This is a genomic window from Paenibacillus sp. (genome assembly GCF_035645195.1).
Lineage (GTDB): Bacteria > Bacillota > Bacilli > Paenibacillales > YIM-B00363 > Paenibacillus_AE.
The window spans coordinates 1-54,759 of the sequence record NZ_DASQNA010000023.1; the positions used below are offsets into that span (position 1 = coordinate 1).

The 54,759-nt window shown below is 62.3% G+C and carries 54 protein-coding genes; 38 read left to right on the plus strand and 16 right to left on the minus strand.

What is annotated here, in order from left to right:
* The first annotated feature begins 278 nt into the window (after positions 1 to 278).
* The 4 genes from VE009_RS12495 (at position 279) to VE009_RS12510 (ending at position 4,533) form a co-directional block, all read left to right on the plus strand.
* A complete protein-coding gene (locus VE009_RS12495; RefSeq protein WP_325008040.1) occupies positions 279 to 1,619 on the plus strand; it encodes an ABC transporter substrate-binding protein in 1,341 nt (446 codons plus the stop codon).
* Positions 1,620 to 1,729: 110 nt separating this feature from the next.
* On the plus strand, positions 1,730 to 2,623 hold the full coding sequence (locus VE009_RS12500; RefSeq protein WP_325008042.1) for a sugar ABC transporter permease: 894 nt from the start codon (positions 1,730 to 1,732) through the stop codon (positions 2,621 to 2,623).
* 5 nt (positions 2,624 to 2,628) lie between these two features.
* Entirely contained in the window at positions 2,629 to 3,468 is an 840-nt protein-coding gene (locus VE009_RS12505; protein WP_325008043.1) for a carbohydrate ABC transporter permease, read from the plus strand.
* A gap of 30 nt (positions 3,469 to 3,498) precedes the next feature.
* Positions 3,499 to 4,533, plus strand: coding sequence for a glycoside hydrolase family 88 protein (locus tag VE009_RS12510; RefSeq protein ID WP_325008045.1), 1,035 nt, complete (start codon positions 3,499 to 3,501; stop codon positions 4,531 to 4,533).
* 143 nt (positions 4,534 to 4,676) lie between these two features.
* Here VE009_RS12510 and VE009_RS12515 read toward each other — a convergent pair whose 3' ends face one another.
* Positions 4,677 to 6,419 (minus strand): sensor histidine kinase, encoded by a 1,743-nt coding sequence (locus VE009_RS12515; RefSeq protein ID WP_325008047.1) that lies wholly within the window; start codon positions 6,417 to 6,419, stop codon positions 4,677 to 4,679.
* A gap of 190 nt (positions 6,420 to 6,609) precedes the next feature.
* On the opposite strand from VE009_RS12515, the gene VE009_RS12520 reads away from it, so the two are divergent.
* The 9 genes from VE009_RS12520 (at position 6,610) to VE009_RS12560 (ending at position 16,485) form a co-directional block, all read left to right on the plus strand.
* The gene (locus VE009_RS12520) at positions 6,610 to 6,939 is read left to right on the plus strand and encodes a metal-sensitive transcriptional regulator (protein WP_325008049.1); all 330 of its coding nucleotides are present in this window, start codon (positions 6,610 to 6,612) and stop codon (positions 6,937 to 6,939) included.
* 91 nt (positions 6,940 to 7,030) lie between these two features.
* Entirely contained in the window at positions 7,031 to 7,234 is a 204-nt protein-coding gene (locus VE009_RS12525) for a copper ion binding protein (RefSeq protein WP_325008051.1), read from the plus strand.
* 26 nt (positions 7,235 to 7,260) lie between these two features.
* The gene (locus VE009_RS12530) at positions 7,261 to 9,486 is read left to right on the plus strand and encodes a heavy metal translocating P-type ATPase (RefSeq protein WP_325008053.1); all 2,226 of its coding nucleotides are present in this window, start codon (positions 7,261 to 7,263) and stop codon (positions 9,484 to 9,486) included.
* Positions 9,487 to 9,612: 126 nt separating this feature from the next.
* Positions 9,613 to 10,824, plus strand: coding sequence for an MFS transporter (locus VE009_RS12535; protein WP_325008055.1), 1,212 nt, complete (start codon positions 9,613 to 9,615; stop codon positions 10,822 to 10,824).
* A gap of 635 nt (positions 10,825 to 11,459) precedes the next feature.
* Complete coding sequence (locus VE009_RS12540) at positions 11,460 to 12,149, plus strand: hypothetical protein (protein WP_325008057.1); 690 nt, start codon at positions 11,460 to 11,462, stop codon at positions 12,147 to 12,149.
* Between the two features lie 126 nt (positions 12,150 to 12,275).
* Positions 12,276 to 13,571 (plus strand): hemolysin family protein, encoded by a 1,296-nt coding sequence (locus tag VE009_RS12545; protein ID WP_325008059.1) that lies wholly within the window; start codon positions 12,276 to 12,278, stop codon positions 13,569 to 13,571.
* 319 nt (positions 13,572 to 13,890) lie between these two features.
* Positions 13,891 to 14,889 carry an ABC transporter ATP-binding protein gene (locus VE009_RS12550; RefSeq protein WP_325008061.1) on the plus strand — a complete coding sequence of 333 codons (999 nt, stop codon included), beginning with the start codon at positions 13,891 to 13,893 and terminating at the stop codon, positions 14,887 to 14,889.
* Positions 14,886 to 15,692, plus strand: coding sequence for an ABC transporter permease (locus VE009_RS12555; protein WP_325008063.1), 807 nt, complete (start codon positions 14,886 to 14,888; stop codon positions 15,690 to 15,692). Before VE009_RS12550 ends, VE009_RS12555 begins: the two co-directional genes overlap by 4 nt.
* A complete protein-coding gene (locus VE009_RS12560; protein ID WP_325008065.1) occupies positions 15,676 to 16,485 on the plus strand; it encodes an ABC transporter permease in 810 nt (269 codons plus the stop codon). Before VE009_RS12555 ends, VE009_RS12560 begins: the two co-directional genes overlap by 17 nt.
* Positions 16,486 to 16,502: 17 nt before the next feature.
* Here the strand turns inward: VE009_RS12560 and VE009_RS12565 are convergent, their stop codons facing one another.
* Genes VE009_RS12565 through VE009_RS12575 form a run of 3 tightly spaced genes read right to left on the minus strand, consistent with a single transcriptional unit; the run spans position 16,503 to position 17,815 of the window.
* The gene (locus tag VE009_RS12565; RefSeq protein WP_325008066.1) at positions 16,503 to 17,015 is read right to left on the minus strand and encodes a hypothetical protein; all 513 of its coding nucleotides are present in this window, start codon (positions 17,013 to 17,015) and stop codon (positions 16,503 to 16,505) included.
* A complete protein-coding gene (locus VE009_RS12570) occupies positions 17,005 to 17,484 on the minus strand; it encodes a hypothetical protein (protein ID WP_325008068.1) in 480 nt (159 codons plus the stop codon). Before VE009_RS12570 ends, VE009_RS12565 begins: the two co-directional genes overlap by 11 nt.
* Before the next feature lie 31 nt (positions 17,485 to 17,515).
* The gene (locus tag VE009_RS12575) at positions 17,516 to 17,815 is read right to left on the minus strand and encodes a hypothetical protein (RefSeq protein ID WP_325008070.1); all 300 of its coding nucleotides are present in this window, start codon (positions 17,813 to 17,815) and stop codon (positions 17,516 to 17,518) included.
* Positions 17,816 to 17,933: 118 nt separating this feature from the next.
* Here VE009_RS12575 and VE009_RS12580 point away from each other — a divergent pair, with 118 nt between their 5' ends.
* A complete protein-coding gene (locus VE009_RS12580) occupies positions 17,934 to 18,842 on the plus strand; it encodes a GNAT family N-acetyltransferase (RefSeq protein WP_325008072.1) in 909 nt (302 codons plus the stop codon).
* A 32-nt stretch (positions 18,843 to 18,874) separates the two neighbouring features.
* Here the strand turns inward: VE009_RS12580 and VE009_RS12585 are convergent, their stop codons facing one another.
* Positions 18,875 to 19,768, minus strand: coding sequence for an AraC family transcriptional regulator (locus VE009_RS12585; protein ID WP_325008073.1), 894 nt, complete (start codon positions 19,766 to 19,768; stop codon positions 18,875 to 18,877).
* A gap of 196 nt (positions 19,769 to 19,964) precedes the next feature.
* On the opposite strand from VE009_RS12585, the gene VE009_RS12590 reads away from it, so the two are divergent.
* From VE009_RS12590 to VE009_RS12610, 5 genes are all read left to right on the plus strand, one after another.
* Complete coding sequence (locus tag VE009_RS12590; protein WP_325008075.1) at positions 19,965 to 21,743, plus strand: ABC transporter ATP-binding protein; 1,779 nt, start codon at positions 19,965 to 19,967, stop codon at positions 21,741 to 21,743.
* Positions 21,740 to 23,860, plus strand: a complete 2,121-nt coding sequence (locus tag VE009_RS12595; RefSeq protein WP_325008077.1) for an ABC transporter ATP-binding protein — start codon at positions 21,740 to 21,742, stop codon at positions 23,858 to 23,860. Before VE009_RS12590 ends, VE009_RS12595 begins: the two co-directional genes overlap by 4 nt.
* A 151-nt stretch (positions 23,861 to 24,011) precedes the next feature.
* Positions 24,012 to 24,857, plus strand: a complete 846-nt coding sequence (locus VE009_RS12600; RefSeq protein ID WP_414694847.1) for an EcsC family protein — start codon at positions 24,012 to 24,014, stop codon at positions 24,855 to 24,857.
* Between the two features lie 82 nt (positions 24,858 to 24,939).
* Positions 24,940 to 25,122 (plus strand): hypothetical protein, encoded by a 183-nt coding sequence (locus tag VE009_RS12605; protein ID WP_325008079.1) that lies wholly within the window; start codon positions 24,940 to 24,942, stop codon positions 25,120 to 25,122.
* A gap of 135 nt (positions 25,123 to 25,257) precedes the next feature.
* Positions 25,258 to 25,749 (plus strand): YkvA family protein, encoded by a 492-nt coding sequence (locus VE009_RS12610; RefSeq protein WP_325008081.1) that lies wholly within the window; start codon positions 25,258 to 25,260, stop codon positions 25,747 to 25,749.
* Here VE009_RS12610 and VE009_RS12615 read toward each other — a convergent pair.
* Positions 25,746 to 26,369: a pyridoxamine 5'-phosphate oxidase family protein gene (locus VE009_RS12615; RefSeq protein ID WP_325008083.1), complete on the minus strand. Its 624-nt coding sequence runs from the start codon at positions 26,367 to 26,369 to the stop codon at positions 25,746 to 25,748. The genes VE009_RS12610 and VE009_RS12615 overlap by 4 nt on opposite strands.
* A 112-nt stretch (positions 26,370 to 26,481) precedes the next feature.
* Between VE009_RS12615 and VE009_RS12620 the strand changes: the two genes are divergently transcribed.
* The 4 genes from VE009_RS12620 to VE009_RS12635 all read left to right on the plus strand — a co-directional run bounded on the left by VE009_RS12620 (position 26,482) and on the right by VE009_RS12635 (position 30,760).
* Positions 26,482 to 27,960, plus strand: coding sequence for a PLP-dependent aminotransferase family protein (locus VE009_RS12620; RefSeq protein ID WP_325008084.1), 1,479 nt, complete (start codon positions 26,482 to 26,484; stop codon positions 27,958 to 27,960).
* A gap of 72 nt (positions 27,961 to 28,032) precedes the next feature.
* Complete coding sequence (locus tag VE009_RS12625; RefSeq protein ID WP_325008086.1) at positions 28,033 to 28,584, plus strand: hypothetical protein; 552 nt, start codon at positions 28,033 to 28,035, stop codon at positions 28,582 to 28,584.
* Positions 28,585 to 29,376: 792 nt separating this feature from the next.
* On the plus strand, positions 29,377 to 30,477 hold the full coding sequence (locus VE009_RS12630; RefSeq protein ID WP_325008088.1) for a hypothetical protein: 1,101 nt from the start codon (positions 29,377 to 29,379) through the stop codon (positions 30,475 to 30,477).
* A gap of 7 nt (positions 30,478 to 30,484) precedes the next feature.
* Positions 30,485 to 30,760 (plus strand): MoaD/ThiS family protein, encoded by a 276-nt coding sequence (locus VE009_RS12635; RefSeq protein ID WP_325008090.1) that lies wholly within the window; start codon positions 30,485 to 30,487, stop codon positions 30,758 to 30,760.
* A 60-nt stretch (positions 30,761 to 30,820) separates the two neighbouring features.
* Here the strand turns inward: VE009_RS12635 and VE009_RS12640 are convergent, their stop codons facing one another.
* The 3 genes from VE009_RS12640 to VE009_RS12650 form a co-directional block, all read right to left on the minus strand.
* Positions 30,821 to 32,068, minus strand: coding sequence for an MFS transporter (locus tag VE009_RS12640; RefSeq protein ID WP_325008092.1), 1,248 nt, complete (start codon positions 32,066 to 32,068; stop codon positions 30,821 to 30,823).
* 123 nt (positions 32,069 to 32,191) lie between these two features.
* Positions 32,192 to 33,115: an AEC family transporter gene (locus VE009_RS12645; protein WP_325008094.1), complete on the minus strand. Its 924-nt coding sequence runs from the start codon at positions 33,113 to 33,115 to the stop codon at positions 32,192 to 32,194.
* 104 nt (positions 33,116 to 33,219) lie between these two features.
* Positions 33,220 to 33,987, minus strand: coding sequence for a class I SAM-dependent methyltransferase (locus tag VE009_RS12650; RefSeq protein ID WP_325008096.1), 768 nt, complete (start codon positions 33,985 to 33,987; stop codon positions 33,220 to 33,222).
* A 203-nt stretch (positions 33,988 to 34,190) separates the two neighbouring features.
* Between VE009_RS12650 and VE009_RS12655 the strand changes: the two genes are divergently transcribed.
* The gene (locus VE009_RS12655) at positions 34,191 to 34,505 is read left to right on the plus strand and encodes a pyrimidine/purine nucleoside phosphorylase (RefSeq protein ID WP_325008098.1); all 315 of its coding nucleotides are present in this window, start codon (positions 34,191 to 34,193) and stop codon (positions 34,503 to 34,505) included.
* Between the two features lie 47 nt (positions 34,506 to 34,552).
* Here the strand turns inward: VE009_RS12655 and VE009_RS12660 are convergent, their stop codons facing one another.
* Together VE009_RS12660 and VE009_RS12665 are read right to left on the minus strand one after the other, a co-directional pair.
* Positions 34,553 to 35,578: an anthranilate phosphoribosyltransferase gene (locus tag VE009_RS12660; protein ID WP_325008100.1), complete on the minus strand. Its 1,026-nt coding sequence runs from the start codon at positions 35,576 to 35,578 to the stop codon at positions 34,553 to 34,555.
* On the minus strand, positions 35,575 to 36,246 hold the full coding sequence (locus VE009_RS12665) for an ANTAR domain-containing protein (RefSeq protein ID WP_325008102.1): 672 nt from the start codon (positions 36,244 to 36,246) through the stop codon (positions 35,575 to 35,577). The genes VE009_RS12660 and VE009_RS12665 overlap by 4 nt, the downstream gene beginning before the upstream one ends.
* 349 nt (positions 36,247 to 36,595) lie before the next feature.
* On the opposite strand from VE009_RS12665, the gene VE009_RS12670 reads away from it, so the two are divergent.
* From VE009_RS12670 to VE009_RS12700, 7 genes are all read left to right on the plus strand, one after another.
* Entirely contained in the window at positions 36,596 to 37,813 is a 1,218-nt protein-coding gene (locus tag VE009_RS12670) for a nitrate/nitrite transporter (protein ID WP_325008104.1), read from the plus strand.
* 82 nt (positions 37,814 to 37,895) lie between these two features.
* Positions 37,896 to 40,337, plus strand: a complete 2,442-nt coding sequence (nirB, locus tag VE009_RS12675; RefSeq protein WP_325008106.1) for a nitrite reductase large subunit NirB — start codon at positions 37,896 to 37,898, stop codon at positions 40,335 to 40,337.
* A 75-nt stretch (positions 40,338 to 40,412) separates the two neighbouring features.
* Positions 40,413 to 40,751, plus strand: a complete 339-nt coding sequence (gene nirD / locus VE009_RS12680; protein ID WP_325008108.1) for a nitrite reductase small subunit NirD — start codon at positions 40,413 to 40,415, stop codon at positions 40,749 to 40,751.
* Entirely contained in the window at positions 40,748 to 42,859 is a 2,112-nt protein-coding gene (locus VE009_RS12685; RefSeq protein WP_325008110.1) for a molybdopterin oxidoreductase family protein, read from the plus strand. Before nirD ends, VE009_RS12685 begins: the two co-directional genes overlap by 4 nt.
* Complete coding sequence (locus tag VE009_RS12690; RefSeq protein WP_325008113.1) at positions 42,856 to 43,164, plus strand: hypothetical protein; 309 nt, start codon at positions 42,856 to 42,858, stop codon at positions 43,162 to 43,164. The genes VE009_RS12685 and VE009_RS12690 overlap by 4 nt, the downstream gene beginning before the upstream one ends.
* Before the next feature lie 164 nt (positions 43,165 to 43,328).
* Positions 43,329 to 44,078, plus strand: coding sequence for a MerR family transcriptional regulator (locus VE009_RS12695; RefSeq protein ID WP_325008115.1), 750 nt, complete (start codon positions 43,329 to 43,331; stop codon positions 44,076 to 44,078).
* Positions 44,079 to 44,841: 763 nt separating this feature from the next.
* On the plus strand, positions 44,842 to 45,504 hold the full coding sequence (locus VE009_RS12700; protein WP_325008117.1) for a SanA/YdcF family protein: 663 nt from the start codon (positions 44,842 to 44,844) through the stop codon (positions 45,502 to 45,504).
* A 50-nt stretch (positions 45,505 to 45,554) separates the two neighbouring features.
* Here VE009_RS12700 and VE009_RS12705 read toward each other — a convergent pair whose 3' ends face one another.
* The 3 genes from VE009_RS12705 to VE009_RS12715 form a co-directional block, all read right to left on the minus strand.
* The gene (locus tag VE009_RS12705; RefSeq protein ID WP_325008119.1) at positions 45,555 to 45,716 is read right to left on the minus strand and encodes a hypothetical protein; all 162 of its coding nucleotides are present in this window, start codon (positions 45,714 to 45,716) and stop codon (positions 45,555 to 45,557) included.
* 10 nt (positions 45,717 to 45,726) lie between these two features.
* Positions 45,727 to 46,506, minus strand: coding sequence for a 3'-5' exonuclease (locus VE009_RS12710; RefSeq protein ID WP_325008121.1), 780 nt, complete (start codon positions 46,504 to 46,506; stop codon positions 45,727 to 45,729).
* A 99-nt stretch (positions 46,507 to 46,605) separates the two neighbouring features.
* Positions 46,606 to 48,363 (minus strand): alpha-glycosidase, encoded by a 1,758-nt coding sequence (locus VE009_RS12715; RefSeq protein ID WP_325008122.1) that lies wholly within the window; start codon positions 48,361 to 48,363, stop codon positions 46,606 to 46,608.
* 175 nt (positions 48,364 to 48,538) lie between these two features.
* Between VE009_RS12715 and VE009_RS12720 the strand changes: the two genes are divergently transcribed.
* Positions 48,539 to 49,177 (plus strand): bifunctional 4-hydroxy-2-oxoglutarate aldolase/2-dehydro-3-deoxy-phosphogluconate aldolase, encoded by a 639-nt coding sequence (locus tag VE009_RS12720; protein WP_325008124.1) that lies wholly within the window; start codon positions 48,539 to 48,541, stop codon positions 49,175 to 49,177.
* Positions 49,178 to 49,197: 20 nt separating this feature from the next.
* Positions 49,198 to 49,680 (plus strand): DinB family protein, encoded by a 483-nt coding sequence (locus VE009_RS12725; protein WP_325008126.1) that lies wholly within the window; start codon positions 49,198 to 49,200, stop codon positions 49,678 to 49,680.
* 52 nt (positions 49,681 to 49,732) lie between these two features.
* Here the strand turns inward: VE009_RS12725 and VE009_RS12730 are convergent, their stop codons facing one another.
* Positions 49,733 to 50,101 (minus strand): hypothetical protein, encoded by a 369-nt coding sequence (locus VE009_RS12730; protein ID WP_325008128.1) that lies wholly within the window; start codon positions 50,099 to 50,101, stop codon positions 49,733 to 49,735.
* A 182-nt stretch (positions 50,102 to 50,283) separates the two neighbouring features.
* Between VE009_RS12730 and VE009_RS12735 the strand changes: the two genes are divergently transcribed.
* From VE009_RS12735 to VE009_RS12745, 3 genes are read left to right on the plus strand one after another with little or no spacing between them, the layout of a single operon-like run.
* Complete coding sequence (locus VE009_RS12735) at positions 50,284 to 51,066, plus strand: ABC transporter permease (RefSeq protein ID WP_325008130.1); 783 nt, start codon at positions 50,284 to 50,286, stop codon at positions 51,064 to 51,066.
* Positions 51,063 to 51,857 (plus strand): ABC transporter permease, encoded by a 795-nt coding sequence (locus VE009_RS12740; protein ID WP_325008133.1) that lies wholly within the window; start codon positions 51,063 to 51,065, stop codon positions 51,855 to 51,857. The genes VE009_RS12735 and VE009_RS12740 overlap by 4 nt, the downstream gene beginning before the upstream one ends.
* 15 nt (positions 51,858 to 51,872) lie before the next feature.
* On the plus strand, positions 51,873 to 52,865 hold the full coding sequence (locus VE009_RS12745; protein ID WP_325008135.1) for an ABC transporter ATP-binding protein: 993 nt from the start codon (positions 51,873 to 51,875) through the stop codon (positions 52,863 to 52,865).
* Here VE009_RS12745 and VE009_RS12750 read toward each other — a convergent pair.
* Positions 52,838 to 53,503, minus strand: coding sequence for a LysE family transporter (locus VE009_RS12750; protein WP_325008137.1), 666 nt, complete (start codon positions 53,501 to 53,503; stop codon positions 52,838 to 52,840). The two genes, VE009_RS12745 and VE009_RS12750, sit on opposite strands and share 28 nt — an antisense overlap.
* 61 nt (positions 53,504 to 53,564) lie before the next feature.
* On the opposite strand from VE009_RS12750, the gene VE009_RS12755 reads away from it, so the two are divergent.
* Complete coding sequence (locus VE009_RS12755; RefSeq protein ID WP_325008138.1) at positions 53,565 to 53,993, plus strand: hypothetical protein; 429 nt, start codon at positions 53,565 to 53,567, stop codon at positions 53,991 to 53,993.
* An 83-nt stretch (positions 53,994 to 54,076) separates the two neighbouring features.
* A partial coding sequence (locus VE009_RS12760) for an RNA polymerase sigma factor (protein WP_325008140.1) occupies positions 54,077 to 54,759 on the plus strand: 683 nt, incomplete at its 3' end.

Below are 54,759 nucleotides of genomic sequence, written 5' to 3' on the forward strand. Positions count from 1 at the left end.
TTCAGCCTTGGTCTCTTCAGGATACTGGGTGAACTTTTGCCCTTTCTTTGGCGGCATAGAAAAATCCCCTCCGGTCAACAGTGTTTCATCCATGATACCATGGACTCTTTTTTCACTGTCTACCATGAGGGGATAATACCAGCGCCGGTAATTCGGCGCCTCTGTTTTTTATACAAACGCGACGGTTTTTTTCCTTATCCGCTTCGTCGATGACCGATATAATTAACGATGTAAGCAGTTACAGTTACAGACAGATAGCAAATAGGGAGGTTAACTCTATGAAAAAGAAGGTACTGACAGCCCTCGCGCTCGTGACGGCTCTCACCGTGTCGGCTTGCGGCGGCGGCGCAGGTACGGGAACGACCGATTCCGGCAACGCGGGCTCGGGCGGCGCGGCGCAGCCGGAAACGTCGAACGGCGGCGGCGCGGCGGAGCAGGTTACGCTTCGCATGGCATGGTGGGGCGGCCAGCCTCGGCACGACTATACGCTTAAAGTTATCGAAATGTACGAGAAAGCGAATCCGCACGTCAACATCGAAGCGGAATACGCGAACTGGGACGACTACTGGAAGAAGCTGGCGCCGCAAGCGGCGGCGAACGAGCTTCCGGACATCATCCAGATGGACCTCGGCTACCTCGCGCAATACGGTCAAAACAATCAGCTCGAAGATCTGACGCCGTATATCGGCAATCAAATCGACGTGACGAACATCAACGAGAACGCAGTGAACGGCGGTGCGCTCGGCGGCAAAATTTACGGCTTCAACCTCGGCGTCAACGCGCTTCAAGTGCACTACGATCCGGTGCTGCTCAAGCAAGCGACGGGCCTCGACAAACTGCCGGACAACTGGACGTGGGAACAGTACGAAGAGCTTGCGAAGCAAGCGGCGCAAAACGGCTTGTACTTCGATACGGGCCTGAAGCCGGAAGTGTTCTTCAACTACTATCTCCGCACGAAAGGCGAGACGCTGTACAGCGCGGACGGCACGTCCCTCGGCTACGAGGATGACCAGTTGTTTATCGACTACTTCGGTCTGACGAAGCGTCTAGCGGAAGCGAACGCGACGCCGAAACCGGACGTCACGGCGCAAATCAAAGGCGTGGAAGACGATCTGATGGTCAAAAACAAAGCGGTCAGCGTATGGCAGTGGACGAACCAATACGTCGGCATTCAGCAGGTGGCGGGCCGCGACCTCGCGATGCATCCGCTCCCGGGTCCGGACGCGAACAAAGGCTTGTTCCTGAAGCCTTCCATGTTCTTCTCGATCTCGAAGAACTCCAAGGCGAAAGAAGAAGCGGCGAAGTTCATCAACTTCTTCGTCAACGATGTCGAAGCGAACAAACTGATTCTCGGCGACCGCGGCGTACCGGTATCCTCCGTCGTGAAAGAAGGCGTCAAGCCGTCCCTCAGCGCGGAGCAAGCGAAAGTATTCGACTTCATTACGTGGGCAGAGCAAAACAGCAGCGCGGGCGACCCGCCGGATCCGATCGGCGCGGCGGAAGTTATGGCAGCATTCAAGACGTATGACGAAATGATGAAGTTCGGCCAAATTACGGCGGAAGAAGCGGCAAAAGAATTCCGGGAAGAAGCAAACTCGATTCTGGGCAAGAACAAGTAAGAAGCTTTCAGGGTTGTCGAAGTAAGGACGATAGCTGATCGCGAGATCGGCTATCGTCGTTTCTGCCCCGGCACGCGAGTTCCATATCACAGGATTGGGAGTTGGTTGACGTGAATAGAGCGCTGAAAAACCAACTGACGGGGTATTTTTTCATAAGCCCGTTCATTATTGGATTTCTTGCATTCACCTTATTTCCAGTCGCGGCATCGCTATACTTATCGTTTACAGAATTTAATATGTTTACTGCGCCGCGATGGATTGGATTTGAAAATTACGCCGAAATGTTCACCGGCGACCGAAAATATTGGAAGTCCGTAAAAGTTACATTTTACTATGTTTTCGTCGGCGTTCCGCTGCGTCTAGCGTTCGCGTTGTTTATCGCCATGATCCTGAACCGCGTTTCGCGCGCAATCGGCCTTTACCGGACGATGTTCTATCTCCCGTCGATCATCGGCGGCAGCGTCGCGGTATCGATCATGTGGCGCAACCTGTTCGGCGACGAAGGCATCGTGAACCTCGGGCTGATGGCCCTCGGCATCGACCCGGTCCGCTGGTTCGGTAACCCGACCGCGGCGCTTTGGATGCTGATTCTGTTGTCGGTTTGGCAGTTCGGTTCCTCGATGCTCATCTTCCTCGCGGGCCTCAAAAACATCCCGACGGAATTGTACGAGGCGGCGAGCGTGGACGGAGCGAACGGGCTTCACAAGTTTTTCAAAATTACGCTTCCGATGTTGAGCCCGGTTATTCTCTTCAATGCCGTCATGCAGACGATCGCGGCGTTCATGAGCTTTATACCGGCGTATATCATCTCGAAAGGCGAGGGCGGTCCGCTCGACGGCACGCTGTTGTACTCGCTGTACTTGTTCCGACAAGCGTTCGTCTTCTTCGATATGGGCTACGGCTCCGCGATGGCATGGATCATGCTCTTGATCGTCGCTTTGCTTACATTCTTGCTCTTTAAATCTTCGAAATTCTGGGTGCACTACGAATCGAAAGGGGACTGATCCGCATGGTCGCATCGAAATATATCCGGAAATACACGTATCATGTGCTCGTGTCCGCATTCGCGATTCTGATGCTGTACCCGGTCGTATGGCTGTTCGTCAGCTCGTTCAAAATCAGCGAGCAAATTTTCGTGACGGCCGGAACTCTCATTCCGGACCCGTTCACGATCCAGAACTACTTTATCGGCTGGCAGGGCGTCGGGGGGCATACGTTCGGGACGTTCATCAAAAACTCGCTGATTATCGTCGTGTTATCGACGATCGGCGCCGTCTTCTCCTCGGCGATGATCGCCTTCGGTTTCGCGCGGACGAACTTTTTCGGCAAAGGGCTTTGGTTTACGCTGATGATGATGACGCTCATGCTGCCGTTCGAGGTCGTCATCATTCCGCAGTATATCGTGTTCGCTAAGCTCGGCTGGTTGAATACGTTCAATCCGATCGTCGTGCCGCAATATTTCGGCATCCCGTTCTTCATCTTCTTGCTCGTCCAATTCATCCGCACCATTCCGCATGAGCTGGACGAAGCGGCGACGATCGACGGCTGCGGCAAGTTCCGTTTGTTCTTCCGGGTCATCCTGCCGCTCATCGTTCCGGCGATGGCGACGGCCGCCATCTTCTCGTTCTACTGGCGCTGGGAAGATTTGCTCGGTCCGGTGCTGTACTTGAACAAGCCTGCGATGTACCCGGTATCGATGGCGCTAAAGCTGTTCCTCGACAGCGAAACGCTTTCGAACTGGGGCGCGATGTTCGCCATGTCCGTCGTCAGCCTGGTTCCGGTGTTGGCCGTATTCTTCCTGTTCCAGCGCTACATCGTGGAAGGCATCAGCACGACAGGGTTGAAATAATCCAACATGGATTCGGGAGGAGAAGTCGAAATGCCGCCGTTATCGTATGACGAGAATAAGCTGCGCGAGGTAATCGACCGCGTCGTCGACCGTACGTTCGCGATGGATTTCAATTGGGATTGGCCCGCGGGCGTAGCGTTCCACGGAGTATGCGAGGCATATGAAACTACGGGCAACGCATCGTACATGGAGCGCCTGAAAGAATGGGTCGATCTAGAGATGGAGGACGGGCTGCCCAAGCTGACCGTCAACGGCGTGTCCGTCGGCCACTCGCTCATCTCCTTGTATAAGTACACGGACGACGAGAAATATTTGGAGATCGCGAAGCAAATGGCCGAATATTTGACGCACGAAGCGCCCCGTTTCGGCGATGGCATTTTCCAGCACACGGTCAACTCGGTGAAGGACGTGTTCCCGGAGCAGGCGTGGGTCGACACGATGATGATGGCGGGATATTTCCTGCTGCGCATGGGCGACTTGCTCGGACGCGAGGACTACTTCGCGGACGGCCTGCGCCAGTATCACGGACACGAGGATTTGCTGCAGGACGAAACGACGAATTTGTATTATCACGGATGGGATAACGTCGCGAAAAACCACATGTCCGGCATTTTCTGGGCGCGCGGCAATTCGTGGGCGTCGTATACGATGGCGCGGGCGCTCGAGCTCGTGCGCGTACAGCATCCGTCGTACATGATTGTCGACTGCTCGCTGCGCGACCAACTCAGCGCGCTCGTACGCCTCCAATCGGAGGAAGGACTGTGGCACACGGTGCTGACGGATCCGACGTCGTATTTGGAAACGTCCGGCTCGGCCGGCATCGCGGCAGGGCTCCTGTCTCGCGGCAAAATGTACAACCGCCAAGTGCAGAAGGCGCTGGACGGCATTCTCGCGCGCATCTCCGACAACGGCACCGTGACAGGCGTTTCCGCCGGCACGGCGGTCATGGACGACGCGCAAGGCTACAAAGACGTGCCGTACAAGCGCATCCAAGGCTGGGGACAAGGGCTGACGCTTGCGTTCCTCGCGATGGTGCTGCGCCGCGGCGAGCAGAGCGATTGGTAAAAAGAAACGGAGGAGCGGCCGCTCCTCCGTTTTTGCATACTGATACGAAAAGCCCCCGGATCACGCCGATCCGGGGGCTTGCCGCGTGCGCTGGGGCTAGACGGAAGGCGCCCAAGACGGCTGCGGTCCGAACCGGCCCGGCGTTAAGCGCCGAGCGGCACGGAGACGACGAACTCGATCATTTTCGGCTCCGGCGTGCTGACGGATACGTTGCCGCGATACTGGCGCACTTTCTGTCTGACGATGGACAATCCGAGCCCGGAGTGGCCTGACGACTTTTTCGTCGTATACGTCGGCTGGAACATGCGCGAAAGCTCCTCGTCCGACAACGTTCTGCGCAGCGTATTCGAGACGGAGAAATGAATTTCGTCTTGCTCGAGCCAGCCCTCGACGCGAACGACTCGATGCTCCGGCTCCAGCTCCATCACTTCCTCGAAGGCGTTGTCGATCAAATTGGCTAAAATTTTCACGATGTCTACCGACTTCACGCCCTTGATGCCGACTATGTCGGTCATGCCTTCGAATCGGAAGGAGAAATCGATCCGCTGACGCAGCGCGACGGCCGCCTTCGCCTGGATGATCGCCGCGATCGCAGGATGGCCGATGTTCACGATGTCGCTCACGGCGATCGTTTCGTCGACGAGCTCTTTGACATATCTATGCAGCTGGTCGTATTTTTTCGCGTCGGCCATCGCTTTCAACGTATGCAGATGATTGACGAGATCGTGCCGCTCGCCGCGAACGGCGACGAACAGCGATTGGACTTCTTCGTTGTAATCGTCCTGAACCGCTTGCACGACTTCGTCCTGCGCCCGATTGACGAAACGGTACAGCGCGTAAATCATCGCGACGCTCGCAAGGAGCGCGATGGTCGTGACCATGAGGAGGTTCATCAGCTGGTCGCGCAGCTTCGATTGAATGACGGCGTAGTCCGACGTAATGCCGATGACATACGGTTGTCCGAACGCGGGATCCTGCACCGGAAAATAAGAGCGGTACACCGTGCGTCCGTCGATCGTCATCAGCGAATGGACCGCCTGATCGCTCCGGTACGCGCGTTCGATCGCTTCCGCATCGTTCGGCGAACGCAGCGTATAGGTGCCGAACAAAATTTTCCGAGACTGATACTGATTGAGTTCGACGCCGTTGCGGATATTGACGAGCTCGTCGTCGGGCACGGAGAACGTGAGCGGGTTGAACAAGGCGATTTCGGCCAAAAAATTGTGGTGCCGCAACGTGTCGTTTATGACGGTTTGGACCCCGGTGTACTGCTCAAGCTCGTTGACGTAGTAGGTGTTCATGATCGGATTGATCAAGTAGTTGGTCGAACCGTCGTAAAAATATCCGAATTTGTTTTTCGTGTCCGATAAAATCGCGGCGGACGGGGCGATTTCGCCTGCCCAGTAATGCTCCATGCTTTGCCCGTACTCCAATCCTTCGACGCGTCGATGCTCGAACAGCTGCTGGAACGCTTCGAAATAGTTGTCCCACGTTTTCGAGCTGAGCCCGATTTCCCTCGGATCGGACGAGCGAACGCTGACGACGTCGTCGGGGGTGCGGGCGAACAGCGTAATGTAGCTGACGCCGAGCTCCTTCGCCAGTTCTTTCAGCCGGGCGTTGTCGACTTGATCGTAGGACGGCGGCAGCGCGTATTTCGCCGCGATCGCCGCGGATCGCAAATTGGCGGCCATCAATCGATCGACGTAGTGGTACGCCTGCTGCGAGCGTTGGACGCTGATTGTAATCTGCGCGGACACTTCCCTCATTTGCGTTTCCAACGATTTATGCAATTCTGTTTTCGTCATGTAGTAGTTCGCGATGTCGTTCACCAGCAATAACGCGGCGACGAAAAAGAAGAGAGTCAATGAAAGTTTACGACCGACCATAGCGTCCTCCTGCTACTAGTTCCTTCTTTATAAGAATACATCAAAATGGAAAATTTTTATAGCAATATTCGACATGATCCGAGGGTCGTCGACACTTTTTTTAAAGAATTGTACATAGGTCAATAAAAATAGGGATAGATATAGGGTGAGGGGCTATATTATACTATAGGAAAAGAGGAGGAGTGCCCTTATGGAAAACGGTCGGGATCATCATCACCACCATCATCACGGCGAAGGGGAGGAGCGCAAAAGCCATCACCCCGACAAAGTGAAAGCGAATTTGATCAGCCGCCTGAACCGGATCGAAGGCCAGGTGCGGGGCGTCAAAGGCCTGATCGAGAAAGACACGTACTGCGACGACGTGTTGAACCAAATTTCGTCGATTCAATCGGCGCTTAACGGCGTAGGGAAGCTGCTCCTAGAGCATCATATGAAAAGCTGCATCATCGAGCGCATTCAAGAAGGGGATGCCGAAGTGATCGACGAGCTGCTCGTCACCGTGAACAAGCTGATGAAATGAGGAAGCGAATCACCCAGCTTCCCTCTTGACAAAGGTAGGGTACGGGGGTATATTATAAATATCTTACACTACATGAAGGAGATGTTGGACGATGACGACGATTACGTTCCAAGTGCAAGGCATGAGCTGCAACCATTGCGTCAATTCCATCGAGGGAGCGCTGTCCGAAATTGGCGCGACCGGCAAAGTCGACTTGGCAAACGGCACCGTTACGGTGCAATATGAAGAGAGCAAGCTGTCGGCGGACGCACTGAAAGAAGCGATCGAAGAACAGGGCTACGACGTCGTCAGCTGACGGAAACCGCTGGGGGAGAGAAGGCCATGCAAGCTGCGGACGGAAAGCCGCTGGAGCGGGCGACCTTACGCATTACGGGGATGACCTGCGCAGCGTGCGCGAACCGAATCGAGAAAGGGCTCGGCCGCATGCCCGGAGTCGCTGCGGCGACGGTCAATCTCGCCATGGAGACGGCGCGCGTCGAATACGTGCCCGGCGAGGTGGATCTGGCCGCGTTGCAGGCGAAGGTGGAGAAACTCGGTTACGGCGCGCTCCCCGCGGAGGAGGCGGCGGACGCCGAACGGGAACGGCGTGAGCGGGAGCTGCGGCGCCAGCGGGGGAAGCTGGCGCTGTCCTCCGCGCTGTCGCTGCCGCTGCTGTGGGCGATGGCGGGCCATTTCGGGTTGACTTCATGGCTGTATGTACCCTCCTTGTTTATGAACCCGTGGTTCCAGCTGGCGCTTGCGACGCCGGTGCAGTTCGTCGTCGGCCGGACGTTTTACGTCGGCGCGTACAAGGCGCTGCGGAACGGCTCCGCCAACATGGACGTCCTGGTCGCGCTGGGCACGTCGGCAGCGTACTTCTATAGCTTGTATTTTACGCTGGCGCCAGCCGCCGACGCCGAGGCGCATCACGGGCCGCCGCTGTATTACGAGACGAGCGCCGTCCTCATTACGCTCGTCGTGCTCGGGAAGCTGCTCGAGGCGCGGGCGAAGGGACGCACGTCGGCGGCGATCCGCTCGTTAATGGGCTTGCAGGCGAAGACGGCGCTCGTCGTGCGCGGCGGCGCGGAGCTCGCCGTGCCCGTCGAACGAGTCGAGGTCGGCGATCTCGTCGTCGTGCGGCCGGGCGAGAAAATTCCGGTCGACGGCGTCGTCGTCGAAGGCGCTTCCGCCGTCGACGAGTCGATGCTGACCGGCGAAAGCTTGCCGGTCGACAAGCGCGCCGGCGATTCGGTCATCGGCGCGACGATCAACAAGCATGGCACGCTGCTGTTTCGGGCGACGCGGGTCGGCCAGGATACGGCGCTCGCGCAAATCGTCAAGGTCGTCGCGAACGCCCAAAGCTCCAAAGCGCCGATCCAGCGCGTCGCCGACCGGATCTCGGGCGTGTTCGTGCCGATCGTCGTCGCGCTGGCGGCGCTCGTGTTCGCCGGTTGGTACGTCTGGTTCGCCCCGGGGGAACTGACGCCGGCGCTCGACGCCGCGATCGCCGTCCTCGTCATCGCGTGCCCGTGCGCGCTCGGTCTCGCCACGCCGACATCCATTATGGCGGGCTCCGGGCGGGCCGCCGAGCTGGGCGTGCTGTTCAAGGGCGGGGAGCATCTCGAAGCGGCGCATCGTCTCGACACGATCGTGCTCGATAAGACGGGCACGATCACGAAGGGCAAGCCCGAGCTGACGGACGTTCGCAGCGAGCTGGACCGCGACGTGTTCCTGAAGCTCGTCGGCGCTGCGGAGAGCCGGTCGGAGCATCCGCTCGCCGAGGCGATCGTCGCCGGCGCCAAGGCCGCCGGGCTGACGCTGTCGACGCCGTCCGCGTTCGAGGCGGTGCCGGGCGCGGGCGTCGCCGCCGTCGTGGACGGCCGGAGCGTGCTCGTCGGCACCCGGCGGCTCATGGAGGCGCGCGGCGTCGACGCGCGCCGGGCGTACGAGGCGATGGCGCGCCTCGAGGAAGCGGGCAAGACGGCGATGCTCGTCGCCGTCGACGGCCGGTATGCCGGGCTTGTCGCGACGGCGGATGCGGTGAGGCCGACGTCGAAGGCGGCGATCGAGCGCCTTCGCGCGATGGGTCTTGCGGTCGTCATGCTGACCGGCGACAACGCGCGCACCGCGCAGCGGATCGCGGCCGAAGTCGGCGTCGACCGGGTACTCGCCGAGGCGGCGCCGGAAGGGAAGGCCGCCGAAGTTCGTCGGCTGCAGGAGCAGGGCCGCAAGGTCGGCATGGTCGGCGACGGCATCAACGACGCGCCGGCGCTCGCGGTCGCCGACATCGGCATGGCGGTCGGCACCGGCGCCGACGTCGCGATCGAGACGGCGGGCGTCGCGCTCATGCGCGGGGATTTGACCGCCGTCGCCGACGCCATCGAGCTGAGCCGCCGGACGATGGTCAATATCCGGCAAAATTTGTTCTGGGCGCTCGCGTACAACGCGCTCGGCATCCCCGTCGCGGCCGCGGGGCTGCTCGCCCCGTGGGTGGCCGGCGCGGCGATGGCGTTAAGCTCCGTGTCGGTCGTCCTGAATGCGCTGCGTTTGCAGCGGATGAAGTTGTAGGGCGGCCGTCCGGGTACATTGATCATCGGCAACGCATTTAGAGCATAGGGTTACGTATCGAAGAGCGCCGCTGTTCGCCGCAGCGGCGCTCTTCGAGCGTCGCAGCGAGAGGAGTGCGGTAGGTTCATGGAATCGACGGAACGGCCGCTGATCGAGACCGGTCGGCGGGATCATGTCATCTTCGCAATCGTCACTGTACTGTATTGGGTTTCGTTGTATACATACATCCCGATCTTATCGCCGTATTTGCTGGAAGAGCTGCACGTCGGCGCGGCGCTCGCCGGCATTATTTTAGGCACGTACGGTTTTATGCAAATTTTGCTCCGGCTTCCGCTCGGCATTTGGTCCGACCGTCTGCGCCGCCGCCGCCCGTTCATCGCGCTCGGCCTGCTGACCGGCGGCTTGTCCTGCCTGCTGTTCGCCGTCGGGGATCATCCGGGTTGGGCGCTGGCCGGCCGAGCGATGAGCGGTGTGTGCGCTTCCACTTGGGTCGCCTTCACCGTGCTGTACGCGGCTTATCACACGCGCAAAGACGTGCAGCGGGCGATGAGCTCGATCAGCTTTCTGATCGTCGTCGGACAGCTGATCGGCATGGGCGTCAGCGGCTGGCTCGCGGACCTTTACGGCTCTAAAGCGACGTTCTACGCGGGCGCCTTGGCCGGTGCCGTCGGGCTGTTTTTCGTCTTCGGCGTGAAGGAGCCGACGGGGGGCGTCGCCCGGAGCCCGATGCGCTTCGCCGACATCGGGACCATCGTGCGGAACGCGACGCTTCTGCGCGTATCCGTGCTGTCGATTTTGGCGCACAGCGTCTTGTTCATCACGATGTTCGGCTTCACGCCGTCGTACGCGACGGCGACGCTCGGCGCGACGCGCTGGGAGCTGAGCCTGCTCAGCTTCGCGTTCATGGTGCCGCACGCCTTCGCGCAGCTGTACAGCGGCCGGCTGCTGGCGCCTCGCCTCGGCGCTTGGACGACGATCGCGGTCGGGCTCGCGGTCAGCGGGTTGTGCACGCTGGCGATCCCGTTCGCGGCGTCGCTGCCGGCGCTGTACGCCACGCAGGCGCTCAACGGCCTGGCGCAAGGGCTGCACATGCCACTGTTCCTCGCGCTCGCGATCCAAGGCGTGCAGGCGGAGAAGCAGGCGACGGCCATGGGCTTCTACCAGTCCGCCTACGCCGCCGGCATGTTCGGCGGTCCGTTCGCCGCCGGCTGGATCAACGAAATCGGCGGCCTCAACGCCGGCTTTTGGCTGGGCGGCGTGATCGGGCTCGCGTCCGCTCTCGTCGCGGTCCGCTTCGGCGCCGCCGCCCGCCGCGCGGCCGAAGGACGCGCCGGGTAAGCGCCGCCCGCTCCCGCCTCGCGGCGTTACCGAGCTGCTCGGCCTCCTCGGCCGGGCGGCTTTTTCGTGCTTGCGCCTCGCCGCCGAGCTAGGAATTCCGCTTACCGCGCTAGTAATATTGCAGATTTGCGCAAAATTTCCGCCGAACATGCCGTTTTGACCCCGTCCTGGGGCCGTCCGGAGGCAAATAGCCCGAACTTGCGGCTAAGTGTCCCGTCCGAGGCCGTCCGGAGGCAAATAAGCGCAAGCATGCGGCTAAGTGCCTCGTCCAGGGCCGTCCGGGGGCAAATAAGCGCAAGCATGCGGCTAAGCGCCTCATCCGGGGCCGTCCGGAGGCAAATAAGCGCAAACTTGCGGCTAAGTGCCTCGTCCGGGGCCGTCCGGGGGCAAATAGGCGCAAACTTGCGGCTAAGCGCCTCGTCCGGGGCCGTCCGGAGGCAAATAAGCGCAAACTTGCGGCTAAGCGCCTCATCCGGGACCGTCCGGAGGCAAATAAGCGCAAATTTGCGGCTAAGTGCCTCAGCCCGTCCGCCTCCTCTGGGACGAAATTCCACCCGAACTCCTGCAACATTCAGAAACCGACCGGCGTTAGAATAGGCGAGGAGTTCGACAGAGATCACAGAGGAGGGACCATCATGAAATTTTATAACAAACGGAAATTGGCGCTGCTCGCGGCGCTCGCGCTGGCGTTGACCGCGGCGGGCTGCAGCGGCGCGGCGGACGGCGAAGAGCCGGGCGCATCGGAGCAGCCATCGCAAGAGTCGCCATCGCAAGAAACACCTTCGCAAGAGTCGCCGACGGAACAGACGCCGGAAGCGGAGCAACCCGCGGAAGAGCAAAGCGAAGCGGCGCTGGGCGTCGAGAAGGGCGCCTCGAAAACGATCGATACCGAAATCGAGGGCATGTCCGAGCAGGTCAACGTGACGGAATACACGCTGACGCCGTACAACATTCAATTCGTGCTGCGCACCGACATGGGCGAGCCGACGGTCGAGGACGGCAAAGTCGTATACAAAACGCAAATGGGCGACGACGTCGCGACGATCAGCTTCGAAGTGAAAGAAGGCATGACGATGGACGACGCGGTCGCCGAGGCGCAGCAGGCGTACGCGGACGGTTACGAAGCGCAGGAGCCGGCCGACATCGGTACGGATTTGAACGGCTATTCGGGGAAAATCCAAGGGTTCCAGAAGGAAGACTATTTCTACGGCTTCCACGTGTTCAGCGTGAACGACAACGCGCTCGTCATCCATCACAGCTACCCCGCCGAGGCGGGCGACGGCATGGGCGCCGTCATGCACGAAATGCTGCAATCGATTCGATAATCATCCGAACGACGACGGAAAACAAACCGGCGGACGCGACGCGTTCGCCGGTTTTTGCATGAGAAACGGCTTGCCGGGTATCTTATGGAATAATCGGTGGCAATCTAGACGACTGGAGTGCACTTGATGGAAATAATCGTCCTGCTCGCATTGGTGCTGCTTAACGCGTTCTTCGCCGCATCGGAAATCGCACTTATTTCCCTTAACGACAACAAAATCAAACTCATGGCCGAGGAAGGGCACAAGAAGGCGGTCATGCTGCAACGGCTGCTCAGCGAGCCGAGCCGGTTTCTGGCGACGATCCAGATCGGCATCACTCTTGCCGGCTTCATGGCGAGCGCGTTCGCGGCAGGCAGCTTCGCGGACGATCTCTCCGCCTTCTTGATCGGCGCGGGCACGCCGCTGCCCGCGGGGGCGGTGCAGACGTTCTCGGTCGTCCTGATCACGCTGCTGCTGTCCTATTTCACGCTCGTGCTCGGCGAGCTCGTCCCGAAGCGGCTCGCGATGAAGAAGGCCGAGCCGATCGCGATGCTGGCGGCGCGGCCGCTGACGCTGCTGTCGATCGTGTCGGCGCCGTTCGTGAAGCTGCTGACGCTGTCGACCAACGTCATCGTGCGGCTGTTCGGCGTCGATCCGAACGCGAAGGACGAAGAGGTGACCGAAGAGGAAATCCGCATGATGGTCGATGTCGGCGAGGAGCGCGGCGCGATTCAAGAGAACGAAAAAATGATGATCAACAACATTTTCGACCTGGATACGAAAACGGTGGAGGACATCATGACGCACCGCACCGATCTCGTCGCCGTCCCGGTCGACGCCACGTCGAAAGAGGTCGTGCGCCTCATCAACGAGGAAAAATACACGCGGATGCCGGTATACGAAGGGGCGATCGACAACATCGTCGGCGTCCTGCACGTGAAGGACATCGTGCAATACATGGAGGCGTGCGAAGATCGGGAGTTCCGGCTCGCCGACATGATCCGGGCGCCGCTGTTCGTGCCCGCTTCGCGGAGAATCGACGATCTGTTCAAGGACTTCCAGAAGAGCAAAGCGCATTTCGCGGTCGCCATCGACGAATACGGGGGCACGGCCGGCATCGTCACGATCGAGGACCTGCTGGAGGAGATCGTCGGGAACATTTTCGACGAGCACGACGAAGAGGATGACGAGAGAGAGGTCGATCGGCTCGAGAACGGCGCGTTCGTGTTCAAGGGCAGCGTATCGCTCGAGCTGGCGGAGGACGTGCTCGATATCGACTTGCCGACGGAGGAGTTCGATACGATCGCCGGCTTCCTGATCGGGCGGCTCGGCGCCATCCCGGATCCGTCGGAGCGAGCCCGCATCGAAGAGGCCGGATACGCGTTCGAGGCGGACGAGATGGCCGGCCGCCGGATCGCGAGGGTGAAGGTGGAGAAGCTGTAGACCCCCTTCCGAAACGCATCCGACGCAGCGGACAATTCCGCGGAAAATACGCCTTGCCAACGCGCAAGTCCCCATGGTAATATCTAACATCAAACGGAAGGGTTTCTAGGGATTCGCCGGGACGGACGCAGGGCGCGCGATGCGCAAACATGCGATCCGCTTCGAAGGAACCGAGCGAAACCGGCGCAGCCGAACAACCGCTGCCGCTACACCGTAAGGGATAAAAGACCTTCGGCAAGTTCCGCCTCCCAAGGCGAACTGGGCCGGCAGGTCTTTTTTGCTTTACCGGGAGAAAGAGACAGAGGGGAGCGGGAGAACCATGAAGGCGATCGTAGTGGAGGGGCTGACGAAAACGTTCCGCACGAAGCGGAAGGCGGAGGGGCTCGCGGCCGCCGTGCGCGGGCTGTTCCGCCCGGACGTCGTCGACCGGACGGCGGTGGCGCCGATTTCCTTCGAGGCGGTCCAAGGGGAGACGCTGGCGTTCCTCGGGCCGAACGGGGCCGGAAAATCGACGACGATCAAAATGCTGACGGGTATCCTGCATCCGAGCGGCGGCGAGGCGAGCGTGCTCGGACTGACGCCTTGGCGGGACCGGGCGAAGCTGTCGTACCGGATCGGGAGCGTGTTCGGGCAAAAATCGCAGCTGTGGTACCACCTGCCGCCGATCGACACGTTCGAGCTGATGCGCAGCATTTACGAGCTGCGGCGGCGAGACTACGAGCGGCGGCGCGACCTGCTGATCGAACGGTTCCGCCTGCAGCCGTACTTGCAGACGCCGGTGCGCAAGCTGTCGCTCGGCGAGCGAATGCGCTGCGAATTGGCCGCGGCGCTGCTGCATCGGCCGGACATCGTCTTCCTCGACGAACCGACGATCGGTCTCGACGTCGTCGTGAAGCAGCATATCCGCGAGCTGATTCGGGAGCTGAACCGGGAGGAAGGGACGACGTTCTTCCTCACCTCTCACGATCCGGGCGATATCGAACAGCTGTGCCGGCGCGCGATCGTCATCAACCACGGGCGCATCATCCTCGATCAGCCGGTCGCGGTGCTGAAGCGGGAGCTGCTGACGCAAAAAACGGTGAAGCTCGAGCTTGCGAATGCGGAAGCGGCGGAGCGGTTCGCTTGCGAAGGCGCGCGCGTCGTCGAGCGGTCGGAGCGGCGCGTCACGCTGTCCGTCGATACGGCGGCGACGTCCATCGAGCGCGTGCTCGCAGGCATCGTCGGGACGGTGCCGATCCGCGACGTGACGATCGAAGACCCGCCGATGGAGGACATCATTGCGCATATCTACGAGAAGAAAGGGGAGACGTCTGCATGAAGAACGCGGTGCTGGGCCTAAGGAAATACCCGGCGGTCACGCGGATGACGCTGAAGCATTCGTTCGCGTACCTTGCCGACTTTTTCGTGCGGACGGTGTTCCTGATCATCATTCTTTATATCTTCATGCAGCTGTGGGGAGCGACGTACGCGGGCGAAGGCGAACCGACGATCGCCGGCTATACGTTTTCGGATATGGTCTGGTATTTGATTATTTCGGAGGCGATCACGATCGCGCTGCCGAGCATGCAGGCGATTGTGGAGCAGGATGTGAAAAGCGGCGATGTGGCGTACCGGCTGACGAAGCCGATGAGCTATGTCGGCTATTATTTCGCGTGGTACAACGCCGAGGTGCTGCTGCGGACGGCCGTCAATTTGGCCGCCGGCGGCGCCCTCGGATGGCTCGTCTTCGGCGTCCCGGATTTCGGCTACGGCTGGCTCGCGTTCGTCGTCGTGGCAGCCGGCGCGTTCACGGTCAACTTCCTTTTGAACATGATCGTGGCGTTATGCGCGTTTTGGGTGGAGGAGACGATCGGTCTTGAATTTATTTACAAGAAGCTGCTTTTCACGGCCGGAGGCATGCTGATGCCGCTCGATATGTTCCCGCTGTGGCTGCAGGACGTCTGCCGCTGGCTGCCGTTCCAGGCGGTGCTGTATTTCCCGGCGTCGACGGTGACGAACTTCGATGCGGCGAAGCTGCCGGGCATGCTCGCGATGCAGTGGGGCTGGGCGGCGGTATTGGCGGCGATCGTCTTTTGGATGTACGGAAGAGGGGTGCGAAAGCTCCATGTCAACGGAGGGTAATCGGCTGCGGCCGACGTTGCGGTTTTTGCTGACGTGCTGGAAGCTGAATTTGGCCGGCGCGATGGAGTTTCGGATGAGCTTTCTGATGACTGCGGGCATGATGGTCGTCAACAACTTCGTTTGGATTTTTTTCTGGGCGGTATATTTCGATCGCTTCAAGGTCGTCGGCGGTTGGACGCTGCAGGACGTCATGATGCTGTGGGCGGTCAGCGCGGGAGGCTACGGCATCGCCGCGACGCTGTTCGGCAACATGAACCGGATCGCCGCAATGGCGGCGCACGGCGAGCTGGACGTCTATCTCGTCCAGCCGAAACCGGTGCTGCTGAACGTGCTGGCGAGCCGGATGTCGGTGTCGGCGATCGGCGACGCGGCCTTTTCCGTCATTCTGTACGCCGCGTTCGGCGACCATACCTGGCTCGGCTTCGCGAAATATGCGCTCGCCCATCTTGTGGCGGCGGCGATCTTCCTGTTTTTCATGGTCATCGTCGGCTCGCTCGCGTTCTGGTTCGGCCATGCGGAAGGGCTGACCGGTCAAATGTTCAACGCGATTTTATCGTTCTCGACGTATCCGACGGACATTTTCAAAGGCTGGGGGAGAATCGTGCTGTTTACCGCGATGCCGGCGGGCTTTGTCTCCTATATGCCCATCGGGCTCATGCGCGAGGCGGTGCAGGTCGACTTCCTGCTAGGGGCGCTCGGCATGTCGATGGCGCTCGCGTTCTTCGCCGTCCGCATGTTCTATGCGGGACTGCGCCGCTACAGCTCCGGCAATTTGATGGCGATGCGGAGGTAAGGGCGGGAGAACCCCGCCTATTCCCCCGGGCCCACGCTGGGGCGCTCGAACACCCTGCGGTACACGGTTAAGTGCAGCGTCTGCAAAAAGGCGTAGATCGGGATGGAATACGCAAGAATGTATCCGTGCTTGTAGTGAAACAAGCCGAAGCGCAGGCTGCACCACTCGACGGCGGCCGCAAGGCACACCCATACGGCGATGTACGGAATGACGAGAAATCCGCGAATCCGAAAGCGCTGGGCCAAATAGATGTAGAAATACCCGTAAGGCGCGTACATCGCGTACGAGATGAAGTCGAACAGCTCGTAAGCCGACCTGTCGTTGAGGTCGTAGTAGTCGAATGGCGGAAGCGCGAGCGTATGGTCGAACGCATGCGCAAGGAATACGCCGATCGACGCATTAAACAACGCCTGCGTCGGCGTGAACCGCTTCGGGGCGAGCGCCATGCCCGTCGCGCCCAAGGCGATCATGCCGAGGGCGAACCATTCGTTAGCGTTGAAGCCGACATTGTAGAGCGCCTCATGCTTCATAGCCGTTCCGCTCCTTTCGCCATAGGGCGCGCAGAGCCCTCCCGACCCCGTAAGCGATCGCCAGCATCGCTGCGATCAGGAGGCATTCGTAAGCTTCATTCCATTCGTTGTATCGGATCGCGCCGAGCCCGCGCAGCGCCTGTCCGATCCCGTACAAGTATAGGAAGGCGGCGGCGGCGGCCGCCAGCTTCGCGGCGCGGCGGCCGGCCTCGAGCGCCGCGTTAGCGAAAGCGATCAGCGTCAAAGGATACGTGACGTCGCGATACAGCACGACGGCCATCGTTTTCGGCGGATGCATACTGATCTCCAGCCATTCGAGATTGTGCGACAGCACGGTCCATCTGTTCGCATTCACAATCAACATCGCCATAAACAATAACACGTTTACCGGCAAAGGCAGTTTGCGGGGAAGCGCCGCGACGACGTGGATCGTCAGCCACACGCTGAGCAGGGATACGACGAGCGCCAAAGCGGCACCTCCAAAACGGCGATGGCCGAGATCATTGCAGCGGCCGGTTCAGAATGAAAATTTCCATTTTTTCGTCCTCGGCGAGCGAGACGCGGGTGCGCACCGACTCGATGCTGCAGCCGAGCTCGGCGGCGAACTCCGAGCGGAGCGTCTCCTCATACACGGGGCGGCGGTCGACGGGCAGGCCGCGGGCGACGACGACGACTTTGTTTTCGACGATCAGCACGTGCGTTTCGGAGGAGGCGGCGCCGGCGGTTTCCCGCTCGACGCGGTTGTACACTTGACGGATCGATTCTTCCAGCGATACGGGATGGCGTTGAGAGACGTTCATTAAGAAATCGGACTCCTTTCGTAACCGTTTTCTTGCTAGTATTTCCCGATTTCTGTATTTGCAATCCGCCGTCGCGGTGGTAATGTAGGAGTACGGAAATACAGGGAGGGTTTCGCGCGTGAGTGCGATTGCGGAACGGATTTTCGCCGGGCTCGCAGCCGCGGCGGCGCTGCCTGCGGTGTTGTATGCCGAGCGGGCGTGGCTGACCGGGGTCGATGGCGGGCCGCCATGGTTTGGATGGGCGTTCATCGCCTTGTTCGCAGCCCCGGTCTATTGGACCGTCGGGGGCGCAGCGTCCGTCGTCGTCGAATGGGCGGCGGATCGGCTGTCCGGGATCGGAGCGTTTCGGAGGGTCAGCATGTATGCGCTGCAGGTCGTCGGGTACGCGGCGATGGGATACGTCGTATACGTCATGCTGGCATACGCGCTGTTCGGGCGGTCGAACGGCGGCGCCGTCGCTTGGCAGGCGCTGTGGATCGGCGTGCCCGCCGCGCTCCTCTACGGCCATGCCGCGCTCGCCGTGCGGGCGCTCTCGAGCTATCGCCACGCGCAGCGGTTCGGCGCGCCGGTGGAAACCGAGCGGCTCCGGTTGGAGCCGTGCACGCTGGCGCGTTACGAAGCGGCCCGGCGGGAAGGATACCCGCTCGGCAATCACGTGAAGACGTATATCGGCTCGCTGCGACGGCATCCGCGCTTGCTGGGATGGGGCGTGTGGCTCGTCCGGCTGAAGGAAACCGGCCAAATCGTGGGGGATGCGGGGTTTAAAGGCAATCCCGACATTACCGGCGCGGTGGACATCGGGTACGGCTTCTTGCCCGAACATCGCGGGAAGGGGTACGCGACGGAAGCGACCCTCGCGCTTGTCGCATGGGCGTTCGAGCACGGAGCCGGGCGCGTGACGGCCGAAACGCTGCGCGACAACGCCGCGTCGATCCGGGTGCTGCGCAAATCCGGCTTCCAGCTGTATCGGGAAGACGAACATTATTATTGGCGGCTCGACTTGGTCGACCGGCTGCGCAGGGGATAAGGAGCAAAGCGAAGGGGCATCGCTTCGGGGGCTTACGGATGAAATTTTTTCCGGTAAGCGCTCGGGGTGATGCCCTCCGTTTTCGCGAAGCACTGCGTGAAATAGGAGAGATGCGTGAAGCCGACGTCCTCGGCGATGCGGGCGACCGGCGCGTCAGTGTTGATGAGGAGCAGCTTCGCCTGCTCGACGCGGTATTGCGTCAAATATTCGAGCGGCGTCACGCCGAACACCTGCTGCATGCAGCGGGCGACGTACGTTGGATGGAAGTTGAGGCCTTCGCCGATTTCCCGGTAGTGGATCGGATCCCGGTAATGCTCCCGTAAAAACTGGGCCGTCTTCTCGGCGAGCGCGATCGACGCCGACGTCGCCCGAAACTGCTGTTCGCCGTGCAAGTCATGGAGCACTTCTTGGAACGTCGTCTGCTGCTGCCAGCGCGATGACGGCTTATGCTGTTTGTTCAAATCGATCAAATGCTTGATGTTCCGATACGTCTTCGTCGGGAACGTCAGCTTGCAAAACTGCGGCACGACGAGCGTAAAATGCTGGACGGGCTTCTTCGTCAGCTCCGGCGCCGGAATGACTTCGTCGTACGGGTACAGCCGCGCGCCGCCCGGGCCGGCCTCCTCGTCGGTAACCGCGCTCCACTCCCCCGTCGTCTGGAAATGAATCCAAAAATACTGCGTTTCGCGCCTTGCCGGCTCCAGCGGCACATAGCCGCGATCGGGCCGAATGATAAAGGCGTGCCCCTTCGTCACTCGGTACTCCTTCTCCCCCTCCGCGAGCGCGATTTTCCCGCGCACGACCACGAGCATCTTGAAAATGCCGAGCTGCGACACCGCCGGATGCGTCTTGCCGACCGGCATGATCCGCTCTCCGCCGACGATGTAATGAGGCAGCGGCGGCGCTTTGAATTGCAGGAAATCCATTGACGCGTTCGTCCTTTCGCCTTGATGAATCAAGCTTCTCCGGAAGTCGAAGGTTACGATTTTGACAATCGAAGTTCAAATGTTATCTATGCCGAACCCATTATATCAAATACATTATGTGATGAGATTGTAAATTTGGAAAAGGTTTTCAAGGCCACACTAAGCCGAATCGGCAACAGCAGAGGGGGAGCAACGCTTGGGCAGGAAAACGATTTTCCGCGAGCATATCGCAAGACACCGTTGGTCGTATTTGATCGGCTTCGCGCTGGTCACCGTCTCGTCGCTGCTGCAGCTGCTCATCCCGGTGCTGATGGGCCGCTTCACCGACCAGCTCGAGGCGGGGCTGCTCGACGCGGCCCGCATCGCCGCCTTCGCGCTCGGCATCGCCGCCGTCGCGTTCGGCACCGCGACGTTCCGGTCGGTCAGCCGCATCTTCATGTTCCGGCTCGCGCGCGTGCTGGAGAAGCGAGTGCGGGGAGACCTGTTCCGCCATTGGGAACGGCTGCCCGCGCAATATTACGCGAACCAGCGCGTCGGCGACTTGATGGCGCACGGCGTCAGCGACGTCGGCGTCATGCGCGAAGTGACGATGGGCGCGTACTACCAAGTGGCGGAGGCTGTCGTCCTGATCGGCGTCACCGTCGGAGCGATGGCGTTCAGCATTTCGCCGCTGCTGACGCTGCTGACGCTCCTGCCGCTGCCGCTGCTCAGCTACATGGCGTACCGGTTTCACAGGAAAGTACTGAAGGAGTCGACGGACGTGCAGGACGCGATCGGCGACATGACGAGCCGCGTGCAGGAATTCATCGCCGGCATCCGCGTCGTCAAGGCGTTCACGCAGGAGCGGGCGGAGATCGACAAATTCGACCGGTCCAATCAGTGGGCGGTCGAGACGAGCCGGCGGTTCGTGAAGACGAACTCGCTGTTCAACGGCGCCAGCCAAGGCATCGTCGGGCTGTCGTTCCTCATCTCCGTCATCGTCGGCGGCGTCATGGTGCTGGAAGGCTCGATCACGCTCGGCGACTTCGTCGCGTTCAATACGTACTTAACGCTCATCATCGGCCCGATCGAGAACGTCGGCCGGGTCATGAACGTGCTGCAGAAGGGGGCCGCCAGCGAGAAGCGGCTGCTCGAAATTTTGAATACGGCGCCGGAGGTGACCGACGGACCCGATACGAACTTCGCGGTTACGAGGCTGGAAGGGGAAATCACGTTCCGCGATTTGACGTTCGCGTATCCGGGGGCGAAGCGCCCGGCGCTCCGCAACGTGACGCTGCACGTGCCGCGGGGCAGTTCGCTCGCCATCGTCGGCAAAGTCGGCAGCGGCAAGAGCACGCTCGTCTCGCTGCTCGTGCGCATGTATAACCCGCCGATCGGCTCGCTGTACGTCGACGGCCGGGACATCCTGACGGTGCCGCTGAAGACGCTGCGCGAAAACATCGGCTTCGTGCCGCAGGACGGCTTCCTGTTCTCGTCGACGATCAAGGACAACATCAGCTTCGACCCGAAGCCGCACACGATGGACGAAGTCGAGGAGGCGGCCCGCGTCGCGCAAGTGTACGACAATATCGTCGAGTTTCCGCGCGGGTTCGATACGGCGCTCGGCGAGCGGGGATTGTCGCTCTCCGGCGGCCAGCGCCAGCGCGTCAGCATCGCCCGGGCGATCATCAAGCAGCCGTCGATTCTCGTTTTCGACGACAGCCTGTCGGCGGTCGACACGGAGACGGAGGACAAAATTCTCGCCGGGCTCGACCGCGTCATGAAAGGGCGCACGACGATCATCATCGGCCATCGGATTTCGTCCGTTCGCCGCGCCGACCAAATCATCGTGCTCGACCAAGGGCGCATCGTCGAGCAGGGAACGCATGACGCGCTCGTGCGGCTCGGCGGCATTTATGCGGATATGTATCACAAACAGCTCATGGACGACGAAGCGCGCCGAACGGATTCGCGAGAGGAGGCGTCTCAGGGATGAAGGATATTCACCAGGAGAGGGAAGTCACGAAATTCGCCGACGCGCAGCTGCTCGCCCGCTTGATTCGGTATGCGGCCCCGTACTGGGCGCCGTTCGCGCTATGCGTGGCGCTCGCATTCCTCGTCGTCGCGTCGGACCTCGGCCGCACGTATTTGATCGGCCACGCCATCGACGACCATATCAACGGCTACCGCCAGCCGATGGCGGCGGCGCCGTCGCGCGCCGAGCTGGAACGGCGCGGCTTCGAACCGCTCCCCGGCGATACCGGGGAGCTTGCCTATGCGCGCGTCGGCTGGGACTACGCCGCGGGCGGCATCGACGATCTGGCGAAAGCGCAGATCGCGGAGGCGGACGGCGCCGCGTATCTCGTCGACGGCTGGCTTCCGGCCGCCGGCGGGGACGGCTACCGCATCGAGCCGCTCGGGGACGGCCGAGCGATCGTGCGGCTCGAGGGCGGCGGCGCGCTGAACGCGCGGGCGCTCTCCGGGGCCGAGCTCGATGCGTTCCAGGCCGGCGACGCGCCCGCGATTTGGCGGCTCGGGGGACTGTTCCTGCTCGCCGTCGTCGCGGCGTCGGTGCTCAGCATCTGGCAGATGAACCTGCTGCAGTTTACGGGGCAGCGCATCCTGTTCACGATCCGCGATCAATTGTTCCGGCATATCGCCCGCATGCCGATGTCGTTCTTCGACCGCAACCCGGTCGGGCGGCTCGTCGTGCGGGTGACGCAGGACACCGAGTCGCTGAACAACTTGTTCACGCAGGTCATCGTCACGCTCGTCAAAGACGTGCTCGTGCTGATCGGCATCGTCGCCGTCCTGTTCTACATGAACGCGGAGCTGGCGCTGTTGACGCTGTGCGTCTTGCCCGTGCTGGCCGCCTTGACGTTCTGGTATAAGACGGTCATCCGCGACGCCCAGCGCATTACGCGCGCCATTCTGTCGCGGCTGAATTCGTTCCTCGCCGAAAACTTGTCCGGCATGCGCATCACGCAGCTGTTCGTGCGCGAGCAGCGGCAGTGGCAGCAGTTCGACGAGCTGAACGACAGCTACTTCCGCGCCGGCATGCGGGGCACGATCATCAACTCGATTTTCCAGCCGGCGATCGGGTTCGTCGGCAACCTCGCGGTCGCGCTGCTGCTCTGGTACGGGGGCCTCCGCGTACTCGACGGCGCGCTGCAATTCGGGGTCGTGTTCGCGTTCACGATTTACGTGCGCCAGTTTTTCAACCCGCTCATGAGCCTTGCCGAGAAATACGGCCAAGTGCAGATGGCGATGGTCGGCGCGGAGCGCATCTTCGATCTGCTCGACGAGAAGCCGTCGATGCAGGAGGCGGAGCGGCCTGCGGCGCTGCCGCAGCCGGTGCGGGGCGAAATCCGGTTCGAGAACGTCTGGTTCGCGTACAACGCCGAAGAATGGGTGCTGCGCGACGTCTCCTTCGTCATCAAGCCGGGCCAGACGGTGGCGTTCGTCGGCGCGACCGGCGCGGGCAAAAGCTCGATCATCCAGCTGATCAATCGGTTCTACGATATTCAGAAAGGGCGCATTCTGCTCGACGGCGTCGATATTCGGGAGCTGCCGCTCGCGGAGCTGCGCCGCGCGGTCGGCATCGTGCAGCAGGATGTATTCTTGTTCACGGGGACGATTCATTCGAATATTAAGCTGAACGAAGACGCGATCACCGACGACATGGTGCGGGACGCGGCGAAGCGCGTACATATGGACGAATTCGTACGCTCTTTGCCGGACGGCTACGAGACGCAGCTCGGGGAGCGGGGCGTCACGCTGTCGCTCGGCCAGCGCCAGCTGCTGTCGTTCGCGCGGGCGATCGTGTTCAAGCCCCAGGTGCTGATCCTCGACGAGGCGACGTCGAATATCGACACCGAGACGGAAATCGTCGTGCAGCAGGCGCTCGCCGAGCTGTCCCGCGACCGAACGACGCTCGTCGTGGCGCACCGGCTGTCGACGATCCAGCACGCCGATCAAATTATCGTCATGCACAAGGGGCGCGTCCGGGAGACGGGCACGCACGCGGAGCTGCTTTCGCAAGGCGGTTACTACTTCCGTCTCCATCAGCTGCAATACAAGGATCGGACGGCGGTCGCGGGAGCGGCGGAGTAATTCCGGAAATAATGGGAGCCGCACATGCGCATACTCAAGGTAGCGGCGAAGCGGGGGCAGAAGCGGCGACGGCAACATCGCTGCGCTTGCGACCTTCCGCCGGCTGCCGCGTATGAAACGAGTGCAGCCGATTACGGCGTTCCGGAAAAGGATGGATGATGCGTTGATACAAACCGCGGTGGAAGACGAGGCGTATTTGCGGGCGGAGTTGGAAGCCGTCCGCAGGTGGGAGCTCGAACAGAAGGATTTGTGGTTTTGGGAAAAGCTCGCGCGGCTGCCGTTCGAGCTGCTCGACCGGGTGACGCCGAAAATCGTGCATGAGAAAATCGGTCAGGCGCTCAACGAGGTCGGCAGCTTCATTCAGACGGGCGGGCAATATTTGGTGTCGGAGCGCTCCGTGCTGCACCTGCTGGAGCGGGCGGCCGACGGCGCCGAAACCGAGGGGCTGACGCTCGAACGCGCGCGCGAGCTGCCGCTTGCGGCGATGGACCGGGCGGCGGACGCGCTCGCGGAAAGCCGCGCCGGCTGGGCGACCGCCCAAGGCGCGACGACGGGCTTCGGCGGCATGCTGACGCTCGCCATCGACATCCCGGCCGTGCTCGGGCTGTCGCTGAAGGTGCTGCAGGAAATCGCGTTGTGCTACGGGTACGATCCCCAGGAAAAACAGGAGCGCGCTTTTATCGTCAAATGTCTCCACTTCGCTTCGGCGGACGTCGTCGGCAAGCGGGCGGTGCTCGAGGATTTGGACGCTTTCGCGGAGCCGGGAGGCGACGGCGGGGAGCGGACGGCGATGTCGCAGCTGCAGGGCTGGCGCGAAGTGGTCGCCGCGTATCGCGACAATTTCGGCTGGAAGAAGCTGTTCCAGCTCGTGCCGATCGCGGGCGCCGCGTTCGGCGCGTACATCAACCGAGGGACGCTCAAGGACGTGGCCGAGGCGGGCAAAATGCTGTACCGCAAACGCAGAATTTTGGAGAAGCTCGAGGCGGCGGGAAATTAATTTCTCGCCCCTCCGCATTTGTCCAACATAAAGCGCTTCCATCTTTCATATGATGAACTATCATGATGGGAGGTGGTTGGGGATGGATAAATTCTGGACCTACCTGGGCGGCGTGATCGGCGGATATACGCTGGTGCAGGCGCCGCTCTCGAGCTTCGGGCTAGGCGGCCTGGAGCCGGTGCTCGACATCGTGGGCGCTTTGTCGATGATTGTGTTTGGAGCTGTGCTGATCGTGAACGGCGTTCGGGCACTGATCAAGAAATAAAACCGCAGCGGCGGAGGAGCCTTCGGACGTTATGTCCGGAGGCTTCTTGCCGTGGCGGGAGAGGAACGAGGGCTCCGCGCCGATTCCTATTTAGATATAATATAGCTAACATTAACGGAACGGGAGGTTGACTTGATGGGCAGAGTTCGGCGGAAAAAGGCGCGGCCGGTCGATGAGGAAACGCGGATCGCCGGAGTCGCGGGGGCACGGCCTGACCGAGGGGCGGGAACGGCGGCAGGAGGGGCCGCGGCGCGGCTGCGCGCGTGGGCGCGGCGTTTGAAGGGGCAGTTGTTCACGCTGTACCTCGCCGTGCGCCGGACGGATACGCCGTGGTTCGCCAAGGCGTTCGCGGCGGCGGTCGTCGCGTACGCGTTTAGTCCGATCGACCTGATTCCGGATTTCATTCCGGTGCTCGGTTACCTCGACGACGTGCTGCTCGTGCCTCTCGGCGTATGGGTGGCGGTGCGCCTCGTGCCGGGACGCATCCTGGACGAGTGCCGCGCGGAAGCCGAACGCCGGTTGGCCTCCGGCAGCCGCAAGCCGGTATCCGCGGCGGGGGCGGCCGTCATCGTGCTGCTGTGGCTCTTGTGCGGCGCGGCGGCGGCGCGGCTGTGGCTGGCGCCTTAGCCGTTGTCCTTATGGTGCGGGCAATATTTGCGCATGAGCTCGGCCGTCTCGGCATCGAGCGGGCGACCGCGCTCCAGCAGCTCCTCTGCGACGTGCGCCGTCCGCTCCTCCGGCCAATTTTGGCCGAATTTGAATTTCGCGGTCATCTCTTCGACGACGATTTTGATCATCGCGACCGCCTTCAGCTCTTTGGCGTATTGCGGATGCTCCGGATCGAACGGGGCGTATCCGCCTTCCGGCTGCAGCTTGCGCATGAACGCGCCGAACGCCGCCGCTTTTTCCTCGAGATCCTCCACGACGACCGCTTCCCCGCGGACGAACACCGATTTGAAGAACGCCGTCGCCGGACAAGCCAACACGGGATCGAGCCAATACGACGGTATGAGCGAGTATTCTTTGGCGACGGCGAAGGTGACGCGTTCGTTCGCGCGCATGTTTTTCATCTTCTGCCCGGCGCGGCTGCCGTGCATGTAGAACGCCCCTTCATGGTACACGAAGTTGAGCGGAGTCATGTGCGGGTAGCCGTCGTCCCCGTGCGTCCCGAGAAAACCGAACGACATTTCCTCCAAAAACTGCCGAATTTCCTCCCCTTCTTTCATGTGAAACGTGCTTCTGCGCATGTTCGCCACTCCTTGCGTCCCGAATTTTTCCTTATCATAAAGCGAAGATTGACATGAAAAAAGATCCAATTATGATGAATTTAATTGGACCAATTGCGAGGGGGAGCTGCGGGTGGACTTGACGACGGCGTTCGAGACGTATGCGCAAGAGCATCGGCAAAAGTATATGGCGCTGTATTTGGCGCTGCGGGACGCGATCGTCCACGGACGGCTCGCGCCCGGCGAGCGGCTTCCGTCGAGCCGGGCGCTTGCGGCGGATTATGGCTTGTCGCGCGGCACGGTAAACGCGGCGTACGATTTGCTGGCCGGGGAGGGCTACGTGACGAGCGGCGTCGGCCGCGGCACGTTCGTCAGCCGCCTGCCGGCCGGGGAAGGCGCCGCCACCGCGGAGCGCTCGGCGGAAGCGGTGCCGCCGCGCCTGTCCGCCTGGGGGGCGCGGGCGGTGTCATTGCCGCCCCGGGAGCGGGCGGCGCACGGGTTCGCGGTGCATTACGGCACCGCGGAGACGGACGCCGCCGCCTTCCCGGCGGCGGAGTGGCACCGGGCCATGTACGCGGCGGCCCGGGCTTCGGCGGCGCACGGCGCCGCCTTCGACGCGCGCGGGTGGCTCCCGCTGCGCGAGGCGGTCGCGCGCCATCTCGGGCGCGCGCGCGGCATCGCGGCGACCGCGGAGCAGGTCGTCATCGTGAACGGGTCGATGCAGGCGCTCGCCCTGCTCGTCCAGCTGCTCGTCGACCCCGGCGACCCGGTCGTCATCGAGCATCCCGGCTACGGCGGCATCCGCCGGGCAGTGCTCGCCGCCGGCGCCGAACCGGTGCCGGCCGCCGTCGACGAGCGCGGGCTCGTTCCCGCGCCGTGGCGGGCGCGGCTGCTCGTCGCGACGCCGAACCGGCAGTTCCCGACCGGCGCGGTCATGCCGCTGGAGCGCCGGCTCGCGCTGCTGCGCTGGGCGGCGGGAGCGGACGCTTGGGTCGTCGAGGACGATTACGACAGCGAGTTCCGCCGCGCCGGCCGGCCGGTCGAGCCGCTCAAGTCGCTCGACGCGCAGGGGCGCGTCGTCTTCGTCGGCACGTTCTCCCGGACGATGTACACGGGTTTGCGGCTCGGCTACGCCGTGCTGCCCGATGCGCTGCTGCCCGCGTTCCTCGCGCTGAAAGGGCTGTACGAGCCGCATCCGACGGCGATGACCGAGCAGCGGGCGATGGCCGAGTTCATGAAGAACGGCGGCTACGAGCGCCACCTGCGTCGCATGAAGCGCTTGTACAGCCGCAAATACGAGGCGTTGATCGGCGGCTTACGGGAGAAGCTCGCGCACGCGTTCGCCACGCAGCCGCAGGATGCGGGGCTGCACGTGTACGCTCGCTGGACCGGCTCGCGCGAGGCCTATCTCGAACTGATCGAAGCTTGCGCCCGGCGCGGCGTCACGTGGACGGACGTCTCCTATTGCGATGCGTCCGGGGAGCCGGTTTGCGCGGCCGCCTTCGGGTTCTCGGGGCTGACGATCGAGCAGATTCGGTTCGGCCTCGACGTCATCGCGCAGGCGGAAGCCGAAGGGCTCGGCTCTCGAAAAGGCGGCATTCGCTCCGTATAAATCTATCGCCTTTCGGGCATCCTCTCTATTAGAGTGTTAGATTACGAGTTTGCTAGAAGAGGGGATCGGACGATGCGGGCGAAGCGATGGTACGGATGGGCGATGGCGGTACTGCTGGCGGCTGCGTGCGCGGCGGCGTTGGCCGGGTGGAGCGCGGCGGAAGGTTCGGCGCGGCCAGCCGAAGATCTCGCCGCCTTGGAGCGGCTTGCCGACGGCATCGTCGCCGAAGACGGCCGGCTGTGGGTTGTCTCCGTCCGCACGTCCGAGGGCCTGCTGCGGTGGAGCGGCGACGACGCGGCGGAAGCGCGCGAATGGATCGAGCGCACGTCGGCGGAGCTGCGCGGAGACGCGCCCGTCTGGTTCGTGAACGTGCAGGGGCCGCTCGCGGCGGGCGACGGTCAAGGTTTGCGCTACCGGGTGGCCGCTGCCGCAGACGCCATTCAGGTAGACGCCTATGAGGAGCCGGGGCGTACGTACAGCTACGGCTACCGCTCGCCGATGTTCCCTTCGACGATCGGCGAGGGCGACGCGGCAATCGGTCTGCAGGCGGCCGCCCATTTGGACACGGAGACCGGTGAGTGGCGAGCGACGCTCGGCGCACCGGCCGTGCTGATCGAATATTGAGCTTCGGGCGCATCGCAGCCTCCCCGCCTCGGGGAGGTTTCAGTCTGTTGATAAGCGCGAGGAGCGTGAGACTTCATCCGTGCTCCGACGACTGCTCCCTCTAACGGTCCGCGGGCAGGCGACTGCGCCGCCGCAGCGGTGCAAGATGGGAAGGGGGTATGCAAAAGAAGGGAAGGGTGCTCCCATCTTAAGCATACTTGCTTCCCATAACGGTCCACGGGCAGGCGACTGCGCCGCCGCAGCGGTGCAAGATGGGAAGGGAGTATGCAAAAGAAGGGAAGGGTGCTCCCATCTTAAGCATACTTGCTTCCCATAACGGTCCGCGGGCGGGCGACCGCGTCGCCGCAGCGGTGCAAGATGGGAAGGGAGTATGCAAAAGAAGGGAAGGGCGCTCCCATCTTAAGCATACTTGCTTCCCATAACGGTCCGCGGGCAGGTGGCGAGGATGGGGAGTCCGCGGGCAGGCGACTACGCAACCGCAGTGGCGGAGGATGGGAAGTCCGCGGGCAGGCGACTACGCAACCGCAGTGGCGGAGGATGGGAAGTCCGCGGGCGGGCGACAACGCAACTGCAGCGGCGGAGGATGGGAAGTCCGCAACCAGGGGCCATGCCGCCGCAGCTGCACAAGATGGAAAGACCTCGAACGGGCGGCCGCGCCGCAAGAGGATCAATATGGAAAAAAAGTAAAGGAAAGATTTTCCTCGCCCGAAGCAGGAACTTCTGTTCGCATGCCGAAATATGTACGTAACATCAAAGCTGCGACCCGCGAACGACCATTCAAGGGGGATTCCCATGGGCAAACGGGTATTGTTGTTGATCGGAACGAGCAAAGGCGTATTTTATTACGAGTCGAACGAAGAACGGCGGGAGTGGAGCTTGAAAGGGCCGTTCTTGTCGGGGTGGGAGGCCTACAGCGTGCTGGGCGACAGCCGCCGGGGACACCGGCTGTTCGCGGGCACGTCGCACGCCGCGTACGGGGCGTCGATCCGCGTGTCCGACGACTTCGGGGAGAGCTGGACGCAGATTGAGGACAGTCCTTCGTATTCGAAGGAAAGCGGTTTCTCGCTGAACCGCATATGGCAGATCGCGCCCGGGCCGGCGGACGAGCCGGACACGCTGTTCGCGGGAGCGGAGGAGGCTGGATTGTTCGTCAGCCGGGACGGCGGGCGGCGGTGGACGGAGCTGGACGGTCTGACGAAGCATCCGACGCGGCCGGGCTGGTTCCCGGGCGCGGGCGGCATGTGCCTGCATACGATTCTGATCGACCCGCGCGACCCGAAGCGGATGTGGACGGCGATGTCCGCGGTCGGCGTATTCCGGACGGAGGACGGCGGGGAGACGTGGCAGCCGCGCAACGCCGGGCTCGCGCGCGTGCCGACGGGACAGCCGTACGAAGAGGTCGGATACTGCGTCCACAAAATGGTCATGGACCCGCAGGATCCGGACACGCTGTATATGCAGGAGCACGGGGGCGTGTTCCGATCGACCGACGGCGGCGACCGATGGGAGCCGATCGAGGAAGGGCTGACGCTGAAGGAAGGCGATATGCCGTTCGGCTTTCCGATCGTCGTCGCCCCGAACGGCGATCTATTCCTCGCGCCGCTTGAGAGCAGCGAGCAGCGTTCTATGCGCGACGGCAAGCTGCTCATTTACGGCAGAGAGCGAGGCGGCGGCCGGTGGGAGCCGATCGGCGACGTCGTGCCGGAGGAGCAGCGCCATGTGAGCGTGCTGCGCGACGCGATGGCCGTCGACGAACTGGCGACCTACGGCCTGTATTTCGGCACGACGTCCGGCGAGACGTTCTGTTCGCTGGATCGAGGGCGGTCATGGACGCGGCTGCCGGGCCAGCTCTCCCGCATTTTGACGGTGAAGCCTTGGATCGTGGAGGACTAGCCGTAATATGAAAATAGACGTGAGCGTGCCGTCGCTGCTCAGCGACTGCACGAACGGGAAGCCGCGATTCACGATTGAGGCGGACACGCTCGGCGAGGCGCTGGAGCGGCTGTTCGCCGCATACCCGCTGCTTCGGCGCCATTTGTATACCGAGCAAGGGGAACTGCGTAAGCATGTGCTGTTGTTCCTGAACGACACGAATATCCAATGGCTGAACAGCTTGGATGTACCTCTGCAGGAGGGCGACCGGCTGAACGTGCTGCAGGCCGTCTCCGGCGGATGACGCGCGAACGCCTCCCGACCATCGCCGCGAAAGGCGGCAGGACGGGAGGCGTTCGGCGTCTTATGAAGCTCCGGCGACGGCGGCCGCTTCGGCGGGCGCGCGCGGCTTCGACAAGCCGCGGACGAGGCGGTGCTGCGCGGCGCCGGAGACGACGAGCAGCCCGGCGATGACGGCGAAGGCGGCCGCGCCGCCGTACCGCTCGAACACGAGGCCGAAGGCGAGCGGCCCGAGTCCGCGGGACAGCTGCCAATTCATGCTGTACACGGAGAAGTAGCGCGCTCGCATTTCCTCCGGCGCGATCATCGAGACGGCCTTCTGCAGATGCGGGCCGCACAGCATTTCGCCGAGCGAGAACAGCAGCTCGGCGAACAGCAGCAGCGCGAACCACGGCGCGAACCCGTAGCCGAACGCGACGGCGGCGAACAAGCCGTACGACAGCAGCACGACGCGATGCGTCGCCCAGCGCTCCGTCATGCGGGCGACCGGAATTTGGAGCAGCATGACCGTCAAACCGTTGAGCGTCAGCATCGTCGTGAACATTGCGCGAGCGTCGTCCCCGAACACGGTCTGCAGATGGAGCGGCAGCACGGTTTCGACCTGCGCGTACAGCAGGCCGATCGGCACGGCGAGCCCGGTCATCGCGTACAGCAACCCGTGTCCGCGCAGCGTCAAACGAGGCGGCGGCGTAACCGAAGCGCCCGGCTCGCTGCCGTCCGCCGCCGCCGGTTTCGTCTCTGGGATGTATTTCAGCACTAGCAGCAAATAGGCGACGAAAGACAGCGCCGAGAGGGCGAAGACGACCTTCGGCTGCCAGGAAAACACGAGCAGGCCGAGCACCGGCCCGAAGGCGGCGCCGACATTCAGCGCGGCATGCAGGGCGGCGAAAATTTCCGCCCGCCGCTCGGGCGACACGATGTCGGCGACCTGCGCGTTCGCGGCAGGGAAGAATAAGCTCATGCCGATCCCGTTCAAAATCGAGAACAGGACGAAATGCCACAGCTCCTCGGACGCGGCGAAGCCGGCCATCGACGCCGCATTGACGACGAGCGCCGCCGCCATCAGCGGCTTGCGCCCGTACTTGTCCGCGAGGCTGCCGCCCCACAGCCCGACGATCATCGAAGCGAGCGGCTGCAGGCCGACGACGAGCATCGGGAGCAGCACCGAGCCCTCCAATTTCTCATACAAATACAACACCATAAACGGGCGGATCATAAAATTCGCCACCGTCGTCAGCACCGTGCCGACGAGACGAATCCAAATGGCCACATCGTACCGGCCCGCGATCGTCTCCCACCAACGTCCTCTCATCGTTTCCACTCCGCAGCTTTCGGATTATGCGACTTCGCATGGTACCCATTATAGCGGCGCGGGCGGAAACAAAAAGGGTAAAAACGAACCGCGTCGTTTCCCCTTTTAAACCAACGATAGAAGTTAGAGACCTTGAGCAAGCGCGATGACGACCGCGACCGTCACGATGCTGCACACCGTCGACAAGAAGACCGCCTGCGACGCGAAGTCCGGCTCGTTGTCGAACTCGACGGCGAGCAGCACGCTGCTGAGCGATGTCGGGACGGCGCAGGAGATGACGAGCGCTTGCGCGAGCAGGCCGTCGTATCCAAGCATCCAGACGACGAAGAAGCCGATCGCCGGGGAGACGAGCAGCCGGAGCGTGTTCGACGAGAATACGAGGTTTATATGGGAGAGGCTCCATCTCATGTTGCCGAGCTGCGCCCCGAGCGTCAGCAGCGCGGTGGCGATGAACGCCTGCGCGATGTATTTGAGCGGCGCGTAGATCGGCTGCGGGATCGGAACGTCGAACCCGTTGAACAGGAGCGCAAGGGGCACTACATAGATGGCGGGGAAGGCGAGCACGACCTTCATCGCTTCCTTCACGGTCATCCGCTGCGCGTTGATCGTATAGATGCCCAGCGTATTCGGCAGGACCGCCTGAATGACCATGATGACGAGCTGGATCGACAGCGTGAACGGGTTGCCGGCGAACACGAGCTGATTGAGCGGAATGCCGAAATTGGCGCTGTTATAAAAAATGACGCTGTTGCGCATCGCGGTCGTCATTCCGCCTTGGAGCCGGCGGATACGGATGAACGCTTCGGCGACGGCGACTAACAGCGCATAGAAAATAACGAAAAAGAGAAGGACCTGAAACGCCAGCTCGGCCGTAAAGGTAGTTTCATAGAGCATCGTAAATAGAATCGCAGGCGAAAAAAAGTAAAAATTCAGCTTCGACAGCGTGCGGATATCGAGCCGAAACGCCCGCTGCAGCCCGAATCCGAGACCGATCATGATCGACAGCGGCACGACGTTGTTTAGCAGGATGTGCAGAAAAATAGTCATCGCGTCTCTCCCCAACTCTCTCATTTCTGAAGGTGAAGTTCTTTGCCATTGTATTTTGCCATTATATCACCGGAGCGGGGGGAGCGACGCGAAGATTTGCATTTTCACGGCTTGCGGGCGGCGACGATCAGGCGGCGGTAATCGACCGTCCAGCGTACCGCTGCGGCGTCGTACAGGCGCGGCATCAGCCGCGAGACGACGGCGGCGCGGACGTGATCGGCAGCCTCCGCGGATAGGCCGGCGAAATACGGCTCCGCGAATACGGCGAGCCATGCCGAGAGTCCGTCCGGGCCGTCGATCGGCGTCGGCCGGTCGTACAGTTCGGCGAAGAGCACTTCCCAGCCCTCCGATTCGAGCAGCGCCGCGTACTCGCCGACGGAAGGGAAGTACCACGGTCTTCGCGCCGCGCCGTCGATGCCCGCAAGCTCGGCGAGCGCCGCCTCGATCGCCTCCGCCACGGAGGCGACGTTGCCCTTGCCGCCGAACTCGGCGACAAGCCGGCCGCCCGGCTTCGTCGCGCCGAACATGCAGCGCGCGGCGCCGCGCGCGTCCAGCACCCAATGAAGCGCAGCGTTCGAGAAGACGGCGTCGACGGACCGCTCCAAGGCGAACGCTTCGGCGCGGGCGACGCGGAAGTCGATGCCGGGGTATTTCGCTTGCGCCGACGCGATCATCGCGGGCGACGCGTCGATGCCGACGACCTTGGCGCCGGCTTCAACGATGCGCGCGGCCAAATCGCCGGTGCCGCAGCCGACGTCGAGGATCGTTTCGCCCGCTCTCGGACGGAGCAGCTCGAGCAGCCCGGCGCCGTACCCGGAGACGAAGCTCAGTTTGCGGTCGTACAGCGAGGCGTTCCAATCGGATGCTGTCATTGGGAATCGCTCCTTTATGCCGGTGGTATTTCCTTACATCATAGTGCATGATATTTAATAGGTGAAATATATAGTTGTTATATATATAATAGATTTAACCAATAAAGACGAACCTGTCGTACCCTCTCGTCAAACCGTCCGGTTTTGTGGTACAGTAAGCGAATACGCGCCTGCAACGGCGAAACGGGAAGGGACGAGGAACGATGACGCAATTTACGAACGTAACGGTAGTGAAAAAGGCGAACGTATACTTCGACGGGAAAGTGACGAGCCGAACGGTGCTGTTCCCGGACGGCACGAAGAAGACGCTGGGCATCATGATGCCGGGCGAATACGAATTCTCGACGTCGCAGAAGGAAGAAATGGAGTTTCTCGCAGGCAAGCTGCAGTACAAGCTTCAGGGCGGGGAATGGCAGACGATCGACGGCGAAGGCGCGTTCATCGTGCCGGCGAACGAAAGCTTCCAGCTGAAGGTGGAAACTGTAGCGGATTATTGCTGCTCGTATTTTAACGAGTAAATCGAAGAAGGGCTGCCGAAGGATTGATCCAATCGGCAGCCCTTTATTTATTTCCCCGCCGCGGCGTCGATCCACTGCAAATACTTCTTATGCGCCTGCCCCGACGACAGCGTAATGCGCGCAAGGTCGAGCCCTTCCTCGATCGAGCCCGCCGCGCCGGCGAGCCACAGCCGGACGCCGCCGTTCAGTATCGTCATGTCCGTATACGCGAGCGGCGCGCCGCCCTGCAGCACGGCCAGCGCCGTCTCCGCCTGACGCTCCGCCGTCCATTCCGTCTCTTCGAGCTCGCTGTGCAGCTGGTACACCTCGGGATCGATGATCATCAGCTCGGACACGCCGTCCTGCACGACGCACAGGCGAGAGCGCTTATGCACCGGCAGGTCCTCGGAGCCTTCGCTGCCCTGCACGATGATCGCGCGCTTATAGCCGAGGCCGGCGACGAGCTGGGCCATTTTCTCGAACACGGTGCCGTGGAAGACGCCGAAGGCGAGATACGGCGCATCCGAATAGCGCACCAGCTTCTCGGCGCTGTTGAACACCGTGCGCAGCCCGAGCTGCGTGCGGATGTCGCGGACGCGCGCCAGCTTCGGACAGCCGAGCTCGGCCGGCACGAACAGGAACCCGCTCGCGTCCGCCGCCCGCAGCAACCGCTCGAGGCCGGCTTCGGTCTCAACGTCGACGCCCCAGCGCTCCAGAATGTCGGGCAGCGTGACGCCCCACTTCGGCGGCAGCGAGCGCGAGCCGTGCAGCGTCGCCGGCACGCCGCAGGCCGCCAGTACGAACGCGGTCGGCAGCGTCGCGAAGAACGACTTCGTCCGGCCGTCGTACGGCCCCGCGCAGTCGACGCCGCCGGCCATCGGATGCTTCAGGCTGCCCTGCCGCAGCGCCTCGGCGAACGCCGCGATTTCGTCGGTGCTTTCCATTTTAATGCGTTCCGCGACCAGGAAGGCGCCGATTTGCGCGTCGGTCGCCTGCCCGTTCAATATGCGTTCAGCGGCGACGGCCGCTTCGTCCAGCGTCAAATCGCGTGCGCCGCGTTTGCCCCGGCCCACTTCTTTTAATAATTCAATCATCGCGTGCGCCCCCTTGGGTTTTGCTCTCGAAGTAAAGAATAGACTTTCACGATGTTCACGGCTACGTCCACGATCCGTCTGCGCTCGTTCATCGCTTGCTTTCGCAGGAATTCATACGCTTCCGCCTCCGAAATCGACTTCACCTCGCTAAGGATCGATTTCGCGCGATCGATCCATTTGCGATCCTCCAGCTTCGCCATCAGCTGCTCGCGTTCCTGCTTCCACTGCGTGCGCGACAAGTAATGCTTGGAGGAGAGCAGCAGCGACCAGTGCAGCTCCGCCGTCGTCATGCCGGGGTACAAAATGCCGTCGACCGTGTCGGCGAGCACGCAGTTGTGCACGACCGGCTCGTTGTCGCACCACCACAGCAGCGGCGGCGTCGGCCGGGCGTCGAGCGCCTTCGTCCATTTCAACAGCCCATTATAAGGAACGCAAAAAATGACGGCGTCAACATTGTTCACATTCAGGTCGGCTGCCGGCTCGGCGATGACGGCTTCCTGCGCGCGAAGTCCCGCGGCGTCGAGCAAGGCGTTCGGCGTTTCGAAACGGGCGCCCTCCGCGTAATCCGGTTCTTCGTCGTCCGGTCCGAACGGAAACCTGCCCAGACCGATCGACGGCGGCGACTTGGGTGCCGGAGAAGCGCGAACGATGAGGAACGATTGCAGCATGAATTCACTTCCTATCCGCGTATAATTCATCTCTTTATGAATGAAAACGGGCAAACCTGACATGACTGATAACTTAGGTAACGCAAATATAACATAAAACGACCAATCTTAGAACTACAAAAATTTCTTTGTGATACTTATTGACATCAGAAGGTTTCGGCTCCTATAATAAAACCAGTCACAAGGGTGTGGCGACCACAATCACATATCAAGGCGCAACACAACGTCGTGTTCGTCTTAGGCAATGAGGCCGTAGATCGCATCGGGATGAGTTCCCCGGGTGCGGTGTGCGGCCTTTTTTATTTCAAAAAAAGACAAAAGACACAAGTCAAAAGGGAGTGGAAACACGATGGAAGCGAAAGGATTTATGAAAGCAGGACACAAGCCGTCATTATTCAGTGCGTTCTTATATTTCGATGTCAGCTTTATGATCTGGGTGCTCTTAGGGCCTCTCGCCGTCATCATCGCCTCTGACTTCGAAATGAACGCCGCGCAGCGGGCGAACCTCGTCGCGCTTCCCGTCTTAGGCGGCTCGATTCTCCGCCTCGTTCTCGGTTGGATGACCGACTACATCGGTCCGAAGCGGACGTCGCAAATCGGCATGGCGCTGACGATGATCCCGCTCGTGTGGGGCTGGCTGTTCGCCTCTTCACTCGGCGAATTGTACGTCGTCGCGCTGCTCCTCGGCGTCGCCGGGGCCAGCTTCGCCGCCGCGCTGCCGCTGGCGAGCCGCTGGTACCCGCCGCAATATCAAGGCCTCGCGATGGGCATCGCCGGGGCGGGCAACAGCGGCACGGTGTTCACGACGCTGTTCGCGAACCGGATCGCGCAGCATTACGGCGACTGGCACGTCGTCTTCGGCTTCGCGCTCATCCCGATCACGATCGCCTTCATCGTCTTCTCGCTGCTGGCGAAGGACAGCCCGAACCAGCCGGCGCCGAAGAAGCTCGCCGATTACGCGGCGGTGCTCAAGCAATCCGACACTTGGTTGTTCTGCATCTTGTACAGCGTCACGTTCGGCGGGTTCGTCGGTATGACGAGTTACCTGACGATTTTCTATAACACGCAATACGGTTTGGAGCCGGTGCGGGCGGCCGATTTCACGACGCTGCTCGTCATCGCCGGCAGCTTCTTCCGCCCGGTGGGCGGCTGGCTGTCCGACAAGCTCGGCGGCATCCGGATGCTGCTCGTGCTGTACGGCATCGTAGCGGTCATGATGTTCGGCATCTCGACGCTGCCGCCGATCGGGTTCACGACCGCGATGCTGTTCATCGCGATGATGGCGCTCGGTATGGGCAACGGGTCGGTGTTCCAGCTCGTGCCGCAGCGATTCGCGAAGGAAATCGGCGTCATTACGGGCATCGTCGGCGCGGCGGGCGGCCTCGGCGGATTTTTCCTCCCGAAAATTCTCGGCAACCTGAAGCTGGCGACGGGCTCGTTCACGTACGGCTTCCTGGTGCTCAGCGGCATCGCCGTCGTCTGCATCATCGTCGTCGCCGTCGCGCAAGGCCGTTGGAAAAGAACATTTGTCGGTCAAGGCGGCCGCGTGTCGCCGGTCAAGGCGTAACGAAGGTATCGGTCGTTCCGTGTAAGCAGAAGTAACGCGGCGAGGTTCGCGAAGCAAGGGAACATGAGAGGAGAATGCCATCATGGGGAAACAAAAATTAGTGCTCGTCGGCAACGGCATGGCGGGCGTCAATGCGATCGAACATTTGCTAAAGCTGGCTCCCGATAAATACGAAATTACGATTTTCGGCGCGGAGCCGTTCCCGAACTACAACCGGATCATGCTCAGCTACGTGCTCGCGGGAGATACGAAGCAGGAAGACATTTACATTAACGATTACGACTGGTACGAGAAAAACAACATCAAGCTGTACACCGGCCAGCAGGTCACGGGCATCGACACGAAAGCGAAGACGCTGACGAGCGAAGGCGCGGCGGGAGAGCTCACGACGTCTTACGATAAGCTCATTCTGGCGACCGGCTCCAACCCGTTCGTCATCCCGATTCCGGGATCGAACCTCCCGGGCGTCATCGCCTACCGGACGATCCGCGACACGGAATTGATGCGGGAAGCGGCGAAGAAGTTCAAGAAAGCCGTCGTCATCGGCGGCGGACTGCTCGGTTTAGAGGCGGCGCGGGGGCTGCTGAACCTCGGCATGGAGGTCGAAGTCGTCCACCTCGGCGATTGCTTGATGGAGCGTCAGCTCGACCGGACGGCGTCGAAGCTGCTGCAGGAATCGCTCGAGAAGCAGGGCATGAAGTTCCTGATGGAAAAATCATCCGCCGAAATTCTCGGCAAGGAGCGCGCGACGGGCCTCAAGTTCGCGGACGGCACATGGACCGAAGCGGATCTGATCGTCATGGCGGTCGGCATCCGGCCGAACGTGGCGCTGGCGAAGGCGGCCGGCCTCGAAGTCGTGCAGGGCATCACGGTCAACGATTGGCTGGAAACGAGCGCGCCGGACGTATACGCGGTCGGCGAGTGCGCCCAGCATCGCGGCATCGCCTACGGTCTCGTCGCTCCGCTGTACGAGCAAGGCGCGGTGCTGGCGAAACGGCTCGCGGGCGTGGAAAGCGCGCCGTACGAAGGCTCCGTCGTGTACACGAAGCTGAAGGTGTCCGGCGTGGACGTCTTCTCGGGCGGCCAATTCATCGAAGACGAGGAAACGAAAGCGATCCGCGTGCACGACGACTGGTCGGGCGTGTATAAGAAGGTTCTCGTCAAAGGAAGCAAGATCGTCGGCGCGGTGTTGTTCGGCGACACATCCGACAGCACTCGCCTCATGAGTATGATCAAATCGCAAGCCGACATTACGAAGATGGAAATCACGGCGTTGCTGCAGGAGTCCGGGGCTGCGGGCGGCGGCGGCGGACCGGAAGCGCAGGTCGCGGCGATGCCCGACGACACGATCATTTGCGGCTGCAACGGCGTCAGCAAAGGGGCGATCTGCTCCGCGATCCGCGAGTGCAGCCTCACGACCGTCGACGGCGTGAAGGACGCGACGACGGCGTCTCGCTCCTGCGGCGGCTGCAAGCCGCTCGTGTCGGCGCTGCTCAAGACGACGCTCGGCGACGAGTACGACGGCGCAGCCGCGGCGAAGCAGTCGGTGTGCGGCTGCACGACGCTGACGCGCGACGAAGTCGTGACCGCCATCCGCGAGAAGGGGCTCACCCACGTTCGCGAAGTGATGAACGTGCTCGAATGGAGCCAACCGGAAGGCTGCTCGAAGTGCCGTCCGGCGCTCAACTACTACTTGGCGATGGTCAATCCGTCCGCGTACCAGGATGACCGCACGTCGCGCTTCGTGAACGAGCGGATGCATGCGAACATTCAGAAGGACGGCACCTATTCGGTCGTGCCGCGGATGTACGGGGGCGTGACGACGCCGGCGGATCTGAAGAAAATCGCCGAAGTCGCAGAGAAGTACAACGTGCCGACGGTGAAGCTGACCGGCGGACAGCGGATCGACCTGCTCGGCGTCAAGAAGGAAGACCTCGTGCCGATGTGGGCGGAGCTCGGCATGCCGTCCGGGTACGCCTACGGCAAGGCGCTCCGCACCGTTAAGACGTGCGTCGGCGCGGAGTTCTGCCGCTTCGGCACCGCCGATTCGATGGGCATGGGCATCAAGATGGAGAAAAAGTTCGAGCGGCTCAACACGCCGGCGAAGGTGAAAATGGCCGTCTCCGGCTGCCCGCGGAACTGCGCCGAGTCCGGCATCAAGGACCTCGGGGTCGTCTCGATCGACGGCGGATGGGAGCTGTATGCCGGCGGCAACGGCGGCGTGAAGCTGCGCGGCGGCGACCTGCTCGTGACGGTGAAGACGGAGGAAGAGGTTCTGGAATATACGGCGGCTTACCTGCAGTACTACCGCGAGACAGGCAACTACGGAGAGCGCACGTCGGAGTGGATCGAGCGCGTCGGCCTCGAGCACGTCCGTTCGGTCGTCGAGAATCCGGAGCGCCGCCGCGAGCTGTGCGCGCGGATGGACGAAGCGCTCGCCGCGACGAAGGATCCGTGGAAAGAAGCGGTCGAGTCGGCGAAAATTCAGAAGGATTTGTACGAAGTTATCGAAACGACGGTGTAACTCGAGCTAGAGGAAAACCGAACGAAGACGGAAGTGCTTTTACAGATATAGGAGTGGCAAAAGGAGGCGCTGGACATGGCGATGGGGAGCGCGAAGCCGACTGCGGCGAAACGCATTAAACTTGGGAACTTGTCGGAACTGCCGGTAGGCACGGGGAAAACGGTGCGGGCGGGCGAATTCGAACTGGCCGTATTCCGGCTCGGCGACGACACGGTACGGGCGGTGGAAAACCGCTGCCCGCACAAGAACGGCGTACTGGCGGAGGGGATGGTCAGCGGACATTTCGTCTTCTGTCCGATGCACGATCGCAAAATTTGCCTCGACGACGGGCTCGTCCAGAAGCCGGACGACGGCTGCGTCCGCACCTTCGGAACGCACGTCGAAGACGGCGTCGTATGGGTGGACTGCGAATGAGCGAAGCCGTTCTGACATCGCACTGCCCTTTCTGCAGCATGCAGTGCGGCATCGAACTGCAAGTAACGGAGAAGGAACCCGGTTGGGCGGTGCGCCCGAGCGGGTCCTTCCCTGTATCGACGGGCCGACTGTGCCAGAAAGGGTACCACTCCCCCCGCCACGCCGTTCATGAAAACCGCATCACGGTTCCGCTCGTGCGCCGCGTCGCGGAAGCCCGCCGCCCGGAGGATACGCCGTGGCAGCCGGAAACGTGGGACGCCGCCCTCGGCGACATCGCGAAGCGGATCCAGGACATCCAAGCGAAGCACGGGAATGACGCCGTATCCGTATACGGCGGCGGGTCGCTGACGAACGAGGTCAGCTACTTGCTCGGGAAGTTTACCCGCGTCGCGCTGAAGTCCCGCTATATCGACTACAACGGCCGGTACTGCATGTCGTCGGCCGCCGCGGCGCAAATTCGGGCGTTCGGTCTCGACCGGGGCCTGACGCTGCCGCTCGACGACATCGCCGGATCGAAATACATTATTCTGGCCGGCACGAACGTCGCCGAATGCCAGCCGACGATGATGCCGTATTTGCTCGCGGCGAAGAAGGCGGGCGCGACGATCGTCACGATCGACCCGCGCCAGACGATGACGTCCAAGATCGCGGACATCCACGTCAAGCTGCAGCCGGGCTTCGATTCAGTGTTCGTGAACGGCTTGCTGCACGTCGTCATCGAGGAAGGGCTGTACGACAAAGCGTACGTCGAGGAACGGACGAACGGCCTCGAAGCGCTAGCCGAAGCGGTGCGCGCCTTCAACCCGGAGTACGTATCCCGCGTGACCGGCATTTACGAGGAGAAGATTCGCGCCATCGCGCGCGGCTTCGCGAAGGCGGAGAGCGGCGTCGTGCTGACGGCGCGCGGGCTCGAGCAGCAGGTGAACGGCGTCGAGCATACGCTCAACTACATCAACCTCGCGCTGCTGTGCGGCAAAGTCGGCCGTCCGAACAGCGGCTTCGGCGCCGTCACGGGGCAAGCGAACGGCCAGGGCGGCCGGGAGCACGGGCAGAAGGCGGACCAGCTGCCGGGCTACCAGCTGATCGAGGACCCGATCGCGCGCCGCCGCGTCGCCGAAGTGTGGGGCGTCGATCCGGATTCGCTGCCGGGGAAAGGCGTCTCGGCTTACGAGCTGTTCGATAAGATCATGGACGGCGACATCAAGGCGATGATCGTGCTCGGCTCCAACCCGCTCGTATCCAGTCCGAACGCGCATCGCGTCGAAGAGGCGCTGAAGAAACTGGAGCTCCTCGTCGTCATCGATATGTTCGAGACGGAGACGGCGAAGTTCGCGCATTGGATTCTTCCGGGTTCTTCCTTCCTCGAGGCGGAAGGGACGCTGACCAACGTCGAAGGCCGCGTGTTCCACCGCGCGAAGGCGCTCGACCTGCCGGGCAGCGCGAAGCTCGACATGCATATCCTGTGCGAGCTGGCGGATCGGCTCGGCGCAGGGCAGTACTTCCGGTTCCGCGGTCCGGAAGACGTATTCCAAGAGCTCCGGCTCGCCACGCGCGGCGCGCCGGCCGATTACAGCGGCATTACGTACGAGCGGCTGAAGAAGGAAGGCGGCGTCTTCTGGCCGTGTCCGGCCGAGGACCACCCGGGAACGCCGCGGTTGTACCGCGAGCGGTTCGCGCATGCGGACGGCAAAGCGAAGCTGCACCCGATCAAGCCGGGGATGCCCGCCGAGACGACGAGCCGCGAGTTCCCGTACATCCTGACGACCGGCCGCGTCGGCAGCCAATATCTGAGCGGCGTGCAAACGCGCCGGACGGAGCAGTTGCACGCGAAATCGCCCGTGCCGGTCGCGGAGGTGCATTCCTCCGTCGCCGCGCGCATCGGGCTTCGCCCGAACGATCGCATTCGCTTGACGTCGAAGCGGGGCACGGCCGTGTTCCCGGTTCGCGTCAGCGACGACATTCACCCGACGACCGTATTCGTGCCGTTCCATTGGGGCGGCGACCATTCGATCAACCGGCTTACGAACGACGCGCTGCATCCGATCAGCCGGATGCCGGAATTCAAAATTTGCGCGGTCCAAGTCGGCCGCGAGGGGGAATCCGTATGAACGTACTGCGCATCGTCGGAGGAGACGAGCGAACGAGAGCCGAAGTGGCGGCGAGGACGGCGGACTGCGGCTGCGCGAACGCGACGATCGCGCTCGCCCGCTCGAAAGCGGACTGGGCGCTGCTCAACCGGCTCGAGGGGAACGTCGCCGTCATCGTGTTCGACCGCGGTTACGCCGATCCGGAGTTCGGCGAGTGGCCGGTGTTCCATATCGACGACCTCGAAGCGTGCGTCGAGTATCTCGCCTGCATCCGGGCGTTCGACCCGCACGAGGGCGGACTCGATTTCGCGGAATACGCTTGGTGAAACGAATATCGTATTGAGGTTTGGGAACGCTGCGGCGTTCCTTTTTTTGCGCTCGATGTCGGTATACAGGTCATGGCGGTGGCGACGTCGAATTTTTTCAGAATGCTTATTGACTCTCACGTAACGTAAGGCCTTATGCTCGAATCGAAGGGAGGTTAGCGGCGATGCTGCGAGTGAAAGAAGTCGCGAAGCTTGCGGGGATCAGCGTGCGCACGCTGCATCATTACGACGAGATCGGACTGCTCGTTCCGGAGCATGTGACGGAGGCCGGCTACCGTATGTACTCCGAGCGCGATCTCGAGCGGCTTCAGCACATTCTGTTTTTGAAGGAGCTGGACCTACCCCTTCAACGCATTAAGGCGATCGTCGACGATCCGGCGTACGACCGCGTGGAGGCGTTGGAGGCGCATCGGCGGCTGATGTACGAGAAGCGCGACCGCCTCGATCGAGTGATCGCGACGCTGGATAAGACGATTCGGCACGCGAAAGGAGAGATTACGATGAGCAACGAGGAAAAGTTCGAAGGGTTCGATTTCAGCAAAAACCCGTATGAGCAAGAGGCGCGCGAGCGCTGGGGCGACCAAGCGGTCGACGAGGCGAACCGGCGCATCCAAAGCAAAACGCCGGAGGAGCAGCAGGCGATGGGCGAGCGGATGAACGCGCTGTTCGCGAAGCTCGCCGCGGTTCGAACGCTGGCGCCCGATTCCGACGAAGCGCAGGCGGCCGTCAAGGAGTGGTACGATTTCCTGAACGACAACATCCAGACGTACTCGCTTGAGGTGTTCAAGGGGCTTGGGCAAATGTACGTCGACGACGAGCGCTTTACGCGCAACATCGACAAGTTCGGGGAAGGGCTCGCCGCGTTCTTGCGGGACGCGATGGCCGTCTTCGCGGATCGCGCGCAGCAGGCGTGAGGCATGCTAGGGAGGGAAGCCGCCGATGGGCGGCTTTCTTGCGTTCGGGAGCGGGGCGAGGGGTATGGGACGGTTCGAGAGTGGGGCCAGTGGAGATGCGGCGACTCGGTAACAGCGCAAAATTAGTGCGGTTAAGCGGGAACGGACCGATTTTTGCGCGGTTGGCGGAGGCTGGGGCGGGGGAACGGTGCGAGAGTGGGGCTAGTGGGGATGAGGCGGCTCGGTAACAGCGCAAAATTAGTGCGGTTAAGCGGGAACAGATCGAATTTTGTGCGGTTGGCGGAGGTTGGGGCGGGGGAGTGGTGCGAGATCGGGGCCAGTGGGGACGCAGCGGCTTGGCGACAGCGCAACATTTGTGCGGTTAAGCGGGAACGGATCAGATTTTGTGCGGTTGGCGGAAGCTGGGGCGGGGGAACGGTGCGAGAGTGGGGCCAGTGGAGATGCGGCGGTTCGGCGACAGCGCAAATTTTGTGCGGTTAAGCGGGAACGGATCAAATGTTGTGCGGTTGGCGGAGGCTGGGGCGGGGGAACGGTGCGAGAGTGGGGCTAGTGGGGACGCAGCGACTCGGCGACAGCGTAAATTTTGTGCGGTTAAGCGGGAACGGACCGAATTTTGTGCGGTTGGCGGAGGTGGGTAGGTGCTTACGGTTCTGAACCTATGGCCCTAATTTTTGCGGCTGGGAGGGGGAGATGCGTAACTTTTCCGTGGGACGGCGCGTCTGTGATAAAAGAGACAATCCAGATCGGCAAGGTGATAGGCAAAATGATACGAATGCGACGGTTGGCGGCGGCGGCGCTGCTTCTGTTCGGGCTCGGCTGCGGGGCGCTGTGGGGCGTCAATCGGTGGGTGGAGACGGCGAGCGCCCCTTACATCGTAGCCCCGGCGTATGCGCCGGAAGCGGACGCGGTGCTGATCCTCGGCGCCCGGGTATATTCGGAGACGCGGGTGTCGCCGATGCTGCACGATCGCCTTACGGCCGGACTCGCTTTATACGAAGCGGGGAAAGCACCGAAAATCATCGTCAGCGGCGACAACGGCCAAGAGGAATACGACGAAGTGAACGCGATGAAGACGTTCCTCATCGAGCGCGGGGTGCCGCCGGAAGACATTTTCATGGACCATGCCGGATTCAGTACATACGAGAGCTTGTACCGGGCGAGGGCGATATTCGGCGTCGACCGGGCGATCGTCGTGACGCAGGGCTACCATCTGAAGCGGGCCGTGTACGTCGGGCGGGCGCTCGGCGTGGACGCGTACGGCGTCGCGAGCGATCCCCGCGCGTACGCCGGGGCGGAGCGGTACGAAGCGAGGGAGAAGCTCGCGCGGGCGAAAGACTTCGTGCTCGTGCACACGAGTCGGCCGAAGCCGACGTATCTCGGCGAACCGTTCCCGATCACCGGCGACGGACGCGCGACCCACGATTGACGAACGAACGACGCCCCGGCTGCTGTCAACCAGCGGCCGGGGCGCGAATGTTATTTCTCGTGTTTGATTTTGAAATCGGCGATCACTTTCTTGTTCGCCATTTCCTTCAAAGCGTTCTTGAGCCGATCCGGGGAGACGTCCGCGGACAGGCCGAGCCGCTCCTTCAGCAGCGCATATTCCTTCTCGTAATCGGCATCGCTCTTCTTGTTCACGGCACGCCTCCTACCCCTTCGTCGCGACCGACGGCTTCTGCCCTTTCGCGGCGACCTCCGCCTCGAAATACGCCTTCAGCTCCGCGGCCTTCCGCGGATCCTCGAGCTTGATTTTGTCCTTGATGAACTTCTCGACGAGCGTTTCCCAAGTGGGCGCCAGCTTCTGGATCGACATCATGCGGATCGCGTTTTTCACCATTCTTCGTTCTTTCGCGTTGGAATATACATCCTTATAATATTGGACGCGCTCGAAGTCGAGATGGTCGAACACCGCGCGGAAAATGTCGCCGGTCATGCGCGCGTCGTCCAGCGCCCGATGCGCGGACCCTTCGTTCGCGATGCCGAGGTCGAGCAGCGCCGCTTCGACGCTGACGTCGTTCGTCACGTTCTTATAGCGGATGTACCCTTTCAGCAGATCGTAGTAAGGAATGGCCAGCCAATAAGCGTCGTCCAGCTTGTGCATGCGCACGTCCAGAACGATGCGCTTCATGTCTTCGCCGCCCCACGTGACGAACATGAACTCCTCGCTCCGGTCGAGCCACTCGCGGAACGCGGCGATCGCCTTCGGGAAGCCCGGCGCGGCGTCGATGCCTTCCTGCGGGATGCCGGTCTTCTCTTTAATGAAATTGTTCAGCTTCGAAAAATAGACGGGCTTCACGAGCGTCGTGAACTCGTCGATATATTTCAGCGAACCGTTCAGCCGGACCGCGCCGATTTCGATCACTTCCATCGGCAGGTCGCTGGCGAACTTCCGCCCGTTGAATTCGATATCTAAAATTATATAATCCATGCGCGCATCCTCCTGTCGCTCGCCTTTATCCTCCCCTATTGTAGCAGAAACTTGCCAATAACGGGGAATCGGCGGCGGGAAGCGTGCCCGCGCCCGAAATTACGGCGCCGCCGCCCGGCGCAGCACGGCGAAGCCGTACGGCGGCAGCTTGAGCCGTTCGCCGATCGCGGCGGCGCCTACGCTCCCGAACGCGAGGCGCCAGCCGCCTTCGCCGGCGGGAAGCGGGAACGCCGCTTCCGCTTCGGACCGGTTGAGCGCGACGAGCAGGCGCTCGCTCCCGTCTTCGCGCGCGTACAGCACGCGCGCATCGCCCGGTTCCGCGAGCAGGAACCGGATCGCGCCCGCGCGCAGCGCCGAATGCGCGCGGCGAAGGCGAATCGCGTCTTTGTAGAACGCGAGCAGCTCCCGATCCTGCTCCGCAGGATCCCAGACCATGCAGCGGCGGCAGTCGGGGTCGCCTTCGCCCGCCATGCCGACCTCGTCGCCGTAATAGATGCAAGGCGCTCCGGGGAAGGTGAGCTGGAACAGCGCCGCCAGCTTCATCCGCCGGCGGTCTCCGCCGCATACCGTCAGCAGGCGAGGGGTATCGTGCGAGTCAAGCAGATTGAACATCGCTTCGGACGCCTGCCGCGGATACGAGGCGAGCTGCCGCTGCATCGCGTCGGCGAAGCCGCGCGCGTCGAGCTTGTCGCGGGCGAAGAAGTCGAGCGCCGCCCCCGTGAACGGGTAGTTCATGACGGCGTCGAATTGGTCGCCCTGCAGCCACATGACGGCGTCGTGGAACATTTCCCCCAGGATATAGCAGTCCGGCTTCGCCGCCTTCACGACGTCGCGGAACTTCCGCCAAAACCGGTGATCGACCTCGTTCGCGACGTCGAGCCGCCAGCCGTCGATGCCGACCTCTTCGATCCAATACCGGGCGACGCCGAGCAAATAGTCCTGCACGTCCGGATGCGACGTGTTCAGCTTCGGCATGTGCTCCTCGAAGGCGAAAGCGTCGTACGAGGGGACGCCGTCCTCCTTGCGGAGCGGGAACGAACGGACGTGGAACCAGTCCGCGTATTTCGACGCGGCGCCTTTCGCTTTCACGTCGAGGAACGGCGCGAACGTTCCGCCCGCGTGGTTGAACACCGCGTCGAGCATGACGCGGATGCCTCGCGCATGGCAGGCGGCGACGAGCGTCTTGAGCAGCGCGTTGTCGCCGAAATGCCGATCGACGCGCAAATAATCTTCCGTGTCGTATTTATGGTTCGTGCGCGCCTGGAAAAGCGGCGTGAAGTAAATCGCGTTCACGCCGAGCTCCGTCAAATGGTCGAGCCGCTCCAGCACTCCCTGCAGGTCGCCGCCGAAATAGTTGTGCCACTCCGGCTTGCCGCCCCACGGCAGCGCGCCTTCGGGATCGTTCGACGGGTCGCCGTTCGAGAACCGCTCGGGGAAGATTTGATAGAACACCGCGTCCTTCACCCAGGCCGGCGGCCGGAACAGCTCCGAGGCGTGAAGGAACGGGAATTCGAACAGACCGAAATGCTCCTCGGGCGCCTCCGCGGAAAATCCTTTCTCCGTATACCACAGCGTCATTCCGCCGTCCGCGTCACGGGACTTCAACGCGAACGCGTACGCGAGCCGCCGGAATTCGGGCTGCACGTCCGCCTCCCAATAGTCGAACAGCTCGTCCTCGTACGTCTTGCGCATCGAGGCCGTGCGCATCGCGGCGAACGGCTGGAATTTGTCCCCGTACAACACCTCCGCCGCAGTCAAATCCCCGCGCTTCGCCCGGAGCCGCAGCACGACGGTACGCTCGTCGTAAGCGAACGCCCAATTCAACTTCGGCCGATGATACACCGCTTCTTTCAACATGCGAATCCCTCCCGCTAGGTTAAGGTTCGAATCGACCTACAACGCAAAAAAGGCACAACCCGGTCCGATTTCGACGAGGTTGTACCTTTCGGTTCGAAAAGGTAGCATTGCCTTCTAATTGCTTTCATCATAGCACAATCGCATGGTAAGATATAGTACAAATAAGGAGGCGTACATGATGGACTTATTGAAAGTGATCGAGAGTCAGAAAATCGTCGCCATTTTCCGAGGCGTGTCGGGGGAAGGCGCGGACCGGGGCGCGGAAGCGCTCATTCGGGCAGGGATTCAAGTATTGGAAGTGACGATGAACACCGAGGGCGCACTGGCGTCTTTGTCCAAATGGAGAGAAACGTACGAAGGCAAAGCATACCTCGGCGCGGGCACGGTGCTCGATCTCGAAATGGCGAAGGAAGCGGTCGCGGCCGGCGCGCAATTCCTCATCTCGCCGAACCTCGACGAAGAAGTCGTGCGCTACGGTCTCGAGCAGGGGATCGACGTGTTCCCGGGCGTCATGACGCCGACGGAAATCGTCCGCGCGTGGAAGGCGGGCGCCCGGGCGGTGAAGCTGTTCCCGATGGGCTCGCTCGGCCTGCAGTACTTGAAGGACGTGCGCGCGCCGCTCGACCGCATTCCGATGATCGTGACGGGCGGGGTCAATTTGAACAACATCGCCGACTTCATCAAGGCGGGCGTCGCGGGCGTCGGCCTCGGCAGCAATCTCGTGGATAAGAAGCTAATCGCCGAAGGCAAATTCGACGAAATCGAGGCGAATGCGCGGAAATACGTGGAGGCGGTCGCCGCGGCCTCCCGCTAAACCGGGAAGGAGGAAACGGGATGAAAGCTAGCGCGCTGCTGAGTCAGGCGGAGGTCGTACGGGCCATCACGCTGCAGGCGGTAGAGTCGATGCGGGAAGAGGAAGCGGACGTTCAGCCGGAAGGATTCAACAATACGATCCGATGGCATCTCGGCCATATTTACCTAGTGCAGGAGAGGCTCGCGTTCCATTACGCCGGGTTCCCGGTGGACGTGCCGCCCTCGTACATCGATTTGTTCGGCAACGGCACGAAGCCGAGCGATTGGACGGTCGAACCGCCCTCGCTGGCGGAGCTTGGCGTCCGGCTGCAGGAGCAGCCCGGCCGCATCCGGACGCTGCTCGGCGAGAAGCTGCTCGAGCCGCCGGCCATCCCGTTCCAACGGTTCAACGGCAAGCTGGATACGATCGGCGCGATCGTCGGCTATTCGCTGTATCACGAAGGGCTGCACATGGCCGCCATCAAACAGTTGAAGAAATCGTTCATGCCGCAGCAGCTTCAATAAGAAAGCGCCCGTCCGCAACGGACGGGCGCTTTTCGCGCACGCTAAGGGGCGCTTACTGGCGAAGCTCGACGACGTCTCTCGGCGGTCTGCGGTTGTTGCGGATGCGGTTGACCTCGCGATCCGACAGCTCGCGGCCGACGACGATGAGCGAGGACATGCGGTCGTTGAAGCCGTTCAAGGCGCGAACGTTCGTGTTGCCGCGGTAGACGCGAGTTTCGCCGCGGTAGTCCACGTGCTCGAACAAAATCAACGTAACCTCGTCGTCATCCTCGACGTTGCGAAGGCGGAAGCTGGACAACATGTCGTTGAAACGGAGCGCGCGGGCGTCGCGGATCGCGATGCCGCCCCGACGAATCTGGATGCGGCGGCCTTGGAAATCGTTATGCTCGAACAACGAAAGGCGTACATCTCTGTTTGCCATTGCGCAATCCCCCTTTCTGGAAGAGATAGTGCAGTGTATGCGTGGAGCGCGGAGCGGTCATGGACGAATTGCTTGCGGTATTTGACTAATTTCCTCTTGCGGCGGTTCGCGCCGGTTTGGTATGATGTTTTTCCGGTTGGATGGAAAACGGTACCAAACCTTCTCGGCTATGGGGGTGTTGCATGCTCTTCGCCACGCTGTTTCGCAAAGCGTACCTCGTCCAACTGCAGTATCGCGGGGCGCACGCGATCCGTTCGGTCACCAGCGTCATTTTCGGCTACATCTACATCTCCATCTGGATCGGCCTCGGCGCCGACCACTCGCTCGGGAAGTACGGCACGGAAGGCATGATCGCCTACATCGCCGCGAACCAAGCGATCCTCGTCACCACCTTGTTCATCACCTACGGTCTAGGCATCGAAACGCTCGTGCGCAGCGGCAACATCGCGGTCGACCTGCTGCGTCCGGTCCATTTGTTCCCGCATCTCGCCTGGAAAGAAGCGGGGAAGATCGTCTACAGCTTCATGTACCGCGCGATTCCGATCTACGCCTTCTTCGCTCTCGTGTTTTCCATCCCGCTGCCCTCCCGTCCCGAGGCTTGGGCGGCCGCCGCTTGTTCCTTGGTCATGGCCAGCTACATCAACATCTGTATCAATTACATGATCGGCGCCGCTTCGCTTTGGTCGGGGGAAGCCCGGTTTTTGTACTGGCTGCATTATGCGGTCGCGATGGTTATATCGGGCTTTTTCCTGCCGATCGAATGGCTGCCGGCGCCGCTTCGAGCGGCGGCCGTTTGGACCCCGTATCCGTACATCCAGTACGCGCCGGTGACGCTGTTTTTGGGCACGAACGAGCGGCCGCTAGCGGCGCTGCTCGGCGCCTTGGCTTGGTGCGCGGCGCTGACGGCGCTGTGCTACGCGGTTACGGCCGTCGTCAGGCGGAAGCTGGAGGTGCAGGGCGGATGAGCGGTTGGGTTTCGCTGTACGTCAAATTGCTGGGGGCCGGGCTGCGCAGCCGCATGCAGTACCGGTTCAATTTCGCGATGACGTCGCTCGCGGCGGCGCTCATCGCGGCCGCGGACTTCCTCATGATCGCCGTCGTGCTGCTGCGGTTCGATCATGTAAGAGGCTGGGATATTTACGAAGTCGGGTATTTGTACGCCGTCGTGACGCTGGCGAAAACATGCTACCGCACGATCAGCGCCGACCTGCATTACATCGAGCGCTATTTGGTGACCGGCGAACTCGACGCTTTGATGGTGCGGCCGGTGCCGGTGCTGTTCGCGCTGATGACGGCGAACGTGCGGCTCATGCCCGGCGAGCTCGTGCAGTCGACGGCGGTGCTGTCGCTGTCGATGGGGGCGATGATGGCCGAGGGCCGACTCGACGGTTGGGCGATTCCGCTGACGCTGCTCAGCGCGGCGACCGGAACGGCGATTCTGTTCGCAATCGGGCTCGCGACGGCGACGGTCGGCTTCTGGACGACGAAGGTCGACGATCTGCAGTCGTTCACCGAGGACGCGTCGAAAGCGGCCGGCCAATATCCGCTGGCGGTGTATCCGGATTGGCTGAAGGGCGTCCTGTTGACGGTGCTTCCCGTCGGCTTCGTGAGTTACGTGCCTGCTTTGTATTTGCTCAAAGGGCAGCTCGGACTTTGGACGTTCGCTGCTGCGGCGGCGGTCGCGGCCGTGGCCCTGTTCGCCGCACTCCGGTTTTGGCGCAGCGGCATTCGCCGGTACCAAAGCACGGGGCATTAAAGGGAGGGGATCCGCATGATCGAAGCGACGCAAGTGGTCAAAACGTTCCGTCATCCCGTCGTGAAGGAGGGCGCCTTCGCCGGGCTGCGCGCGCTGTTCGCCCGCGATTACAGGGAGACGACGGCGGTGGCGGGGCTGACGTTCGCCATCGGGCGGGGCGAATTCGTCGGCTGCATCGGCCCGAACGGAGCGGGGAAATCGACGACGATCAAGATGCTCGCCGGCATTCTGCACCCGACCTCCGGGGAAGTGCGGATCGGCGGCCGGTCTCCGCAGCGGGAGCGCCGGCGCGTCGCCGAACGGATCGGCGTCGTGTTCGGGCAGCGCAGCCAGCTGTGGTGGGATTTGCCCGTGCGCGATTCGTACGAGGTGCTGGCGGCGATGTACAAGGTGGAGCTGTCCGCGTACCGCCGCCGCTTGGCCGAGCTGGCCGAGCTGCTGCAGCTTGCGGAAATCATGGATCAGCCGGTGCGCAAATGTTCCCTCGGGCAGCGGATGCGCGCCGATTTGGCCGCGGCGCTGCTGCACGACCCGGACGTGCTGTTCCTCGACGAGCCGACGATCGGGCTCGACGCCTTCGCGAAGCAGCGCATTCGCGAGTTCTTGAAGACGCTGAACCGGGAGCGCGGCACGACGATCCTGCTGACGACGCACGATATGGACGACGTCGAGGCGCTGTGCAGCCGCGTGATGGTCGTCAGCGGCGGCTCGCTCGCCTTCGACGGCGCGCTCGCCGAGCTGCGCGGGCGGATCGGCCTGCCGAGCCGGATGGAGCTGACGTTCGCCGCGGAACCGGTCGTGCCCGAGGGGGCGGGGGACGGCGAAATCGCGATCGAGGGAATCGAGGGCCGGCGCGCGACGTTGTCGTTCCGCCGGGAACGCATCAAGCCGATGCGCGTGTTGGACGCGGCATCGGCTTGGGGGGACATCGTCGATATTCACATGGAGGAGCCGGAGCTCGAGGACGTCATTCGGCGCATTTACAGCGGCGCGACGAAAGAGCGATAACCGTCCAGGAACACCTCGACCGCGAAATACAAGAACAGCGCCGCGGACAGGAACGAGATCGTCCGCACGAATGCGGGGCCGAGCCGGCGGCCGCTTGCGGCCGACAGCAGCGCCATGGCGCACGACCAGACGATGCCGGCGGAGAAGAAGCCCGCCAGGAACGCGGTCAGCGCTTCCGCGCCCTGCGTCGGCGATTTGGCGATGACGCTGCCGCCGACCGTCGCGAACCACAGGATCGCCGTCGGCGACGCGATGGCGAGGCCCCAGCCCCAGAAGAAGGAGCGCGGGAGCGAGCGGCCGGAGCCCGCCTCGCCCTCTGCCGTGTCGAGCGACTTGGGCTTCAAGGCGGCGCGGATCATCGATACCGTAAAGTACAGCAGCACGATCGTGCCGCCGATCCAGAGCGCCCAGCGCACGGCGGTAATGCCGAGCAGCAGCGAGACTCCGGTCGTCGCGAGCACGGCGTACGTCAGGTCGCCGAACGTCGAGCCGACGCCGACGAGGAACGACGGCCAGAAGCCGCGGGCGATGCCTTCGCGCACGATGGCGACGTTCACGGTGCCGAGGTCGAGGCACAAGGACAAAGATAAAGCGAAGCCGGATAAAAATAACGAAATCATCATGACGTTTGTGTTCACGAGCCCTTCGTGGCAGAATGAAACCATTATACGACCGAGCTCGAAAGGGGACAACCTGCGGATGGCAGAAGTTTGGAAAAAATTAATGCTTCACAAAGCGAAGCGGGCGCTGGCGCTGAACGTGCCCGGGGGCGATTACGCGGCGCTCGTCGGCGGCGTGCCGGAGGGCGTGACGGTGGACGCCGAGCAGCAGGGGGAGAACGGGACGTACGATTTCGTTCATCTGTTCGTCGCGAGCGTCGCGGAGCTGGAGGAGCACGGACCGAAGGCGCTGGCGGCGATTCAGCACGATGGGCTGCTCTGGTTTTCGTATCCGAAGAAAACGTCGAAAATCAAAACGGATATTAACCGCGATACCGGGTGGAAAACGATCCGCGACGCGGGCTACGAGGGCGTGACGCAGATCGCGGTCGACGAGACGTGGTCGGCGCTCCGCTTCCGCCCCGCGTCCGAAATTCCTTCGCTGACCCGAAAATTTACGAACGATTGATGTGCAAGGAGCGCTGCCCGTATCTTTTCGGGCGGCGTTTTCGTTATTATGGGTGTAAGTTCGTTGAAGGAGGGATCCCTTCGATGCTTTCTCTTGGCGCCAAAGAGAGAGATGTGTCGGGTGCCGTCCGCGCCGCGTTCGAGCGCGAGATGTCGCCGCTGTTATCGCCGCTTGAGAAATATTGTCGCGTCGTAGCCCGCAACCGGTGGGAAGCGGATGATTTGCTGCAAGACACATTGGAGAAAGCGTTCGTCCGGTTTCGTCAAACCGGCGGCGCACCGATGAACAAAGCGTATGTGTGCCGCATCGCGTCGAACGCGTGGATCGACCGGGTGCGCCGCGCGCGGGAAACCGTCGTGCCGGCGGATTGGCCCGGCTTCGAGCGTGCGGACCGCGCGGAGGACGGCCGCGGGGAAGAGGCGCGGCGGGCGGTGGAGCGCGTCGTCGCCGCGCTGACGCCGAAGCAGCGAACGGCGCTGCTGCTGTGCGACGCCTTGGCGTGCTCGCTGCAGGAAGCGGCGGACCGGCTCGGCATGACCGTCGGCTCGGTCAAGTCGCTGCTGCACCGGGCGCGGGCGAACGCGCGGCGGGAAGGCGGCGTCGGCGGGGAGGAGGCCGGCGATTCGGCGGACGCGGCGCTCGTCGACGCGTACGCGCTGGCGCTGCGCTCCGGCAGCATCGAGCGCGTCGTCGCGCTCGGGCGCGTCGGCGTCGGCGGCTCCAGTGCGGAGGCGCGTCTCGCCGCGAAGGGCGTTCGGGGCGTCTG

Bases quoted from the DNA above. Each gene is read 5' to 3' on its own strand.
- VE009_RS12645 (WP_325008094.1), bottom strand. From the start codon at position 33,115: ATGACTATTTTTCTGCACATCCTGCTAAACAACGTCGTGCCGCTGTCG.
- VE009_RS12530 (WP_325008053.1), top strand. From the start codon at position 7,261: ATGCAAGCTGCGGACGGAAAGCCGCTGGAGCGGGCGACCTTACGCATT.
- VE009_RS12685 (WP_325008110.1), top strand. From the start codon at position 40,748: ATGAGCGAAGCCGTTCTGACATCGCACTGCCCTTTCTGCAGCATGCAG.
- VE009_RS12510 (WP_325008045.1), top strand. From the start codon at position 3,499: ATGCCGCCGTTATCGTATGACGAGAATAAGCTGCGCGAGGTAATCGAC.
- VE009_RS12550 (WP_325008061.1), top strand. From the start codon at position 13,891: ATGAAGGCGATCGTAGTGGAGGGGCTGACGAAAACGTTCCGCACGAAG.
- VE009_RS12650 (WP_325008096.1), bottom strand. From the start codon at position 33,987: ATGACAGCATCCGATTGGAACGCCTCGCTGTACGACCGCAAACTGAGC.
- VE009_RS12625 (WP_325008086.1), top strand. From the start codon at position 28,033: ATGCGGGCGAAGCGATGGTACGGATGGGCGATGGCGGTACTGCTGGCG.
- VE009_RS12740 (WP_325008133.1), top strand. From the start codon at position 51,063: ATGAGCGGTTGGGTTTCGCTGTACGTCAAATTGCTGGGGGCCGGGCTG.
- VE009_RS12495 (WP_325008040.1), top strand. From the start codon at position 279: ATGAAAAAGAAGGTACTGACAGCCCTCGCGCTCGTGACGGCTCTCACC.
- VE009_RS12615 (WP_325008083.1), bottom strand. From the start codon at position 26,369: ATGCGCAGAAGCACGTTTCACATGAAAGAAGGGGAGGAAATTCGGCAG.
- VE009_RS12715 (WP_325008122.1), bottom strand. From the start codon at position 48,363: ATGTTGAAAGAAGCGGTGTATCATCGGCCGAAGTTGAATTGGGCGTTC.
- VE009_RS12535 (WP_325008055.1), top strand. From the start codon at position 9,613: ATGGAATCGACGGAACGGCCGCTGATCGAGACCGGTCGGCGGGATCAT.
- VE009_RS12710 (WP_325008121.1), bottom strand. From the start codon at position 46,506: ATGGATTATATAATTTTAGATATCGAATTCAACGGGCGGAAGTTCGCC.
- nirD (WP_325008108.1), top strand. From the start codon at position 40,413: ATGGCGATGGGGAGCGCGAAGCCGACTGCGGCGAAACGCATTAAACTT.
- VE009_RS12725 (WP_325008126.1), top strand. From the start codon at position 49,198: ATGAAAGCTAGCGCGCTGCTGAGTCAGGCGGAGGTCGTACGGGCCATC.
- VE009_RS12560 (WP_325008065.1), top strand. From the start codon at position 15,676: ATGTCAACGGAGGGTAATCGGCTGCGGCCGACGTTGCGGTTTTTGCTG.
- VE009_RS12640 (WP_325008092.1), bottom strand. From the start codon at position 32,068: ATGAGAGGACGTTGGTGGGAGACGATCGCGGGCCGGTACGATGTGGCC.
- VE009_RS12720 (WP_325008124.1), top strand. From the start codon at position 48,539: ATGATGGACTTATTGAAAGTGATCGAGAGTCAGAAAATCGTCGCCATT.
- VE009_RS12595 (WP_325008077.1), top strand. From the start codon at position 21,740: ATGAAGGATATTCACCAGGAGAGGGAAGTCACGAAATTCGCCGACGCG.
- VE009_RS12695 (WP_325008115.1), top strand. From the start codon at position 43,329: ATGCTGCGAGTGAAAGAAGTCGCGAAGCTTGCGGGGATCAGCGTGCGC.
- VE009_RS12545 (WP_325008059.1), top strand. From the start codon at position 12,276: ATGGAAATAATCGTCCTGCTCGCATTGGTGCTGCTTAACGCGTTCTTC.
- VE009_RS12540 (WP_325008057.1), top strand. From the start codon at position 11,460: ATGAAATTTTATAACAAACGGAAATTGGCGCTGCTCGCGGCGCTCGCG.
- VE009_RS12605 (WP_325008079.1), top strand. From the start codon at position 24,940: ATGGATAAATTCTGGACCTACCTGGGCGGCGTGATCGGCGGATATACG.
- VE009_RS12520 (WP_325008049.1), top strand. From the start codon at position 6,610: ATGGAAAACGGTCGGGATCATCATCACCACCATCATCACGGCGAAGGG.
- VE009_RS12600 (WP_414694847.1), top strand. From the start codon at position 24,012: ATGGATGATGCGTTGATACAAACCGCGGTGGAAGACGAGGCGTATTTG.
- VE009_RS12655 (WP_325008098.1), top strand. From the start codon at position 34,191: ATGACGCAATTTACGAACGTAACGGTAGTGAAAAAGGCGAACGTATAC.
- VE009_RS12690 (WP_325008113.1), top strand. From the start codon at position 42,856: ATGAACGTACTGCGCATCGTCGGAGGAGACGAGCGAACGAGAGCCGAA.
- VE009_RS12665 (WP_325008102.1), bottom strand. From the start codon at position 36,246: ATGCTGCAATCGTTCCTCATCGTTCGCGCTTCTCCGGCACCCAAGTCG.
- VE009_RS12555 (WP_325008063.1), top strand. From the start codon at position 14,886: ATGAAGAACGCGGTGCTGGGCCTAAGGAAATACCCGGCGGTCACGCGG.
- VE009_RS12735 (WP_325008130.1), top strand. From the start codon at position 50,284: ATGCTCTTCGCCACGCTGTTTCGCAAAGCGTACCTCGTCCAACTGCAG.
- VE009_RS12660 (WP_325008100.1), bottom strand. From the start codon at position 35,578: ATGATTGAATTATTAAAAGAAGTGGGCCGGGGCAAACGCGGCGCACGC.
- VE009_RS12635 (WP_325008090.1), top strand. From the start codon at position 30,485: ATGAAAATAGACGTGAGCGTGCCGTCGCTGCTCAGCGACTGCACGAAC.
- VE009_RS12670 (WP_325008104.1), top strand. From the start codon at position 36,596: ATGGAAGCGAAAGGATTTATGAAAGCAGGACACAAGCCGTCATTATTC.
- VE009_RS12730 (WP_325008128.1), bottom strand. From the start codon at position 50,101: ATGGCAAACAGAGATGTACGCCTTTCGTTGTTCGAGCATAACGATTTC.
- nirB (WP_325008106.1), top strand. From the start codon at position 37,896: ATGGGGAAACAAAAATTAGTGCTCGTCGGCAACGGCATGGCGGGCGTC.
- VE009_RS12755 (WP_325008138.1), top strand. From the start codon at position 53,565: ATGGCAGAAGTTTGGAAAAAATTAATGCTTCACAAAGCGAAGCGGGCG.
- VE009_RS12515 (WP_325008047.1), bottom strand. From the start codon at position 6,419: ATGGTCGGTCGTAAACTTTCATTGACTCTCTTCTTTTTCGTCGCCGCG.
- VE009_RS12700 (WP_325008117.1), top strand. From the start codon at position 44,842: ATGATACGAATGCGACGGTTGGCGGCGGCGGCGCTGCTTCTGTTCGGG.
- VE009_RS12630 (WP_325008088.1), top strand. From the start codon at position 29,377: ATGGGCAAACGGGTATTGTTGTTGATCGGAACGAGCAAAGGCGTATTT.
- VE009_RS12565 (WP_325008066.1), bottom strand. From the start codon at position 17,015: ATGAAGCATGAGGCGCTCTACAATGTCGGCTTCAACGCTAACGAATGG.
- VE009_RS12525 (WP_325008051.1), top strand. From the start codon at position 7,031: ATGACGACGATTACGTTCCAAGTGCAAGGCATGAGCTGCAACCATTGC.
- VE009_RS12610 (WP_325008081.1), top strand. From the start codon at position 25,258: ATGGGCAGAGTTCGGCGGAAAAAGGCGCGGCCGGTCGATGAGGAAACG.
- VE009_RS12575 (WP_325008070.1), bottom strand. From the start codon at position 17,815: ATGAACGTCTCTCAACGCCATCCCGTATCGCTGGAAGAATCGATCCGT.
- VE009_RS12585 (WP_325008073.1), bottom strand. From the start codon at position 19,768: ATGGATTTCCTGCAATTCAAAGCGCCGCCGCTGCCTCATTACATCGTC.
- VE009_RS12745 (WP_325008135.1), top strand. From the start codon at position 51,873: ATGATCGAAGCGACGCAAGTGGTCAAAACGTTCCGTCATCCCGTCGTG.
- VE009_RS12505 (WP_325008043.1), top strand. From the start codon at position 2,629: ATGGTCGCATCGAAATATATCCGGAAATACACGTATCATGTGCTCGTG.